Raw genomic sequence first — 56,548 nt, 5'->3', positions numbered from 1 at the left:
GCGCCAGGTGCTGTGGACCGTGCTGCTGATCCCGCTGCTCACCGCGATCGTCATCTCCCACCAGCTGACCCCGGTGATGCTGGCCGCGAGCCTGGCCGTGCTCTGCGTGACCCGGCGCTACCGCGACTGGACCCTGCTGCTCACGCTGCTGCTGGTGTTCGCGGCCTGGAACCTCACCGCCTCGCTGCCGTTCCTGCGGGAGGCGGTGCCGGAGATGATCAGCTCCTTCGGCGACGTCGGCGGCAACCTGGAGGCGGGGTACGGCGCGACGCCGACCGGGACCGGGCCGGTGATCGTCTCCTGGGTGTCGCGGCTGCTGTCCGCCTCCGTGCTGCTGCTGGCCGGCCTCGGCGTGCTGCGCCGGCGGGTGCTGCGGCACCGGGCCAGACCGCTGCTGCTGCTCGCCGCCGTGCCGCTGCTGATGCTGGTCGCCAACGACTACGGCAGCGAGATGATCTTCAGGGTGCTGCTGTTCATGCTGCCCGGGGCGTGCTTCTTCGCTGCGGCCGCGCTGCTGCCCGACGTACGGCCGCTCGCCGCCGACCCGGTGGGCGCCAGCGCCCCGCGACCGGCGGCGGGCGTGCGGCACGCGGTGCTCCCGGGGGCGGTGCTGCTCGCGCTCACCGCGGCCTTCGTGCCCAGCTACTCGGGCAAGGACCGGCTCAGCTACTTCCCGCCGCAGGAGGTCGCGCTCGTACGGCAGGTCTTCGACCAGGCGCCTGAGGGCTCTCTCGTCGTTGCCGCACATCGCAACTACCCGCTCGCGTACGCTTCGTACTGGAATGTACGGCATTACTGGTTCCTCGACGACGCCACGTCCCATGTCGAGGAGATCCTGAAGGACCCGGCGGGAACGCTCGCCCGGGACATGGCGTCGGTGGAGCCGCCGGGGAAGGCGTACTTCCTGCTCACGCAGGGCCAGATCGCCAACTCGGAGATGAACGGCATGCTCACCGCCCGACAGCTGCGGAGCATCGAGAAGTCCGTCGCCGCGTCGCCGCTCTTCGAGGAGGCCGGCCGCAACAGCGCAGGCGTCGTCTTCACGCTCAAGCCCACGGACACGGCGGGCGCCGCAGACCCAGATTCAGCCGACACCGCCGAGAGCACGGCGGGGAGGACCCCATGAGACCCCAGTCGCTCGCCGTACGGCTGCTGCCGCCCTTCGCGGGCTGCGCGGCCGTCGCGGCCACCGCCCTGCCCGCGGGATCGCCGCTGCGGGCCGCGCCCGTCGCCGTCTTCCTGCTCGCCGGTCCCGGCGCCGCCGTCCTGCGTATCTGCGCTCCCGCCCTCCGGCGCCATCAGGCCGTCGGCCCGGCGGAGAGCTGGGACGCCGGCTTCGCACGGGACTCCGACCGCATCGAGCAGCTCGTCCTGACGGCCTTCCTCAGCGTGAGCGCGGCGCTCGTGTGCGCCACCGCGCTGATGGCCGCTCACGCCTTCAGCGGACAGCGGGTCCTGGTGCTGCTCACTCTCCTGACGATGCTCGCCGCCTGCGCTCCGCCGCTGGCCGGCCGGACGCGGACCGCGCGCGCCTCGTCACCGCCACAGAAAGGCTCACCCCTGTGACGTTACCCCGACGCCCCGACTCCCTCGGGGCGCCAGGCATCCATCGCAGGCCGCGCGACCGACGCCGGCTGTGGGCCATGTCCACAGCCCTCGTCGGCGTGCTGCTGGCCGGAGTCCTCGCGCTGCAGACGTCCTCGGGGTCCGACCCCTCGGCGCACAGCGAGGAGTGCCGGCCCTCCGAACTGCTCGTGCCCCGATGCGGCGCCTGGTTCGGCGCGTACGTACGGCACAGCAAACCCGACCTCGAGGAGAAGGTGCTCGCCTATGAGAAGCGCCTCGACCGCAAGCTGGACATCGTCTACGCCTACCACGACATGTCCGTCGACGACGGCCTGGAAGGGACCCTGCTGACCGAGCAGGAGCAGCGCGTCGGCAGGACCCGGATGCTGCTGCTGTCCTGGGAGAGCAAGTGGTGGAACGGCACCGCGGAGCAGCAGCCCAGCTGGAAGAAGATCGCCTCCGGAGCGCTCGACGAGAGCGTGATCGACGTACAGGCCGAGCGGATCAAGAAGTACGGGAAGAAGGTCTTCCTCTCCTTCGACCTGGAGATGGACACCCGTACCCCCGCCAACGGCACGCCCGCCGAGTACGTCGCCGCCTACCGCCACATCCACGACCGGTTCCGCGAGCTGGGCGTCGGCAATGTGGTGTGGACCTGGATCATCACCGGCTACACCGGGCACAGCGACCTGTTCCGCGACCTCTACCCGGGCGACCGGTACGTCGACTGGATCGGCTACAACCAGTACAACTACTACCGCTGCCACAAGACGCAGTGGCGCAGCTTCGCGCAGACGCAGCGGGCCCCGCACGAGTGGATCCGCGAGAACCTCTCCGACGACAAGCCGCTGATGCTCTCGGAGTTCGGCACGGCGGACGAGCCGTCCAGGCCCGAGGCGCAGGCCCAGTGGTACGCGCAGGTCCCGGCGGTGGTCAAGGACCTGGACGGCGTCCGGGCCGCGCTCCAGTGGAACTACCGCGACCCCGGGCCCGGCTGCGACCTCTCGCTCGCCCGGGACGCCTCCTGGAAGAGCCTGCGCAAGGTCGCGGCCGATCCGTACTTCAACCAGCCAAGACCCTGAGGTCCGTCCGGCGCCCGCGGGCGCGCCCGTGCGCTAGCCCGCGAACACCGGTCCCTTCACGGCGGCGCGGGCGCGCCGGTACATCCGCCAGCCGACCGTCGGCAGCGCGTCGCGGAACGGCGCGACCGGCGCGCCCCGCCCCTCCATCCACTCCTCGACGTCGGCGACCGTGTGGCCGCGGCGCAGGATGAGCCGGGCGATGCGGTACGCCTCGTCGTCGGGGGAGCTCAGCGCGTGCCGGACGGCGACCGCCGAGACGTAGCCCGCGCGGGCGGCCGCCCGGCGCACCGCCGGGCTGTTGTAGCCGTGCGGGTAGGCGAGATGGCGCACCTCGTGGCCGAGCACCTCCTCGAGGACGGCCTTGGGCTCGGCCAGCTCGCGGCGCAGGGCCGCCCTCGGGAGGGTGTCCAGCTGCGGGTGGGTGTCGGTGTGCGCGCCCACCTCCATGCCGTACTGCTCCAGCAGCGGCGTCTGGGACAGGGTCATCATCGGCGCGGGCGGCAGCAGGCTGCGGCGGCCCGGGGTGATGGCCCCGGTGGTGAGATACGCGGTGGCGGGCAGCGAACGCGAGGCGAGCGCCTCGGCGGTGGGGCCCGGCAGATCGGCGAACCCGTCGTCGAGAGTGAGGACGACGGGCCGGGGCGGCAGCGGGCCGCGGCCGGCGAGACCGTCCACGAGCGCGCCGACGGTCATCGGGGTCCTCCCGCTGGCGACGATCGCGTCCAGCTGCGCCCCGAACTCCTTGGGGGCGACGGTGAACTCGGCGATCCAGTCGGGCGGGTCGTCCATCACCGCGTGGTAGAGCAGCACGGGTATCCGGGGCATCAGCGCCTCACCGACTTCTCTCCTCGGCCGACTCTCGCCGTCGGCTCTCCTCGGCCGGCTCTCGCCGTCGGTCCGCCTTCGGGTCCCAGGGCAGCGGCACGCCGCGTACCCGCAGGCGCGCCCTCGCGTACCCGAGCGGCCCGGCCAGCATCCCGCGGCGCTCCAGGCGGGAGAGCACGCGCGGCCAGGGGTGGCTCTGCGCGCCGTGCTCGCCGGGCGAACGGGACGCGGCGCCGGCCGGGTCGTCGCGGTGGGCGGTGATGGCGCGGGCGTGGGCCAGTCCGCGCGGCAGGGCGCGCAGCAGGGCCGGCAGCAGGGCGGGGCGGCGCGCCAGGGTCGCGGTGAGGTAGGCGGTCAGTCCTGCGCCGTAGCCGTACGCCTGGTTCCGCAGGTCCTGCCAGGTCTCGCGGTGGTGGTGCCAGACCAGGGCGTCGGGGGTGTAGCGCAGCCGCCGTCCCGCGGCCAGCACGCTGACGAAGGCGTACAGGTCGTCGCCGCCCTTCGCGGGCGTGCCGGTGCCGGTGGCGGGGTCGAAGCCGCCGACGGAGCGCAGCACGCTCGCCCGGAAGGCCATGTTGGCGCCGGAGCCGAAGCTGCCCGCGGTGAACGGGAAGAGCGGCTCGTCGGCGGGCGGACGGGCCGGGTCGTAGTCGCGGGGCGCGAAGCCCTTGGCGAAGCCGCCGTGGCTCTCCAGCAGGATCTGGGCGGGGGTGCGCAGCAGCGCGGGCAGGATCAGCCCGGTGGCGCAGCCCAGGCCCGGGTCGGCGGCGAACGGCGCGGTGAGCGCGCTCAGCCAGTGCGGGTCGGCGACCACGTCGTCGTCGGTGAAGGCGAGGACCGCGCCGTCGGCGACGGCGACGCCGCGGTTGTGCGCGACGGCCAGACCGGGCACGGGCTCGCGCACATAGCGCACCAGGTCGCCGTACTTGCTCTGGACGAGGTCCCGGGTGGCGTCGGTGCTCGGCGCGTTGTCGACGACGACGATCTCGAAGTCCGGGTGGTCCTGGGCGATCAGCGAGTCGAGCGCGCGGGCCAGCTGGCTCGCGCGCTCGCGGGTGGCGACGACGACGCTCGTACGGGGCAGATCGCCCGGCGGGCCCGGTTCCGGCGGGAGGTCCGCCAGCCTGTCCCGGGCGGCCGCGGCGACGGCCTGCGCGGGGTCGGCGCCGGGCGGGACGCGGCACACGACCGTGGCGACGGGCCGGCCCCGCAGCCGGACGAGGGCGTAGACGTCGCCGGAGCGGACGGCGGGGCCGTCGGGGTCGGGGGCGGGGCCGAAGGACAGGACCGGTCCTGCGGGTGCTGCCAGATCCAGCTCGGCGACCTGGATCTCGGTCAGTCTGGGTCTCGTGTGCGTGCTCTCCATGTGCCTCTCCCCCCGATCGCTGGGACGTCCGGCTGTCAGCGGCTTCTGAGCCTGCCCACCCGGTTGAGCGTCTGCTGCGCGTATCCGGCCAGGCGCGGCCGGGCGCGCACGAAGCTGTGGGCGCGGCGCGAGGGCTCGCGGCTGAGCCACCACAGGGCCGCCAGCGGACCCGGCCGCACCGAGGAGCCCTCGCTCACCCGCAGCCGGCCGGTCTGGAGCGCGCCCTTGTACTCCGCGTCGCCGCGCCCGAGGTCGAGCATCCCGACGCCCTCGGCGGCGGCCGCCTCGGCCATCCTCAGATGCAGTACGAGCCCCGGCGAGTACTTGGCGAACTCGGGGTCGTACGCCGGGAACCAGCAGGACAGCACGGTGCGCGAGCGGAGCCCGAAGTGGGCGGCGACCGGCTTGTCCGCGACGTACAGCACCGAGAGCACTCCGGAGCAGCCCGGGGCGCGGGTCTGGTGCAGCCTGCGCACCAGGGCGTTGATCCACTCCTTGGCGAAGCGGTCGCGCCGCCCGGTTCTGCGGTACTGGGCGGACTTCCACTCCATGAGCGTGCGCAGGGCCGCCGGATCCCGCTCGTCGAAGACGAACCGCACCTCGCCGACCTGCCGCCCCAGCCTGCGCTCCTTGGCCAGGGTGGTCTTGAGGAACTTGGGCGACTGGGCGCGCAGCACCTGCTCGTACGCCGGGTAGCCGTCGCCGACGTCGATGACGGGCGAGTCGAACTCCTCGGCCGCGTCGACGCGGAACACCTGCCCGGCCTCGAGGTTGTCGAACTCCCAGGACGACAGCGAGCAGGCCCGCAGCAGAGCCCCGGGCGCGACGCTCAGCCCCGCCCGCAGGATCGCGCCCTGGCAGTCGGAGACGCCCAGGCCGATCGCCCGTCCCTGGCCCAGCGGGCCCTTCTCGTACGGGAAGAAGCCGGCCGGCACGTCGCCCTCGTACAGCACCGCGACCCTCGCGGCGGGCCGCACGCTGCCGACGGCGACGGCGAACTCGGGCTCCATGAAGGGATTGGCAGGCGCTCCGGTCTTGGCGCGCAGCTCCCGCCAGGCTTCGATCTCCCCTTCGCTCAGCTCTCCCGGTGTGACCACGCGTATGCGAACACCGCTCAACTCGACCCCCCGGTCTCTCCCCCTTGAGCCCTTCCCTGCGGAACGCGTTCCCCGGGGCAGGACGCTACCGGTGGATATGGCCACAGGGTAGGGAGGATCGGCGTTCTTGTGACCGATCCGTGAAGGAGCTGGCGATCTATGAGAAAGGGGATGACAGCGTGACGGGAGGTGCGGGGCTGCGGGTGCGGCTCGGGCGGCGCCGGGGACGCCCGGCCGCGTTCCGCTTAGCCCGGCGCGGGGCGGGGCGGGGCGGCTTGGGGTGGGGCGGCTCGGCTCCGGGCGGGGGCGGCTCAGCTCAGCGCCGCGGCCACCGCCGCCTCGACGTGCAGCCTGGTCGTCGGGAACACCGGGACCGGGCTGTCCTTCTCGCCGATGAGCAGCTCGATCTCGGTGCACCCGAGCACCACGCCCTGCGCGCCCGCCTCGACGAGCTCGCCGATCACCTGCTGGTAGGCGGCCCTGGACTCGTCCCGTACGACGCCGAGGCAGAGCTCGTCGTAGATCACCCGGTGCACCAGGGCCCGCCCCTCGGCGTCGGGGGCGACGACCTCGAGCCCGTGCCGGGCGAGCCGGTCCCGGTAGAAGGTCTGCTCCATGGTGAAGGCCGTGCCCAGCAGACCGACCCGGGTCAGTCCGGCGGCCCGTACGGCGTCGGCGGTCGCGTCCGCGAGGTGCAGCAACGGCACGGAGACGGCGGCCTCGACCTGCCCGGCGACCTTGTGCATGGTGTTGGAGCAGATCAGCACGATCTCGGCGCCCGCGCCCTGGAGCCCCCTGGCCGCCCGGGCGAGCACCTCCCCGGCCCGCTCCCACTCGCCCGTGGCCTGAAGCTCCTCGATCTCGGCGAAGTCGACGGAGTGCAGCACGCAGGGCGCGGAGTGCAGCCCGCCGAGGCGTTCGCGTACGAGCTCGTTGAGCAGCCGGTAGTACTCCGCGCTGGATTCCCAGCTCATCCCGCCGATCAGCCCGATGGTCCTCATCGGCCCACTCTCGCACGCGGGAGCAGCGTGGCAGGGCGTCACCCCCGGGGGTTTCGCCGACACTTGGCCGGGCAGACAGCGCCGGCGGGCACCGTCGGCAGGCATCGAGCGAAGGAGGCGCCACCGTGGCCCCAGTCATCGCGGTCACCGGAGCGAGCGGACGCATCGGCAGGCGGGTCGCGCGGCGGCTCGTCGACGCGGGCGCCGCGCCCCGGCTGCTCGGGCGGCGCCCGGACCGGCTGCCCGAGCTGCCCGGCGCCGTCGTCGGACCGGCCGCCGCGTACGGCGACGGCGAGGCGATGCGGCGCGCCCTGGACGGAGTGGACGCCCTGTTCCTGGTCTCCGCGCACGAGGCGCCCGACCGGGTGCCCCAGCACCGCACGGCGGTGGACGCGGCGCTCGACGCGGGCGTGGGGCGGATCGTGTACACGTCCTTCCTGGGGGCCGCGCCCGACGCCGTGTTCACCTTCGCCCGCGACCACTTCCACACCGAGGAGCACATCCGCGCCTCGGGCGTGCGCTTCACCTTCCTGCGGGACGACCTGTATCTGGGCGTCGTCCCCGCGCTGTGCGGGGCCGACGGGGTGATCCGGGGTCCGGCCGGGGACGGTCGGCTCGCCGCCGTCGCCCACGACGACGTGGCGGACGCAGCCGCGGCGGTGCTGCTGGGCGAGGGCCACGACGGGCGGACGTACGACCTCACCGGGCCGCAGGCGTTCACCCTGGAGGAGGCGGCCGCCGAGCTGGGCCGGGCCGCCGGTCGGCCGGTGCGCTACGTCCCCGAGACCCGCGAGGAGGCGTACGCCTCGCGGGCCGGGCACGGCGCCGAGGAGTGGGAGGTCGCCGGGTGGGTGTCGTCGTACGAGGCGATCGCCGCCGGCGACCTGGCCGAAGTCTCCGACGCCGTGCCGCGCCTGACGGGCCGGCCCGCCAGGACGCTCCGTCAGTTCCTCCAGGAGTACCCCGCGAGCTGGCGGCACCTGAGCGGCGCGTAGGAGTCGGACCCGGCGCCTGGCCTCACACCTGGCGTTCGCCCTTCCGCCAGACCTGGGAGATCAGCGGGACCCCGGGCCGGTAGGCGAGGTGGACGTGGCTCGGCGCTTCGAGGACCGCGAGGTCGGCGCGGGCGCCGACCGTGATGCGGCCGACGTCCTCGCGGCGCAGCGCCCGCGCGCCGCCCGCCGTGGCCGACCAGATCGCCTCGTCCGGGGTCATCTTCATGTCCCGTACGGCGAGGGCGATGCAGAAGGACATCGACGAGGTGAAGGACGAGCCCGGGTTGCAGTCGGTGGACAGCGCGACGGTCGCCCCCGCGTCGAGGAGCCTGCGGGCGTCGGGCCACTCGGCGCGGGTGGAGAACTCCGCGCCGGGCAGCAGGGTGGCCACCGTCTCGCTGTTGGCGAGCGCGTCGACGTCCGCGTCCGTCAGGTGCGTGCAGTGGTCCGCGGACGCGGCGTCCAGCTCGACGGCGAGCTGGACGCCGGGGCCGTACGACAGCTGGTTGGCGTGCACCCGCGGGTGCAGGCCCTTGGCCTTGCCCGCGGTGAGGATCGCGCGCGCCTGGTCGCCGTCGAACGCGCCCTTCTCGCAGAAGACGTCGACCCAGCGGGCGTGCGGGGCGCAGGCGTCGAGCATCTCGCCGGTGACCAGGGCGACGTAGCCGGCCGGGTCGTCGGCGTAGTCGGGGGAGACGATGTGCGCGCCGAGGTAGGTGACCTCGTCGGTGTGCTGCGCGGCGATGCGCAGCGCGCGGGCCTCGTCGTGGGTCGTCAGCCCGTATCCGGACTTCGTCTCGAAGGTGGTCGTGCCCTGGCGCATGGCCTCGGCGATGTACTTCGCGACGTTGGCGCCCAGCTCCTCGTCGCTGGCGGCGCGGGTCGCGGCGACGGTGGTACGGATGCCGCCGGCGGAGTAGGCCCGCCCGGACATCCGGGCGTTGAACTCCGCGGTGCGGTCGCCGGCGAAGACCAGATGGGAGTGGGAGTCGACGAACCCGGGGACGACGGCCCGCCCGTCGACGTCGACGACCCGGTCGGCGCCGGGGGCGCGGTCGGCGGCGCCCACCCACGCGACGCGCTCGCCCTCCAGGAGGACGGCGGCGTCGTGGACGAGGCCGAGGGGCGTGGCGTCGCCGAGGGAGGGGTCGTTGGTGACGAGGGACGCGATGTTGGTGATGAGGGTGGTGCTCATGGGTTCCTCTCGGTGAGGGTGGCTCCGGGGAATCGGCCCCGCCGCTCCGGTTCTGCGGAGGGGTGCGCGGCGGCCGGCTCGATCATCGGTCGGGTGGGCGCGGGGACGCGCCGGAGCGGGCTTGCGCAGTCGCTCGGCGATGCGCCGCACGAGGGCGACCTCTCCGGGCGCGGCTCCTGGCCCACGTCGTCGCGCCCGAGACCAGGTCGCGGTCGTACGCGGAGACGGGGGCCGGAGCCCCGGGGCGTCAGCGGAAGCCCCGGAGCGTCGGCACGGGCAGAGCAAGCGTCACGAGCGCAGCGCGACGATCGCTCGGCACGGGCGGAGCAAGCGTCACGAGCGCAGCACGACGATCGCTCGGCACGAACGGACCGGCCGTCACGAGCGCAGCGCGGCGATCGCCTCGGTCAGCGCGGACGGCACGTCCGGGACCAGAGCGTGCGCACCGTCGCGCACCACCCGCCGGCCGCCGACCACCGTGTCGCGCACGTCCGACGCCGTCGCCGCGAAGACGGCCGTCTCCGCGCCCAGCCGCGGCAGCGCGCCCGCCGTGCGGACCGAGTCGAGGGCGATGGTCGTGAAGTCCGCCAGCGCGCCCGCCTCCAGGCGGCCCGCGTCGTCCCAGCCGAGCGCCGCGTGCCCGTCCGCCGTCGCCGCCCGCAGCAGCGCCGCGGCCGTCCAGTGGCCCCGGGTGCGGGTGCGCAGGCGCTCGTTCAGCTCCATGGCGCGCGCCTCTTCGAGGAGGTCGATCACCGCGTGGCTGTCGGAGCCGAGCGACAGGGGCGAGCCGGCGCGCTGGAGAGCGGCCGCCGGGCCGATGCCGTCCGCCAGGTCGCGCTCCGTCGTCGGGCACATGCAGGTGCCGGTGACGGTGGACCCGAGCAGCGCGACATCGTCGTCCGTCAGATGCGTGTTGTGCACGCCGGTCGTCCGCGGGCCCAGCACGCCGTGGTCGGCGAGCAGCCGCGTCGGGGTGCGGCCGTGGGCCTCCTGGCACGCCGTGTTCTCCGCCGTCTGCTCGGAGAGGTGGACGTGCAGGGGCGCGCGGCGCTCCTCGGCCCAGGCGGCGACCGTCGACAGCTGCGCCGCCGGGACGGCCCGCACGGAGTGGATCGCCGCGCCGATCCGCACCTGCTCGCCGTCCTTGAGCAGGGCCGCGCGCGTCGCCCACGCCTCGGCCGTGCCGTCGGAGAACCGGAGCTGGTGCCGGTCCGGCGGCGCGCCGAAGCCTGACGACAGATACGCGGTGTCGAGCAGCGTGATCCGGATCCCGGCGTCGCCGGCGGCCGCGATCAGCGCCTCGCCCATCGCGTTGGGGTCGGCGTAGGGCGTGCCGCCGGGCGCGTGGTGGAGGTAGTGGAACTCGCCGACCGCGGTGATCCCGGCGAGCGCCATCTCGGCGTACACGGCCCGCGCGAGCGCAAAGTAACTCTCCGGGGTGAGTTTCTGGGCAACCTCGTACATGATCTCGCGCCACGTCCAGAATGAATCGGGCGCCCGCTCGCCGCGTGGTCCCCGCACCAGCGGGGATGATCCGGTTCCCGAGCCCACCTGCACCGTCGACCGCAGTGCACGGTGGAAGGCGTGCGAGTGGGCGTTCGCCAGGCCCGGGACGGTCAGTCCGCGCAGGACCTCGGCGCCGGGCGGCGGGGCCTGGACCCCCGTGCGCACGGCGGCGATCCGGCCGTCGGCCACCTCCAGGGCGACGCCCGGCTCGACGTTCGCGCCGAGCCAGGCGTGCTCCGCCCAGTACGTCATCCGCACGCCAGGCCCTCCAGTACGTCGGCGAGTGCGAGCACCCCGGCCACGCAGTCGTCCTCCGGCGCGTACTCGGCCGGGGAGTGCGAGACGCCCGTGGGGTTGCGTACGAACAGCATGGCGGTCGGGATCGATCCGGACAGGATGCCCGCGTCGTGTCCCGCGCCGGTGCCCAGGACCGGGATCCGGCCGCCGAGGATCTTGTCGAGCTGGTCGCGCAGGGCGTGCTCGAACTCGATCACCGGGGTGAACGACTCGCGTACGACGCTCAGGTCGACGCCGTCCCGCTCGGCCCGCTCCTTCGCGGCCTGCTCGATCGCGGCGACGACCGTGTCGAGGGCGGCCTGGTCGGGGGCGCGGGAGTCGAGCCAGCCCCGTACGAGGGAGGGGATGGCGTTGACGCCGTTGGGCTCGACGGAGATCTTGCCGAAGGTGGCGAGAGCGCCCGCCAGCTCGGCCTCCCGGCGGGCCGCGAGGACGGTCTCGGCGTACGTCAGCATCGGGTCGCGGCGGTCCACGAGCCGGGTGGTGCCGGCGTGGTTGGCCTCGCCCCGGAAGTCGAACCGCCAGCGGCCGTGCGGCCAGATCGCGGAGGCGATGCCGACCGCGTCCCCGGACAGGTCCAGGGCGCGGCCCTGCTCGACGTGGAGCTCGACGAACGCGCCGACGCGGGCGAGCCGCTCGGGGTCGGCGCCGATGGCCGACGGGTCGTACCCGGCGGCCTCCATGGCCTGCGGGAGGGAGATCCCGTCGCCGTCCCGCAGGTCGTACGCCTGCTCCTTGGTCAGCTGCCCGGAGGCGAGGCGGGAGCCGACGCAGGCCAGGCCGAACCGGGCGCCCTCCTCGTCGCCGAAGTTGACGACGGCGAGGGGGCGCGTGAACTCGGCGCCCCTCCCCCGCAGCTCGTCGAGCGCGGCGAAGGAGGAGACGACGCCGAGGGGGCCGTCGAACGCGCCTCCGTCGGGGACGGAGTCGAGGTGCGATCCGGTGACGACGGCGTCCCCGGCGAGGGGGTCGCCGAGCCAGGCCCACTGGTTGCCGTTGCGGTCGGTCTCATAGGCGAGACCGCGCGCCTCGGCCTGCTCCTGGAACCAGGTGCGGCAGTCGGCGTCGGTGCCCGTCCAGGCGTACCTGCGGTAGCCGCCGGAGTCGGCGTGCCGGCCGATGGGCCTGAGGTCGGCCCACATCTGGTGGAAGCCGGAGGCGCCGCCCCCGGCCGGCGCCTCGTACGCCTGCGGGGCCCCGCCCTCGGCGGGACTGCCGGACGGGATCACGCCTGGTCCTCTCGCATCGGGACGCGCACGCCGCGCTCGTCGGCGACCGACTCGGCGATGTCGTAGCCCGCGTCGACGTGGCGGATCACGCCCATGCCCGGGTCGTTCGTCAGGACGCGGCGGATCTTCTCGCCGGCCAGCTTGGTGCCGTCGGCGACCGAGACCTGGCCCGCGTGGATGGAGCGGCCCATGCCGACGCCGCCGCCGTGGTGGAGGGAGACCCAGGAGGCGCCGGATGCGACGTTGACCATGGCGTTCAGCAGCGGCCAGTCGGCGATCGCGTCGGAGCCGTCGAGCATGGCCTCGGTCTCGCGGTACGGGGAGGCCACCGAGCCGCAGTCCAGGTGGTCGCGGCCGATCGCCAGCGGGGCCGCCAGCTCTCCGCTCGCCACCATGTCGTTGAAGCGCTCGCCGGCCTTGTCCCGCTCGCCGTAGCCCAGCCAGCAGATGCGCGCCGGCAGGCCCTGGAAGTGGACGCGCTCGCCGGCCATCTTGATCCAGCGGTGCAGGGACTCGTTCTCGGGGAAGAGCTCGAGCATCGCCTTGTCGGTCTTGGCGATGTCGGACGCCTCGCCCGACAGGGCAGCCCAGCGGAAGGGGCCCTTGCCCTCGCAGAACAGCGGCCGGATGTAGGCGGGGACGAAGCCGGGGAAGGCGAAGGCGCGGTCGTATCCGGCCAGCTGGGCCTCGCCGCGGATGGAGTTGCCGTAGTCGAAGACCTCCGCGCCGGCGTCCATGAAGCCGACCATGGCCTCGACGTGACGGGCCATCGACTCGCGGGCGCGGGTGGTGAAGCCCGCCGGGTCCTTCGCGGCGTACGCGGCCATGTCGTCGAAGTCGACGCCGGTCGGCAGGTAGGCCAGCGGGTCGTGGGCGGAGGTCTGGTCCGTCACGATGTCGATCGGGGCGCCCTCGGCGAGCATCTGCGGCAGCAGGTCGGCGGCGTTGCCGAGCAGGCCGATGGAGAGCGGCCGGCGGGCGTCGCGGGCCTCGACGGCCAGCTGGAGCGCGTGCTGGAGGCTGTCGGCCTTGACGTCCAGATAGCGGTGCTCGATACGGCGCTCGATGGCGCGCGGGTCGACGTCGATGCAGATGGCCACGCCGTCGTTCATGGTGACGGCGAGCGGCTGGGCGCCGCCCATGCCGCCGAGGCCGGCGGTGAGGGTGATGGTGCCCGCGAGGGTGCCGCCGAACTTCTTCGCGGCGACGGCGGCGAAGGTCTCGTAGGTGCCCTGGAGGATGCCCTGGGTGCCGATGTAGATCCACGAGCCGGCCGTCATCTGGCCGTACATGGTCAGGCCGAGCTGCTCCAGGCGCCGGAACTCCTCCCAGTTCGCCCAGTCGCCCACCAGGTTGGAGTTGGCGATCAGGACGCGCGGGGCCCACTCGTGGGTCTGCATCACGCCGACCGGGCGGCCGGACTGGACGAGCATCGTCTCGTCCTGCTTGAGCGTCCGCAGGGTGCGCACCATGGCGTCGAAGGAGCGCCAGTCGCGGGCCGCCTTGCCGGTGCCGCCGTAGACGACGAGCTTGTCGGGGTGCTCGGCGACCTCGGGGTCCAGGTTGTTCTGGAGCATCCGGAGGGCGGCCTCCTGCTGCCATCCCAGGGCGCTCAGTTCCGTGCCGCGCGGCGCCCGTACGGGGCGGGGTCCTGACATGGCGGTGCCTCCTCGTGACTCACGACCGGGTGACCCATGACCATGACGCGTCACCGCTGAGTGTTGATTGTTCTATTCACATCCTGGCGGGCTGAATAGTTTCAGTCAACAGCTGCGACGCCGTCCACCGGGTGATTGGCTGAAGGACATGGGTGTCGACCGTCGGGATCAGGCCGTGCGCGCGGCGGTGGAGCAGGGCCTCCTCAGCGAGGAGCAGCCCGTCGCCGCCCTCCTTGACGTGGCCGGCGTCCGCGCCGGCGCCGCGGCGCTGCGGGCCGCCTTCGCCGAGGTCGCCGAAGGGCCCGTGCTGCACACCTTCGCCGTGAAGGCCGCGCCGCTGGTGCCCGTGCTCGCCCTGCTGGACGCCGAGGGAATCGGCGCGGAGGTCGCGAGCCCCGGCGAGCTGGCCCTGGCGCGCGCCGCCGGGACGCCGCCCGCCAGGACCGTCCTCGACTCCCCCGCCAAGACCCGCGCCGAGCTGCGCGAGGCCCTCGCCCTCGGCATCGCCGTCAACGCCGACAACCTCCAGGAGCTCGACCGCCTCGACGAGCTGCTCGCCGACGGGCCCGCCGCCGCGCCGCTCGGGCTGCGGGTCAACGCCCAGGTCGGCGGCGGCGCCATCGGCGCGCTGTCCACCGCGACCTCGACCTCCAAGTTCGGCGTCGCCCTGCGCGACGAGGGCGCCCGCGAACGGGTCGTCCGCGCCTTCCTGGACCGCCCCTGGCTGACCCGGCTGCACACCCACTCCGGCTCCCAGGGCGTGCCGCTGGCCCTGATGGCGCAGGGTGTCGGGGCGGTGTACGAGCTGGCCGAGGAGATCAACGCCGCGGCCGGCCGGCAGCAGGTCGACACCGTCGACATCGGCGGCGGGCTCCCGGTGAACTTCGCCTCGGACGAGCAGACCCCCACGTTCGCCGAGTACGCCCGGCTGCTGAAGCAGGAGGCCCCCGGGCTCTTCGACGGCCGCTACGGCCTGGTCACCGAGTTCGGCCGGTCCCTGCTCGCCAAGCACGGCCTGATCCTGGCCCGTGTGGAGTACGCCAAGAGCGCCGGATCCCGCCCCATCGCGGTCTGCCACGCCGGCGTCCAGGTCGCCGTCCGCACGGTGTACGACCCGCTGTCGTGGCCGCTGCGGATCGCCGCGTACGACGCCGAGGGCCGCCCCAGGACCGGCCCGGACGTACGGCAGGACATCGCCGGGCCCGCCTGCTTCGCCGGCGACCTGCTCGCCGAGGACCGCCCGCTGCCGCTGCTGGCGCCGGGCGACGTCGTCGCCGCGCTGGACACCGGCGCGTACTACTACTCCAGCCACTACGGCTACAACAGCCTGCCCCGCCCCGGCGTCCACGGATACGCCGCCGAGGGCGGCCGGGTGCGCTTCACGACCGTGCGGACGGCGCAGAGCGCCGAGGAGATCGTCGCCGAGTCGGGCGGCGCGCACGCGCGAGCACTGCTTCCATGAGTGCATGACCTACAGCGTCGCGGTGGAGCGCCGCGTGGAAGCGCCCCAGGAGCAGGTCTGGCGCGCCCTGACCGATCTGGAGAGCATGCCGCGGGTGCTGAGCGGCGTGGAGGCGGTGGAGATCCTCGCGCACGCGCCGCAGGGCGGCTTCGGCGTCGGCACGCGCTGGCGCGAGACCCGCAAGATGATGGGCAAGCAGGCCACGGAGGAGATGACCGTGACCGCGAGCGCCCCGCCGACGCGCTATGTGGTGGAGGCCCGGTCGCACGGCTCGCACTACGTCTCGGAGTTCGCGCTCCGGCCCGAGGGCCCGGACGCGACGACGGTCCGTATGACCTTCTCGGCCGTCCCGACCGGCGGAGCGGCCAAGCTGATGGCGAAGCTCCTCGGGAGGCTGGGCGCGCGTGCCGTGAGCAAGGCGATCGCAGGGGACCTGGCGGACGTGGCGGCGGCTGTGGAGGGCCGTCAGCGGGGCGCGTGATCCACAAGGGCGCGCGATCCAAAGGGGCGCGTGATCCACAAGGGCGCGCGCGAGCCGTCCCGTACGCCCCTTCCGTACGCGCGGGCGCACCCGTACTGCTGCGCATCAGCCGTGCCGCACCGGGCAGGAGTTCCTCCACCCAGAACCTCGCGGAGGTCCCCATGGCCACCACTTCCCCAGCACCGACGCCCGAGGCGCCCGACGACACTCCGCTCAAACGGGCCATCGGGCCCAAGCTGCTGATCCTGTTCGTCATCGGCGACATCCTGGGCACCGGCATCTACGCCACGACCGGCAAGGTGGCGGGGAAGGTCGGCGGCGCGCTCTGGCTGCCCTTCGTGATCGGGTTCGTCGTCGCGGTCCTCACGGCCGCGTCGTACGTCGAGCTGGTCGGGAAGTACCCCAAGGCCGCTGGCGCCGCGCTCTACACCCAGAAGGCCTTCAAGGTCCCCTTTCTGACCTTCATCGTGGCGTTCATGGTGATGTGCTCGGGGCTGTCGTCGGCGAGCGCGGCGGCGCGGGCGTTCAGCGGCGACTATCTGGCCGAGTTCACCGACGCCGTGCCGCCGACGCTGGTCGCGATCCTGTTCATCCTCGCCCTCGCCGCGCTCAATCTGCGCGGCGTCTCGGAGTCGGTGAAGACGAACGTCGTGCTGACCCTGGTCGAGCTGACGGGCCTGGCGATCATCCTGGGGATCGGCGCGTGGGCGGTGCTCTCCGGGGACGGGCAGGCGTCCCGGCTGGGCGAGTTCGAGTCGAGCGGCACCGGCTTCGCGCTGATGACGAGCATCCTGGGCGCGACGGCGCTGGGCTTCTTCGCCTTCGTCGGGTTCGAGGACTCGGTCAACATGGCAGAGGAGACCAAGGATCCCGTCCGCTCGTTCCCGAAGGCGATCTTCCTCGGGGTCGGGGTCACCGGGACGATCTACGTCCTGGTGGCGCTGGTCTCCTCGCTGCTGGTCGACTACCGCACGCTGGAGAAGTCCAGCGGCCCGCTGCTGGAGGTCGTCAAGGCGGGCGGCGGCGACTTCCCGCCCAAGCTCTTCGCGCTGATCGCCCTGTTCGCGGTGACCAACTCCGCGCTGATCAACATCATGATGGCCTCGCGGCTCTGCTACGGCATGGCCAACGAGCGCATTCTGCCGCGCGCGATGGGCCGCGTGCTGCCCAGCCGGCGCACCCCGGTCGTCGGCATCCTCTTCGTCTCGGCGCTGGCGATCGGGCTGGTGTCGACGGGCGAGATCGAGGGGCTCGGGGACACGACGGCGTTCCTGCTGCTGTGCGTGTTCGCGGTGGTCAACGTGGCGGTGCTGGTCCTGCGCAAGGACCCGGTCGCGCACGCCCACTTCCGTACGCCGACGATCCTGCCGGTACTGGGAGCGACGGCCTCCCTGATCCTGGCGAGCCCCCTTGCCGACCGCGCGGCGGAGGTCTACATCCGGGCGGGGATCCTGGTGGCGATCGGGATCGGACTGTGGGCGGTCAACAAGGCGGTGATGAGGGTGCGGCATGAGGAGGGGGCGGGCAGCTGAGCGGGCGGGGGGCGGGGTGAGGTGGGCGGGTCGGGCGACTGGGTGACGGGTGCCGACCGGCAGAGGCAGGCGACTGGCTGAGGCTGCCCACTGGCTGTGGCGGGCGGTCCGGCTGAGGCGGGCAACCGGCAGGGGCCGCCGACCGGCCGAGCGGGTGCCCGGCTGACGGCGGGCGACTGGCAGAGGCGGCCCGGTCCAGCAGAGGCTGCCGACCGGCAGAGGCGACCGGCTGGCGGAGGCGGACGGTCCGACAGACGCTGCCGATCAGCTGAGGCCGCCGGTCCGGCTGAGGCGGCCGACCAGTTGGTGCCGCCGATCGGCTGGCGGCAGCCCGGCGCCGGGTTGCCCGTCGGCGGCTGTCGGCCCGTCGCGCCGCCCGATGCCCGCCGCCTGCCGCAATCCGCCTGCCGCCCGCCGGGAACTCCAGGGTTGCGCGCGCAGAGCCCGCGCGAAACCGCCGTCCGCCCTGTGCGCGGGCATGCCGAAGAGCCAGACGTCGAAACGCCCGGCGCGACCATGGTGGGCCGGACCTTATCCGGTACGAGGCATGTTCCGATGGAAAATGCCACAACTCCCCCTGACCTTCACCACGTTACGTAACTTCTCCGTCACTGCCGCACATCCGTGCGCCGCACGCCGAGGCGGAGAGGGGAATCCGCGTGCCCGGAATCGACGAGTGTCTGCTGGAAGCCATGCTGGTGCCGGGGGCGCGCGGAGCGTCCATCGTGGACTGGATCAGCGGGCTCGCGCTCGGCGCCGTCGGCGAGTCGCCGGGCAGCGACCACGAGGCCACCGCCGCCGAGACCGCGGAACTGGCCAGGCTCGCCAACGAGTACACCGCGTTCGCCCCCTCAGGGAACGCACCGCACGGCCTCGACGGCCTCGGGAACGCCGACGGACGCGCCGGCGAGGGCGAGGAGGCCGCCGAGGGCAAGGACGAGGGACCGCCCGTCGAGGACCTCATCGTCACCACGCGGAACGGGTACCACGTGGTGCGGTTCGTGGAGACGACCTTCGACAGCAGCGTGTTCCTCCACCTCTGGCTCGACCGGGACCTGGGCAATCTCGCGATGGCCCGGCTGCGGCTGCGGAGCCTCGCCGAACGGCTGGTGCTCGGATGAGAGCCGCCGTCTCCCCCATGCTCGTCCGGCTCGCGAGGGAGCGGGCCACCGGCGTGCTGGTGCGCGACCACGGGGCGCTGTACCTCGCCGACGGCGAGGTCGTGCACGCCGAGAGCCCGGAGGCGCCCGGACTCGACGTGCTGCTGACGGTGAACGGCCGGCTGCGGCCGGACAGCTGGGCCGACGCCGTCGCCCAGGCGGGGTCGCGCCGCGAGGTCGCCCGCTTCCTGGTGGACAGCGGGCAGATGGCGGGCGGCGAGCTGGAGATCTGCCATCTGGGCGCGCTGTTCGACGCCGCGTACTTCGCGCTCTCGCCCGGCAGCGGCCCCACCCGCTTCCGCTACGGGGTCGTCCACTGGATCGGCCGGATACGCCCCGTGCCGACCGGCGTCGTCGAGCGCGAGGCGCAGCGGCGCAGCCGGCTGCTGGACGCCGTATGGCCCTACCCGATGGTCGACACGGCGCCCGTCGAACGCCGCGCGCACCCGGCGGGGCGGTCGGTCAGCCCCCGTCGGCGGTCCCTGCTGGACCTCGCCGACGGTGTGCGCACCCCGGCCGCCATCGCCCGCGCGCTCGGCCGGCCCGCCTTCAACACCCTGCTCGAGATACGGAGGCTGGCCGCCGAGGGGCTCGTCGAGACGCCCGCCGAGCCCACGGTCCCGGCCGTGACCGACGCCCCTGCCGAGACCGACGTCGCCGAGCCCCCGTCCGTCCTGGACTCCGCCCTGCTCCGCCGGCTCCGCGACGCCTTGGAGGAAACCCTGTGACGCCCTGCCCGACACCCCCGTCCACCCCGCCGGCCGTACCGCCGCCCGCACGCCAGGTCCGTTGCGCAACGTCATGAGGCGCGCGATGAGGCTGCGCGCCGAGAGGAGACAGCTCATGACGGCCGAGGCCGATGTGCTCGCCGAACTCAAACGGCTGCGCACGCGCGTGCCGCAGCTCACCGGCGCGCTCGCCGCCAGCACGGACGGACTGGTGCTGGCGGCGGACACGGCGGAGGCGGAGGGCGTCGCCGCGCTGACCGCCGCCGCCCTCGGCGTCGCCCTGCGGCTGACCGAGGCGACCGGGCAGGGCGGCTTCCGCGAGCTTCTGGTCCGAGGCGACCAGGGATACGTCGCGAGCTACGCGGCGGGGTCCTCGGCCGTCCTCACCCTTCTGGCCGAGCCACGCATCAACGTGGGGCGGCTCCATCTCGAGGCTCGCCGCTCGGGCGCCCGCATCGGCGAACTGGTCGACGACGCCCTCGAACGACCGGAGAACACCTGACCCATGACCACCACACCCGCACGAACACCCAACAGACGGAAAGGAAGTGCGCATCTCATGGCCAACACGGAGTCAACTCTCAAGGAAGCGCTCACCATCATCGACGGCGCGGTCGGCGCCGCGCTCGTCGACTACACCAGCGGGATGGCCCTCGGCACCGTCGGCGGCGGCAAGGAGCTGGATCTGACGGTGGCGGCGGCGGGCAACACCGACGTGGTGCGCGCCAAGGTCCGCACCATGGAGCAGCTGGGGCTGAAGGACGGCATCGAGGACATCCTGATCACCCTCAGCACGCAGTACCACTTGATCCGCCTGCTCAAGGGCCGGGGTACGAGCGGGCTCTTCCTCTACCTCGCACTGGACAAGGGCCGGGCGAACCTCGCCATGGCCCGGCACCAGCTGCGGCAGATCGAGGCCGAGCTGGAGCTCTGACCGGCAGTTAGCTCCAGCAGGACGGCCGACGGCGCCGCGCTCCCGAGAGGGTGCGCGGCGCCGTCGGCCGTCCGGATGCGGGCGGTAGTCCGGCTGAAGTCGGCCGTCCTGCTGCCGTCGGCTGTCCGGCTACGGGCGGCTTTGGTCGGCCGCGTCGGCTGCGGGTCGGCCGCGTCAGTTGCGGTCAGCTTGGCCCCAGACCCGGGCTCGCGGCCCGGCGTCGGCCCCGGGCTCGGGCCCGCGTTCGGCGCCGGACGGGCTGAGCGCGCGGGCCGCCCCGGCCGAAGGCAGAAGGCTCTGTCCTCAAGCGCCGGACGACCTCCGGGCCCGCAGCCGTCACGCCCGTCGTCCCGCCCGCCGTCCCGCCCGCCGTCGCCGAGCTCAGGCGCCGCCACGGGCAGGCACCTGTCCCCTCCTCGCGCAGCGGGAGCCCGGGCGCAGCCCAGAGCCCCACCGCCCAGCCCACGCCGGCAACGGTGCCAAGCACCACCACCTGCCGGCCGCGCCCAGTACCGCCAACAGCCCGCCCACGGCCAGACGCGCCCCGCCCCTCCCGTTCGCCGTGCTAGTCCGCGAACAGGCCGCGCGACGCCGCTCGTGCGTCGAATTCCTCTAGGCGCGCCTGCGCCTCCGGAAGCGCGTCGCACATCGCCTCCAGCAGGACCCGTCCCAGCAGCATCGGCGCGCAGGCCGTGTCGAAGGCCAGTCCCGTGCCGACCGCCGCCGGGAGCAGCAGGTCGCTGTGGCCGGCGACCGGGGCGAACGCGGAGTCCGCGACGGTGACGACCGTCAGGCCGGACGAGCGCGCGTACTCCAGCGCCTCCACGACCTCCTTCGGATGGCGCGGCAGCGCGAAGCAGAGCAGCGCGCTCGCGCCCGCGCGCCGGGCCGCGTCGACGCGGTCGGCGAGCATCGTGCCGCCCTCGTCGAGCAGGCGTACGTCCGGGTGGACCTTGGCCGCGAAGTACGCGAACCCCCGCGCCTGCGAGGACGCGGCCCGCAGGCCCAGCACCGGCAGCGGGCGCGAGGCCGCGAGGAGGCGGCCCGCGCGCTCGACCGGGGCGGGGTCCTCGAGGAGCTCCGCGAGATGGCGCAGGTTCTCGATCTCGGCCTGGACCGCCTGCTGGTACTCGTTCAGCCCGCCCTTGTCCGCCGCCCCGCTCTCCGCGGGCGCGACCTCCCGCAGATGCTTGCGCAGCGCGGGGTAGCCGTCGAAGCCGAGGGCGACGGCGAAGCGGGTGACGGACGGCTGGCTGACCCCGGCGAGCTCCGCGAGCTCCACGCTGGACAGGAACGGGACGTCGCCCGCCCGGCGGACCATGCTGTGCGCGATGCGCCGCTGGGTGGGGGTGAGCCGATGGCCCTCGAAGAGCTGCTGCAGCCGTGCGGCAGGGCTGTCGCTCATGCCATCCCCCTCGTCAGGTCCGTCATCAGTGCGCGGCCCGCCGCGTGCTCCGGGCCAGACCGACGCCCGTACCGCTGCAACGCCCTTGCCGCGGCGACGAGTTCGCCGCCGCCGGCCCGCTCCTCGATGCCCCGGGACAGTACCGTGCGGCCGGGCGGGACGAGCGCGCGGTACGCCCCCAGCCCGCCGAGGAGCACGGCGCCGGCGGGCGGGTCCACGCCGGGAGACGACGGCGTCACACGCACGCACCTCCCTCCCCGCCCACTCCGACCAGGTCACCGACCAGGTCACCGACCAAACTATTCAGTCACCAAGAACTCTGCATGACCATATACAGCCGAGCAAGGAGCCGCTGCCGGCCGGCGTCCGCGAGCTGGCGGAGCCCCGAGGGCGGACTGGGGGGCTACCCCCACTGACGCGGCCGACCCGCGCCCGTACGGTTGCCGATATGGATGCCCGCGACCCTGAGCTCAAGAAAGAGCTCGACGCCACCCTTCACGCCCGCCGCGAGCTGGGCGAGGAGTACGATTCCGCGCTCGTCGAATCGTTCCTGGAGAAGGTCGAGCAGCGCCTCGACTCCACTGTCGACCGCCGGGTCCGCCGCCAGGTCGCCGAGCAGCAGATGGTCGTCGCGCGCGGTGCCCGCTCGGCGCCGTCCGCCGAGAGCAACTTCGGCGAGCGCTTCGGGTTCGCGATCATCACGCTGATCCTCGCCATCCCGCTGTCGGCGGTCGCCGTGGCCAACGCCGAGCTGCCGGGCCTGATCGTCGCGTGGGCCGGCATCCTCGGCGTGAACACGGTCCACGCGGCGCACGGCTGGCCCTTCGTGCGCGCCCGGCGCGAGCAGAAGTCCGACTGGGAGGACTGAGGACTAGCGACCAGCCAGGGCCAGCGGGGGCCGACAAGAGCCTGCGCGGCCCAGCCGCACCGCAGCCTGGGCCGCGTCCGCGCTAGGACTGGCGGGTCGGCAGCACGATCGCCTGGCGCAGGTTCACATGCCGGGCGCGGCTGACCGCGTACCCGATCACGTCGGCGACGTCCTCCGACGCCAGCGAGCCGATCGCGCCGAACCAGCCCTCCAGCTCCTCGCTGAGCTCCGTGTTGTCGATGTGACCGCGCAGCTCGGTGTCGGTGAAGCCCGGCTCGACGTTGACGACGCGTACGTCGTGCGGGCCCAGCTCGCCGCGCAGGGACTGCGAGAGATAGGTCAGGGCCGCCTTGGTCGCTCCGTACACGGCGTAGTTCGGGAAGGTCTGGTGCGCGCCGATCGAGGAGACGTTGACCAGGTCGGCCGTGCGGCCCTGCCCGGCCGCGGCCAGCAGATCGGGCACGAACGCGCGGACGATCCGCATCGCGCCCGTCACATTCGTGTCGATCATGCGCTGCCACTCGTCGAGGCGGCCGTCGGAGACGGCGTTCGCGAGCATCACTCCGGCGTTGTTGACGACCAGGTCGACGGGTCCGTACGCCTCGTGCACCCGCGCCGCGGCCGCGGCGACGGACTCCTCGTCCGTCACGTCGGCGACGACGGCGAGCGCCTGGCCGCCGTCCGCGGCGATCTTCCCGGCCAGTTCCTGAAGCCGCTCGGCCCGCCGGGCCAGCAGCGCGACCCGGGCGCCGCTCGCGGCGAGCAGGAGGGCGGTGGCCTCGCCGATGCCGCTGGCGGCGCCGGTGACGACGGCGGTACGGCCTGCGAGGGCGTTGTACGTCATGGCTGACTCCCCATCTCGTGGTCCGGGCCTCGTGCGGGGCCCGGCCTGGCGGCCCGGGCCCGGGGCCTGGGCTCGTGGTCCGACGGGGACAACCCTGCGCGTGCTCGCCTCCCCCACCCAGGGCTGCGGTTTTCCTGGGTCTGCCAGTACCAGGCTCAAGCGCGCGCACTGTCCTAGGCTCGAACCCATGGACGGCGATCTCGGAGACTTCCTGCGCTCGCGGCGGGCCCGCATTCAGCCCGACGACGTGGGCCTGCCCTCGCACGGCCGGCGCCGGGTGCCCGGTCTGCGCCGCGAGGAGGTCGCGCAGCTCGCCGGGGTGAGCGTCGACTACTACATCCGGCTGGAGCAGGGGCGCGGGACGAGCGTGTCGGACTCGGTGCTGGACGCGGTCGCGCGGGTGCTGCGGCTGGACGAGACCGAGCGCGAGCATCTGCACGACGTGGCCCGCCCGAAGCGGCGCACGCCCGCGCCGGAGCGCCAACAGGTGCGCCCCGGGCTCCAGTTGCTGCTCGACACCGTCGAGAACGCCCCGGCCTACATCTTCGGCCGCCGCCTGGACGTGCTGGCCTGGAACGCCCTGGGCGACGCGCTCGTCGGCTACACGCAAATGGCGCCGAAGGAGCGCAACGTCCTGCGCCAGGTCTTCCTGGACCCGGCGGCCGCGGACCTCTACCCCGAGTGGTCGGCGGTGGCCGCGGAGACGGTCGCCTTCCTCCGCCTGGACGCGGGCCGCCACCCGGACGACGGCCGGCTCGCCTCGCTGGTGGGCGAGTTGTCGATGAAGAGCGAGCACTTCCGCCGGCTGTGGGCGGACCACCAGGTCAGGGACAAGACGTACGGGGTCAAACGCGTCGCCCACCCGCTCGTCGGCGAGCTGACGCTGCCTTACGAGACGCTGAGCCCGCCGGGCGACCCGGACCAGCTGCTGGTGGTCTACACGCCCCAGCCGGGCTCGGAGACGGCGGAGCGCCTGTCTCTGCTGGCCAGTTGGTCGGCCGCGAGAGCCTGAGAGACTCGGACGGAAGTGTTGAGGCGGGGACCGCCGCACCCCCGTTGCCGGGGGGCGGGACGACGGCGGTCCCCGCGAGGGACACGGTCCCGGGTCAGGGCCGGTCTCCGCGTCCAGGGCGTCTTGAGAGGTCCGGGAGCCGCTCCGGAGGTCCTAGACGCCGCACTGGGCGCCGGGGGCTCGTTCTCCCCCCGACGACTCCACTGTGCCGGACGCGTGTTAAGCGGGTGCTGCGCTGACATGACGCGCTCGTACCTATTTCGCGAAACGTCCGCGCAGCAGGGCTACTTGCCGCCGTTGGCGAGGAACGACAGCAGGTCCTGACGGCTGACCACGCCCGTCGGCTTGCCCTCGACCAGCACGATCGCCGCGTCCGCGTCGCCGAGCACCTTCATCAGGTCGGCGACCGGCTCGCCGGAGCCGACCTGCGGCAGCGGCGCGGACATGTGCTTCTCCAGCGGGTCGTGCAGCGAGGCGCGCTGCGCGTACAGCGCGTCCAGCAGCTCCCGCTCGACGACCGAGCCGATGACCTCGGCGGCCATCACGTCCGGGTGGCCGGCGCCCGGCTTGACGATCGGCATCTGCGAGACGCCGTACTCCCGCAGCACCTCGATGGCCTCGCCGACGGTCTCCTCCGGGTGCATGTGCACCAGGCTGGGGATGCCGCCGCCCTCCTTGTGGCGCAGCACGTCGCCGACGTTCGCGGACGGGCCCTCGCCCTCCAGGAAGCCGTAGTCCGCCATCCACTCGTCGTTGAAGATCTTCGAGAGGTAGCCGCGGCCGCTGTCCGGGAGCAGCACGACGACGACGTCGTCCGGGCCCAGGCCCTCGGCCACGCGCAGCGCCGCCACGACCGCCATGCCGCAGGAGCCGCCGACGAGCAGGCCCTCCTCCTTGGCGAGGCGGCGGGTCATCTGGAAGGAGTCCTTGTCGGACACGGCGACGATCTCGTCGGTGACGGTCGCGTCGTAGGCCGTCGGCCAGAAGTCCTCGCCGACGCCCTCGACCAGGTACGGCCGCCCGGAGCCGCCCGAGTAGACGGAGCCCTCGGGGTCCGCGCCGACGATCTTGACCCGGCCCTCGCTGACCTCCTTGAGGTAGCGGCCGGTGCCGGAGATGGTGCCGCCGGTGCCGACGCCGGCGACGAAGTGGGTGATGCGCCCGTCGGTCTGGTCCCACAGCTCGGGACCGGTGGTCTCGTAGTGCGACCGGGGGTTGTTCGCGTTGGAGTACTGGTCGGGCTTCCAGGCACCCGGCGTCTCGCGCACCAGGCGGTCCGAGACGTTGTAGTACGAGTCGGGGTGCTCGGGGTCGACCGCCGTGGGGCAGACGACGACCTCGGCGCCGTACGCGCGCAGCACGTTGATCTTGTCCGTGGACACCTTGTCAGGGCAGACGAAGATGCACTTGTAGCCCTTCTGCTGGGCCACGATGGCGAGCCCGACGCCGGTGTTGCCGCTGGTCGGCTCGACGATCGTGCCGCCGGGCTGGAGCGCGCCGCTCTGCTCGGCCGCCTCGATCATGCGCAGGGCGATGCGGTCCTTGACGGACCCGCCGGGGTTGAAGTACTCGACCTTGGCCAGGACGGTCGCCTGAATGCCAGCGGTCACGCTGTTCAGCTTCACCAGCGGGGTATTGCCGACGAGACTGATCATCGAGTCGTGGATGCGCACAATGTTCTCCGGGGTCTCCGTAATGGTGCTGCCAGCGTATGCGGAGGAACGCGGGATTGGGTGACGGTCGCTACGGGGCAGTTAGCTGATGACCGAAGGAGGTGGCCCGGACTGTGTTGTCGAGGGCGAGGGTGGCACGGCGCATCGCGGCGGGCGCCGCGTACGGCGGCGGAGGCATCGGCCTGCTCGGAGCGGCGGCCGTAGGGGTCGTGCTGGCGGAGGTCCAGCTGGCCAAGCGCACGGTGGGCGGCGGCACGGCCCCGGTCCCGCCGCGCGGCGACGGGCTGTACGGGCTGGCCTTCGGACGCACGGATCCGCTCTATCTGGCCGTGCTCGGGGACTCGACGGCCGCGGGCCAGGGGGTGCGCAGGGCCGGGCAGACGCCGGGGGCGCTGCTCGCGTCCGGGCTGGCGGCGGTGGCGGAGCGGCCGGTGGAGGTGCGCAACATCGCCCTTCCGGGTGCGATGTCGGACGACCTGGAACGCCAGGTCACGCTGCTGCTGGCGGACCGGACCCGGACTCCGGACGTCTGCGTGATCATGATCGGCGCGAACGACGTCACGCATCGGATGCCGCCCACGCAGTCCGTCCGGTATCTCTCCTCCGCGGTGCGCAGGCTCCGTACGGCGGGAGCGGAGGTGGTCGTCGGCACCTGCCCGGATCTGGGCACGATCGAGCCGGTGTACCAGCCGCTGCGCTGGCTGGCGCGGCGGGTGTCGCGGCAGCTGGCGGCGGCGCAGACGATCGTGGTGGTGGAGCAGGGGGGCCGCACGGTCTCGCTGGGCGACATGCTGGGCCCGGAGTTCGCGGCGAACCCGCGGGAGATGTTCGGCGCGGACAACTACCACCCGTCGGCGGAGGGCTACGCGACGGCGGCGATGGCGGTGCTCCCGACGCTCTGCGCGGTGCTGGGCCTCTGGCCTGAATCGGACCGCCTGGACGCGGACCGCCACGAGGACATGCTCCCGGTGGCCCGCGCGGCGGCGACGGCGGCCTCGGAGGCGGGCACGGAGGTCACGGGCGCCCGCGCCCCCTGGGCCCTCCTGAAGCACCGCCGCCGCCGTCGCCTCCCACCCCCACCCCACCCGGAGCCCACCTCTCCGGAGACGCCGACGCGCGAGGCGCGGCGGACGTAGGACGGGGCGGGAGTCTGCGGCTCTGCGGCTCTGCGGCCGCGAGGGTCCGCGGACGGCGCCGACTGGCCAAGGAGCCGTCTACCGCCTCAGCGGCCGGCGGCGGCGCTGCGGGTGCGCCGCTCGGAGCTCCCAGGGCAGCCACCGTCCGGTGGTGGAGCGCTGCGAGAACGCCCGCATCGCGGATGCGTCCCGGCCGCGGGGGCCGCCGGCGCAGCCCACGACGCTTCTGCGGAAGCAGCGTGGCGGCGGCGGCCGTCCGCCGCAGGCACCACGCGCGCCTGCGGTACGCCGAGCCGCAGGCTCGTCACGCGCCGCGCCGGGGCGACACTGGGATCGGCGGGGCGAAGCCCCACGCCACAGACCGTCGAGCCGCAGGCTCAGCCGCCCCGTCCCGTCAGGGTTTCGGGAAGGGGCGGGGTGGGGGAGATCGAACCCGCGCCCCCTGAGCGAGCGCTTAGAAAAGAGTCCCGCATCACACAGCCCGCCCGGTGACCAAAGCGATACGGCCGGGTAACTTCCCAGACAGTCCTGACCATCTCCCCTTCATGGAGCTGTGATGCCCGAAGCCGTGATCGTCTCTGCCGCCCGCTCCCCCATCGGCCGGGCCTTCAAGGGCTCCCTGAAGGAGCTGCGCCCCGACGACCTGACCGCGACGATCATTCAGGCCGCGCTCGCCAAGGTCCCCGAGCTGGACCCGAGGGACATCGACGACCTGATGCTCGGCTGCGGTCTGCCCGGCGGCGAGCAGGGCCACAACCTCGGCCGCATCGTCGCCGTGCAGATGGGGATGGACCACCTCCCCGGCTGCACGATCACCCGTTACTGCTCCTCCTCGCTGCAGACCTCCCGCATGGCGCTCCACGCCATCAAGGCCGGCGAGGGCGACGTCTTCATCTCCGCCGGCGTCGAGACGGTCTCCCGCTCCGTCAAGGGATCGAGCGACGGCCTCCCCGACACCCACAACCCCCTCTTCGCCGACGCCGAGGCCCGTACCGCCGCCGTCGCGCAGTCCGAGGGCGCGTCCTGGCACGACCCGCGCGAGGACGGCCTCATCCCCGACGCGTACATCTCGATGGGCCAGACCGCCGAGAACCTGGCCCGCCTCAAGGGCGTCACCCGCGCGGACATGGACGAGTTCGGCGTCCGGTCCCAGAACCTCGCCGAGGAAGCCATCAAGAACGGCTTCTGGGAGCGCGAGATCACCCCTGTGACGCTCCCCGACGGCACCGTGGTCTCCAAGGACGACGGCCCCCGCGCCGGCGTCACCCTGGAGGGCGTGCAGGGCCTCAAGCCCGTCTTCCGCCCCGACGGCCTGGTCACCGCCGGCAACTGCTGCCCGCTCAACGACGGCGCCGCGGCCCTCGTGATCATGTCCGACACCAAGGCCCGCCAGCTCGGTCTGACGCCGCTCGCCCGGATCGTCTCCACCGGCGTCTCCGGCCTCTCCCCGGAGATCATGGGCTACGGCCCCGTCGAGGCGTCCAAGCAGGCTCTGTCCCGCGCCGGGCTGGGCATCGGCGACATCGACCTGGTCGAGATCAACGAAGCCTTCGCCGCGCAGGTCATCCCGTCGTACCGCGACCTGGGCGTCGACCTCGACAAGCTGAACGTCAACGGCGGCGCCATCGCCGTCGGCCACCCCTTCGGCATGACCGGCGCCCGCATCACCGGCACGCTGATCAACGGCCTCCAGTTCCACGACAAGCAGTTCGGCCTGGAGACGATGTGCGTGGGCGGCGGCCAGGGCATGGCCATGGTCATCGAGCGGCTGAGCTAAGCCGTAGCGGACGGTAGGGGCCGCCCGAGGCACGAGGGCGGGACCTGCCGGAAGCGGTGGCGCAGCTCAGCGCGACCAGACAGACCGAGCGGCTGAGCTAAGCCGTGGCGCAGCTCAGCCTCAGCGGCTGAGCCGGCGCTCCGCCGGCCCTTCCGCGGACGTCCCCAGGGGCCTCTCGCGTCCCGGCCGTGACCGAATCTCCCCCAGGATGTGACCTATCTCCTGGGGGAGAGCCATTTCCCCAGGTCAGAGCCGAACCTACGCTAAACCCCAAGCCCAAAGACCTGTCCAATTCGTGACGTAATGCACTGACAGGAGGAGCGGGCTCACGCCAAGCTGATGTAGGAAGTCGGGGGATCGATGAAACCGGGAGTACGTCAGTGAGCGCCATGTCTCTTGCCCTGCTGCTCACCACGGCCGCCGCGACGGCCGTGGGTGCTGCCGCCCTGCATGCCGTACACGGACTGCGCAAGCAGGTCGGCGCCCTGCGCGCCGAGCTCGCCGTCGCCCACAGCACCGGCCGCACCCCCACCGTTCCGGCCCAGAGCCGCACCAGCCCCGCCGCCGAGATACGCGCCGCGGTCGCCGAGGCGCTCGCCGAGGAGCGGGAGCGGGAGCTGGCCGAGGCGCGCGCCTTCTGGGCCGCCCAGGAGAGCCGTGACGCGGCGGACGCCCCCTCCCTGCTCGGCGGTCTCGCCGCTCCGGGCGAGGAGCTCCCGTTCTACGTTCCGCGCCAGGCCGATCTCGTCGGTCTGGAGGCCATGGACCTGGAGGCCGCCGAGGCCCTGGACGACCTGGCCGACCTTCCCGAGGTGACCGAGTTCGCCGAGGACTCCCCCGAGCTGGCCGCCGCCCGCCGCCGGCACCCCTCGCACCCGGACTTCGTCCCCGTCCAGACCCCCGTGGTCACCGACCACGAGCGCACCGTGGCCCGTCTCGAGGAGCTCGCCGAGACGCGTACCGAGCTCGCCGACGTACGCCCCGGCCCCCTCGGCACGCTCGACGTGTACGTCTTCGCCGACGGCACGACGCTCTGTATGACCCCGGGCCACCGGGAGACCGCCGAGCGGCTCGCCGAGGCCCTTCGGGTCGGCGACACTCCGGTCCTGCTGGGCGGCTCCGGCGTCTCGGGGGCGTACGCCCTGACCTTCGCGTGCGGCGAGGAGAGCGTCTACATCCTCGCGGACCGCGTGATCGCGTCCCACTAGCGCTTCCAACGCTCCCCAGGCCGCCGGTACGCCCGCAAAAGCCCGGAGCCGCAAGCCCAGCGCCGATACCTGGAGCCCGAGCCCGGAGCGCCCCGCCCCACAGAACCCGGCCCGCGGGCCCGCCCTACACCCCGGCCCGCCCCGCCGCATCCCGTACCAGGATCACGGCCTCCGCCACTTCCGTCCCGGAAGCGGTCGGGGCCGTTCGCAGTGCCTCGGCCAAATCATGGCCGGCGACCGCCAGCTGGTCCGCGACTGCGAACACCCCCGCGTCCGGCATGATCCGCGGCTCGCTCCCGGGGCTCTCGACCCGCTGCGCCCGCACCGCCAACTCCCTGGCCAGAGCAAGGCCCGCGGCGGCCGCTCCACGCTGCAGACGGCTCTGCGGGGCGGACCGCAGACGGTCGGCGAGTCGGTCCACTTCGGCGGTCAGATCAGTCGTATCCAGCACGCCGCGACCCTACGCGCCGCCACCTGACTGTTGCCAATACGCGAACGCTCAGGCACGGTGGCGGGTAGGAGCACACGCGCAACGCGTCCGGAGGCGCCGATGTCCCAAGTCTTCTCCGAAGAGACCCATCGAAATCTGCTCTCCCGAATCCCCCATTGCACCGGTCGTGAAATCTCCGACTGGCTTCGCACGGTCGATGACGGCCCATCCCTTTTCCGCTTCGAGGAAAAGGTCAGCTGGCTCCGGAGCGAACACAATCTCGCATACGGACACGCCAAAGCGATCATTCACGAGTACGACCTGAGGCGCGCAGCTCGCAAACTGCTTTAGGACGTGCACCACCATGCCGAAGGGCCCGCAGACAGCGCCTGCGGGCCCTTCGCATGACCTGGTGACTCATAGAGAGCGGCTGGCGGCCGACTTGCAGCCGGCCGTCAGCCGAGACGCCAGAGTCGTCAGTCGTTCCCCTGCAAGATCGAGATCAGGCGCAGGAACTCCATGTAGATCCACACCAGCGTCATGGTGAGGCCGAAGGCCGCCAGCCACGACTCCTCGCGCGGAGCGCCGTACGCGATGCCGTCCTCGACCTGCTTGAAGTCCAGGGCCAGGAAGCACGCGCCGAGGATGATGCCGATGACGCCGAACAGAATGCCCAGACCGCCGCTGCGGAAGCCGAGGCCGTCGCCGCCGCCGAAGACGGAGAACAGCAGGTTCACCATCATCAGCAGGACGAAGCCCATGGCCGCGGCCATCACGAAGCCGTAGAAGCGGCGGGTGACGCGGATCCAGCGCATCTTGTACGCGATCAGCACGCCGGCGAAGACCGACATGGTGCCGAGCACGGCCTGCGGGACGGCGCCGGCCGAGACGTACGTGGAGACCGCGCTGGAGATGACGCCGAGGAAGACGCCCTCGAACGCGGCGTACGCCAGGATCAGCGCGGGCGACGCCTTGCGCTTGAAGGACTGGATGATCGCGAAGACGAAGGCCACCAGGCCGGCGCCGATCGCGATGCCGTACGACTTGCCGAGGTTCGCCTCGTCGACGGGCAGCAGGAACCACGCGAGCGCGGCGGTGACGAAGACCGTGCCGAGCGTCATGGCGGTGCGCGCCACGACGTCGTCGATCGTCATCACATTGCCGCGGGCCGGCGCCTGCGGACCGCCCAGCTGGGTGTCGGCCGGGGCGTAGGGGTTGGTGGCGTACGGGTTGCCCGCGCCCTGTGCGTAGGGGTTGGTTCCTACGGCGGGGCCCCCGGCCTGCGGCTGCTGCGCGTTGAATCCCGCGTAGCCGTTGTCGCGGCTGAACCCCCGTCGCGAGAAGACCGGGTTGCTGCTCCTCATCTCACTCCTCCATGGCCACCCTGCGCGGCCTTGCGTCAAGAGTAATGCGGGAGCAAAGAGAACACCCTAGTGCTCGGGGAGGATCTTTCCAGGATCGTGACCCGACCGCGGGCGGCGGAACCGTCGGTTCCGCGGGACCATTCCCGTGGACGGGGGGACCGTCTCCCCCCGGATCCGGGCGGGGCCTCGTGGGCCTCTCGCCCGTCGGTCTCGGGCGGACACCGGCCTGGCGCCGGTTTCGAGCTCGGCCTGCCGGAGCCCGGGTGCCGGCTCCAGCAGGGCGCACAGTGTGCCCGGAGCCGGACTTGAACCGGCACGGCCCGAAGGCCAGCGAGGTTTAAGCTCGCCGTGTCTGCATTCCACCATCCGGGCGTGGCGCGCGGCCCTGCGTCGGCACCTGAGCCTATCCGGGTAGATCCCCCGTACAGCGGCGCCTTGGCCCGATGTTGTCTTATTTTATTGACGTCTGAGGGTGCGTCAGTGCAGGTAAGAGCGGTTTCGTACCGCCCGCGCACGCCCCCTGACCATCACCCTGCGCCCATGGGATTGACGGAAAGTCGACGCCCTCGCGCCGCTCCCTCCGCGCCGCCCGTCCGCGTTCCGCGGCGGGGCCGGTCTCAGGGGCGCCGTCATACCAAAGGAGGAGGAACGTGCCTTCTGGTCCGACCCAAGAGGGCGCCGACAACGGGCACCGGGACTGACGATCTGCGGCCGTCCGGCGGACACGATGGAGTGGTCCCCGCAGATACCGCGACAGGAGTACCCCCCGTGACCACCACGCCCCTCGCTCACCGCGCCACCGCCGTGGCAGCCCGCGCAACGGAACTGTCCAAGGTGTACGGCCAGGGCGAGACCCAGGTGGTCGCGCTGGACCGGGTCACCGTCGACTTCCGGCAGGCGGAGTTCACCGCGATCATGGGCCCCTCGGGCTCCGGCAAGTCCACGCTGATGCACTGTGTGGCCGGCCTCGACACCTTCAGCTCCGGCTCCGTGCGCATCGGCGAGACCGAGCTCGGCTCGCTCAAGGACAAGCAGCTGACGCAGCTGCGCCGCGACAAGATCGGCTTCATCTTCCAGGCGTTCAACCTCCTTCCGACGCTGAGCGCGAAGGAGAACATCACGCTGCCGATGGACATCGCGGGCCGTAAGCCGGACCAGCAGTGGATGCAGAAGGTCATCGACATGGTGGGCCTCAAGGACCGGCTCAGCCACCGCCCCACCGAGCTCTCCGGCGGCCAGCAGCAGCGCGTCGCCGTCGCCCGTGCCCTCGCCTCCCAGCCGGACATCATCTTCGGCGACGAGCCGACCGGAAACCTGGACTCGCGCTCGGGCGCCGAGGTGCTGGGCTTCCTGCGCAACTCCGTGCGCGAGCTGGGGCAGACCGTGGTGATGGTCACACACGACCCGGTGGCCGCCTCCTACGCGGACCGGGTGATCTTCCTGGCGGACGGCCGGATCGTCGACGAGATGCTCAGCCCCACCGCCGACGGCGTCCTCGACCGCATGAAGGAGTTCGACGCCAAGGGCCGGACCAGCTGACCGACCGCAGCCCTCTTCCTCCGGCTCTCACACAGGACTGACACAGACATGTTCCGTACCGCCCTGCGCAATGTGCTCGCGCACAAAGCCAGGCTGCTGATGACCGTGCTCGCCGTGATGCTCGGCGTGGCCTTCGTCTCCGGCACCCTGGTCTTCACCGACACCCTCGGCAACGCCTACCGCAAGCAGTCGGCCAAGAGCTACGACGACGTCGCGGTCGCCGTCACCACCTACGCCGACCAGCGAGACGGCAAGGACGCCGGCGTCGACGCCAAGACCCTGGACAAGATCCGGGGCCTGGACGGCGTCGCCTCCGCCACCGGGCGGGTCTCCGGCTTCGCCGGCGTCGCCGACAAGGACGGCAAGCTGATCGGCAACGGCTGGACCAACACCGGCGCGAACTTCTCCCCCGGCAAGGACGGCAAGGACCCCGCGTACACCTTCACCGACGGCTCGGGCCCGGTGCAGGACTCCCAGATCGCTCTGGACAAGGACTCCGCGGACAAGGGCGGGTACGAGGTCGGCGACACCGTGCGCGTCGCGACCAACGGGCCGGTGAAGGAGTTCGCCCTCTCCGGCGTCTTCACCACCGAGGACGGCGCGGTCAACGCGGGCGGCAGCCTGGTGCTGTTCGACACCGCCGTGGCGCAGAAGCAGTACCTGCAGCCCGGCTACTTCAAGGACGTCACGATCGCCGCGGCGCCCGGCGCCTCCGAGCAGAAGATCCTGGACGCGGTCGAGCCGCTGCTGCCCAAGGACGCCACCGCGCAGACCGGCAAGCAGCTCGCCGACGACCAGGCCAGGGAAATCGAGGAGGGCCTGACCAGCCTCAACACGGTTCTGCTGGTCTTCGCGGCCATCGCCCTGTTCGTCGGCGTCTTCCTGATCGCCAACACCTTCACCATGCTGGTCGCCCAGCGCACCAGGGAGCTGGCGCTGATGCGCGCCGTCGGCGCCTCGCGCCGGCAGGTCAAGCGCTCGGTGATCCTCGAGGCGGCGGTCGTCGGCGCGGTCGCGTCCGTGGTCGGCTTCGCGCTGGGCCTGGGGCTGGCGACGGGCCTGCGGGCCGCGATGACCTCGTTCGGCGCGAAGGTCCCGGCCGGAGAGCTGATCATCTCGCCCACCGCCGTCATCCTCGCCTTCGTCGTCGGCGTGCTGATCACCGTGTTCGCCGCGTGGCTGCCGGCCCGCCGGGCCGCGAAGATCCCGCCGGTGGCGGCGATGAGCAGCGTGCACGCGGTGGCGACCACCAAGTCGCTGATCGTCCGCAACACCATCGGCGGCGTGATCACGCTGGCCGGCGCGGTCGCGATCGTCGCCGGCGCGTCGATGGGCGAGAAGACGGGCCGGACCATCATCGGGATCGGCGCCTTCTTCGCGCTGATCGGCATCATCGTCCTGATCCCGCTGCTGTCCCGCCCGGTCATCGCGCTGGCCCGTCCGCTGCTGCACCGCGTCTTCGGCGTCGCCGGCAAGCTGGCCGGCCAGAACGCGGTCCGCAACCCGCGCCGCACCGGCGCGACCGCCTCCGCGCTGGCGATCGGCCTCACCCTGGTCACCGGGCTCACCATGCTCGGCGTCACGCTGGGCGCGGCCGTGGACAAGATGACGACGGACAACGTCAAGGCCGACTACATGGTCACGATGGCCAGCGGCGGCGGGCTCGACGCCTCGGCGCTGACCGCGCTCCAGAAGGCGAAGGGCGTCGACGCGGTCTCCCCGCAGCAGAGGTCCTGGCTGGAGGTCGGGGACGTGGGGCTGCCGGTCTCGGCCGTGACCCCCGGCGACGCGGAGCGGGTCTTCACCCTCAAGGCGGTCTCCGGCTCGATGGCGACGCTCGGCAAGGGCCAGATCGCGGTCGAGGAGAAGCTGGCGAAGAAGAAGGGCTGGAAGGCCGGGGACTCGGTGCCGGTCAAGCTCGGCGACTTCGCCGAGAAGGGCGGCAAGTCCGAGACCAAGAAGCTGACGGTCGGCGCGGTCTACGAGACGAACGAGTTCCTCGAGCAGGTGCTGGTCTCGACCGACCTCGTCGCCCCCTTCGAGCCCAAGCCGTACATCGCCGAGGTCTGGGTCACGATGGACGGCGGCGCGAGCTCGGCGAGCGAGCAGGCGCTGGTGGACGCGCTGGGCGACAACCCGGCGATCAGCGTCATGGACCAGCAGGACATCCGCAACATATTCGGCGGCATGATCAACACACTGCTGAACATCATGTACGGCCTCCTGGCGATGGCCCTGATCATCGCGGTCCTCGGCGTCGTCAACACGCTGGCGATGTCGGTCTTCGAGCGCCAGCAGGAGATCGGCATGCTGCGGGCGATCGGCCTCGACCGCCGCAAGGTCAAGCGCATGATCCGCCTGGAGGCGGTGGTGATCTCGCTCTTCGGCGCGGTGATCGGCGTGCTCCTCGGCTCGTTCCTGGCCTGGGCCGTGGGCGAGACGATCAAGACGGACATCCCCGGCTACGCCCTGGTGGTGCCGTGGGAGCGGATCGGCCTCTTCCTGCTGCTGGCCGGAGTGGTCGGCGTGCTGGCCGCCATGTGGCCGGCGCGGAGCGCCGCGCGGCTGAACATGCTGACGGCGATCAAGACGGAGTAGCGAGAGGCTGCGAGAGCGGCGCGACGACGACGAAGGGCCCCGCGAGAGCGGGGCCCTTCGTGCGTACGGATCGGCTGCGGCGGGCGGATCTGTTTCGATTCCGGCGTCTGTCCGGGCCGGCTCCGGCTGTGCGTCCGGGCTGGCATCGGCGTCCGTCCGGGCCGGCTCCGGCGTGCATCCCGCCCGGCCTCGGCAAGCATCCGGGCCCGCTCCGGCGTCCGTCCCGACCGGCCCCTGCCCCTGCGGATCAGTTCCAGGTGCGCGCCCGCAGAGGCATCCCGGAGCGACCGCTGTGCGGAGTCCTGACCGCGAGGACCTGGTTGACGCCGATGCGGTTGCGCTCGAAGGAGACCGCCGAGGCGGCCATGTAGAGCCGCCAGACGCGGGCCCGGCCGGGCGTGGTCAGCCGGATGGCCTGCGGCCAGTGCCTCTCCAGGCTGGCGACCCAGCGGCGCAGGGTGAGGGCGTAGTGCTCGCGAATCGCCTCGACGTCGCGGACCTCGAACCCGGCGTCCTCGAGCGTCGCGACGGTCGGGCCGAGCGGGGAGAGCTCGCCGTCGGGGAAGACGTACCGGTCGATGAACTCGTCGACGCGGTACGACGACTCGTCCTGCTCGGGACGGCGGGCGATCTGGTGGTTGAGCAGCCGGCCGCCGGGTCTCAGCAGGGCGAAGAGCTGGTCGGCGTACTCGCGGTAGCGGACCGCGCCGACGTGTTCGGCCATGCCGATGGAGGAGATCGCGTCGTACGGGCCGTCCCTGACATCGCGGTAGTCCTGAACGCGGATCTCGATCCGGTCGGTGAGGCCCTCCTCCGCGATGCGCTTGCGGGCGTAGGCGGCCTGCTCCCGCGAGAGGGTCACTCCGGTGACCTGCGCGCCGTACTCGCGGGCGGCGTGGATGGCCATCGAGCCCCAGCCGCAGCCGACGTCCAGGAGCCGGACGCCCTCCGTGAGCCCGAGCTTGCGGCAGACGAGGTCGAGCTTGTCGCGCTGGGCGTCCTCGAGGGTTCCGGCGTCCTCCCAGTAGGCGCAGGAGTAGACCATGGACGGGCCGAGGACGAGCTCGTAGAAGTCGTTGCCGACGTCGTAGTGGTGGCTGATCGCCTGTCTGTCGCGGTTCTTGCTGTGCAACGAGCCGCGGCGGCGGCGCGCCTCCTCGGCGGGCGGCGGGGGCGGCGGCAGCGCGCCTCCGATCTTGATCAGCGCGCGGGCGGCGGCGCGCAGCCGCGGGTCGCGGACGGCGTGGACGGGCGCCGCGTCGGGGCGCTCCCAGACGACGCCGGCGAGCAGATCGAGGGCGTGGTACAGATCCCCCTCGACGTCGATCTCCCCGGCCACCCAGCCCCGGACGAGCCCGAGCTCGCCGGGCTTCCACAGCAGCCGCCGCACAGCGCGCCGGTTCCTGACGACGAGAGTGGGAGCGTCCGGGGGTCCGTGCTCGCTGCCGTCCCAGGCCCGGATCCGGACCGGGAGCGGACCCCCCAGCAGCTCCTCGGCGAGAGAGGACAGCCGCAACGCGGCATCGGCCATGGCGCACACCTCCGTGACGGTGTTTCCCAGTTCGTCTCCCCGCCACGCGCCGCACGGGCGTGGGGGATGCCTCTCAGTGAACATTCCGACCACTGTGCGTGCTTCCCGGCATCGCGCATTCGGGGCACGGCGCCCTGGAAAGACAGGGGAAAGACAGCCGAAGGCCCACGGAAGGAACCCGGGAGGCGCCTGAACACGCCGAAGGGCCCCTGAGCAGCTCTCAGGGGCCCCGAGTACGCCGAAGGGGCCGCCCGCACCACGGATGGCGGGCGGCCCCTTCGGGGTAGAGCCGGGCTAGGAAGCCTTCGCCTTCTCGGCCTCGGGCTTGGCGGAAGCCGCCGCCGGGGCCGGCGCGGGGGTGGGCTTGGCAGCCTCGTAGAACTCCTCGCGCGGCGTCTCCATGGCGCCGAGCGAGACCACCTCGCGCTTGAGGAAGACCGCCAGCGTCCAGTCCGCGAAGACGCGGATCTTGCGGTTCCAGGTCGGCATCGCCATGCCGTGGTAGCCACGGTGCATGTACCACGCCAGGCGGCCGCGCAGCTTGATCTTCATCTTGCCCATGACGATCATCGCGACGCCCTTGTGCAGGCCGAGACCGGCCACCGCACCCTTGTTGGCGTGGCTGTAGTCCTTCTGCGGGAAGCCCCGCATACCGGAGATCACGTTGTCTCCGAGGACCTTCGCCTGGCGCAGCGCGTGCTGGGCGTTCGGCGGGCACCAGGCGTTCTCGACGCCGGCCTTGCGGGCCGCGAGGTCCGGAACCTGGGCGTTGTCGCCCGCGGCCCAGATGCAGTCGGTGCCCTGCACCTGCAGCGTGGTCGCGCAGTCCACGTGGCCGCGCGGGCCGAGCGGCAGGCCGTAGCGGGCCAGCGCCGGGTTCGGCTTGACGCCCGCGGTCCACACGATGGTGTTGGAGTCGACCTCGAGGCCGTTCTTCAGCACGACATGGCCGTCCACGCAGGAGTCCATCGACGTCGAGAGGTAGACCTCGACCCCGCGGCCCTCCAGGTGCTCCTTGCCGTACTGGCCGAGCTTCGGGCCGACCTCGGGGAGGATCTTGTCCGCGGCGTCGACCAGGATGAAGCGCATGTCCTCGCGCTTCACGCTGGAGTAGTACTTCGCGGCGTCCCGCGCCAGGTCCTCGACCTCGCCTATGGTCTCCGCGCCGGCGAAGCCGCCGCCCACGAAGACGAAGGTCAGCGCCTTGCGGCGGACGTCCTCGTCGGTCGTCGAGTCAGCCTTGTCCAGCTGCTCCAGGACGTGGTTGCGCAGGCCGATGGCCTCCTCGATGCCCTTCATGCCGATGCCCTGCTCGGCGAGGCCGGGGATCGGGAAGGTACGGGAGATCGCGCCGAGCGCGACGACCAGGTAGTCGAAGGGCAGCTCGTACGCCTCGCCGACCAGCGGCGAGATCGTGGCGACCTTGCGGTCCTGGTCGATGGTCGTGACGCGGCCGGTGAGGACCTCGGCCTTGGGCAGCACGCGTCGCAGCGGGACGACGACATGCCGAGGCGAGATGCTGCCGGCAGCAGCTTCGGGGAGGAAGGGCTGGTACGTCATGTACGAGCGCGGGTCGACGACCGTGACGGTCGCCTCGCCGTAGCGCATCTTCTTCTGGATGCGTCGAGCTGCGTACAGGCCTACGTACCCACCGCCTACTACGAGGATCCTGGGACGCTCCGTGGTGCTCATGCCATCGAGTATCCACCCCCCTCAGAGGGGGCGCTCGTGAGCCCCTTCACAAGGTCTGGACCCTCCTCTGCTACACTGCGCGGCCCACGTGACCGAGGTCATGGCGGCGAAGGGGAACCACGGTGTAACGGCAAACGTTGTTCGCCCCTCGTGAGCTGGCCCCTAAGGGGCCGCCCCGGCCCGAACCGGCCTCCCGCGCCACACCCCCGTAACGCACCCCGAACCAACCGGAATGCGCCTCCCCGCCCCTAACGGGCCCCCTGCGGGGCGCTTTCGGCCCTCCACGGCCCTCATCAGGGGGCTTTTCCTTGTGAAGAACTTCACGAACTTCTTTCAGGGAGGGTCGGAGAACGGCCGCGTAAGGGCCCCGTAAGGGCCCGGGAACGGCTCTACGCCACCGACCAGGCGATCCCGTCGAGGATGTCGTGCTCGCTCACGACGACCTCCGGGACCCCGATCCGCTCCATGATCGAGAGCAGTACCAGAGCGCCCGCGGCGATCACGTCCACCCGCCCCGGATGCATCGCGCCGTGCTTCGCCCGCTGCTCGTGGTCCTCGCGCAGCAGCGCGTCGCTGACCTCCCTGACCGTGTCGTGGGAGATCCGCGCGTGGTGGATGCGCGTCGAGTCGTACGCGTCGAGGCCCAGCGCGATGGCCGCCACCGTCGTCACCGAGCCGGCCAGGCCGACCAGCGTCCGCGCCTCCCGGATCGGCACGGTCTGCTCCGCCAGGTCGAGGGCCGCCTCGATGTCCGCGCGGACCGCGGCGACCTCTGCGGGCGTCGGCGGATCGTGCCGGATGTGGCGCTCGGTCAGCCGTACGCAGCCGATGTCCACGGACCGCGCCGCCTCGACGTGCTCGTGCCCGACGACGAACTCCGTCGAGCCGCCGCCGATGTCCACGACCAGCCGCTCCTCATGGCCCGGCAGCTCCTTGGTGGCCCCCATGAAGGAGAACTCCGCCTCCTGGTCCCCGCTGATCACCTCGGGCTCCACGCCCAGGATGTCGACCACTCCGCGGACGAAGTCGTCCCGGTTGGAGGCGTCGCGCGAGGCGGAGGTCGCCACGAAGCGGATCTTCTGCGCGCCGTGCTCCGCGATGACGGCGGCGTACTCGCGGCAGGCCGCGAAGGTCCGCTCCAGCGCCTCGGGCGCCAGCCGGCCCGTGCGGTCGACGCCCTGGCCCAGGCGGACGATGGTCATACGGCGGTCGAGATCGACGAGCTCGCCGGTGGCGGGGTCGGCGTCGGCGACCAGCAGACGGATGGAGTTGGTACCGCAGTCGATGGCGGCGACCCGGGTCATGGGGTTCTCCTGAGAGTCGTGGAACCGGCGGCGGGGGCGCGTCGCGCGGAGTAGGGGAGAGAGGGGATCAGCCCTCGTCCGTGCACGGGGACACGCACGGCCCCTTCGCCCACCACTGCGGCAGCATCTCGATCGCCTCGTCGCCCAGCGGATTGACCCCGGGGCCGGCGGCCAGCGAGTGGGCGACCAGCACGTGCAGGCACTTCACCCGGTCCGGCATGCCGCCCGCGCTCGGGAAGCCCGCGAGCACCTCGACCGCGTCGCGGCGGGCGATGTAGTCCTCGTGCGCGGCGCGGTAGGCGGAGGCCAGCTCGGGGTCCTCGGCCAGCCGGGCCTGCATCTCCTTCATCACGCCGTTGGCCTCCAGCGTGCCGATCGCGGAGGCGGCGCGCGGGCAGGTCAGGTAGTAGAGCGTCGGGAACGGCGTGCCGTCGGGCAGCCTCGGCGCGGTCTCGACGACGCTCGGCTGGCCGCAGGGGCAGCGGTGCGCGATGGCCCGCAGACCGCGCGGCGGGCGGCCGAGCTGGTCCTTGAACGCGGCGATGTCCGCGTCGGTCGGCTCGGTGTGTTCGGTGGTGGGAGGAGGGGTTTCCATGCCTGCCTGTTCGCTTCTGCGGTTCTGCGGTTCTGCGGTGCGGTTCTGCGGTGGTGGTCTTGCGGTACTGGGGGTGGTGGTCGTCTCGGTGCGGCTACCGCTGCTGGGCCTGGCCGCGGTCGGCGCGGTCCACGCCGTCCCAGACGTTGGAGTACCAGGGGCGGTCCGCCGCCCCTTCGTCGGTACGGCGCTGCTCGGCGGCCTCGGGGTCGATCACCGTGTAGCCGGTCTCCCCCGGGAGCACGTAGTGCAGGTGCTCACGGGCCAGCCGCTGGATGTACCGGTCGTCCTGGAGCCGCGCCTTCTCGTCGCGCAGCTCCTCGACCCGCTCCCGCGCCTCGGCCATCCTGCGCTCCTGGTCGGCCATGTCGGCGCGCTGGGAGACGTACTGGCGCATCGGATACGCGAGCGCGACGACCATCGAGCAGACGATGAGCGCGAGGAAGGCCGCGCGGCCGGTCAGCCGGGACCGGCGGGCCTGCCTGCGGCTCTGGGACCGGTAGACGCGGGCCGCGGTCTGCTCTCCGAGCAGCCGCAGCCTGGTCGCCGTGGAGAACCGGTCCTGGTCCCCGCTGCGTGCCATCGTCTCGCCTCCCCTATTACGCGCGTACGTCCCCGGACACGGTACGGGACCGCGACCGGGGACGTACGGAGGCTTGGGGCAGTGAGCCCGATCAGCCCTTGAAGCGGGGGAACGCCGAGCGGCCCGCGTACACCGCGGCGTCGTCGAGGATCTCCTCGATGCGCAGCAGCTGGTTGTACTTGGCGACGCGGTCCGAGCGGGCCGGGGCGCCGGTCTTGATCTGACCGCAGTTCACGGCGACGGCGAGGTCGGCGATGGTGACGTCCTCGGTCTCGCCCGAGCGGTGGGACATCATGCACTTGAAGCCGTTGCGCTGGGCGAGCTCGACGGCGTCCAGCGTCTCGGTCAGCGAGCCGATCTGGTTGACCTTGACCAGCAGGGCGTTGGCGGAGCCCTCCTCGATGCCGCGGGCCAGACGCTCCGGGTTGGTGACGAACAGGTCGTCGCCGACGATCTGGACCTTCGCGCCGAGCTTGTCGGTGATGGTCTTCCAGCCGTCCCAGTCGTCCTCGAACAGCGGGTCCTCGATGGAGACGAGCGGGTACGCGGCGACGAGCTCCGCGTAGTACTCGGTCATCTCGGCGGCCGAGCGGGACTTGCCCTCGAACTCGTACTTGCCGTCCTTGTAGAACTCGGACGCGGCGACGTCGAGCGCGAGCGCGATGTCCTTGCCCGGGGCGTAGCCGGCCTGCTTGATCGCCTCGAGGATGAGGTCGAGCGCCTCGCGGTTGGAGCCGAGGTTCGGGGCGAAGCCGCCCTCGTCGCCGAGACCGGTGGACAGGCCCTTGGTCTTCAGGACGGACTTGAGGGTGTGGTAGACCTCCGCGCCCCAGCGCAGGGCCTCGGAGAAGGACTCCGCGCCGATCGGCGCGATCATGAACTCCTGGATGTCCACATTGGAGTCGGCGTGCGAGCCGCCGTTCAGGATGTTCATCATCGGAACGGGCAGCAGGTGCGCGTTCGGGCCGCCGAGGTAGCGGAAAAGCGGCAGGTCGGACGCCTCGGAGGCGGCGTGCGCGACGGCGAGGGAGACGCCGAGGATGGCGTTGGCGCCGAGGGAGGACTTGTCCGGGGTGGCGTCCAGGTCGAACATCGCCTGGTCGATCAGGCGCTGCTCGGTGGCGTCGTAGCCGACGAGCTCCGGGCCGATCTGCTCGATGACGGCGAGGACGGCCTTCTCGACGCCCTTGCCGAGGTAGCGGTTCTGGTCACCGTCGCGGAGCTCAAGAGCCTCGAACGCACCGGTGGAGGCGCCGGACGGGACAGCAGCACGGCCGGTGCTGCCGTCGTCGAGGCCAACCTCGACCTCGACCGTGGGGTTGCCTCGGGAGTCCAGGATTTCCCGGGCTACGACGACGTCGATGGACGGCACGAGCATCTCCTTCTGGGATGTGACGCTATACGCAAGGTCTCTTTGGCCTTGCGACAAGAGCCTAACCGGCTGCGGACCCTCGGCCAGCCGATGCCCGCCCGCTGGGACGAAAAACGGCGTGAAGGGCGGGGATATGGGACAAAGCAGCCGACATCTACTTATGAGTAACGCGAATCGCTCCGCGTATACCGGCCCTACCTCAGCCCGGCCGCGCACACTCAGCCTCGCCGGGTACATCCAGCCCCGTGGGCGCTTGAGCCGCAAACCAAGCCCCGTGGGGGTCCCCCCGGACGAAGTCTGGGGGAGTTTGAGGCGCGGGGTCCGGGGCAGCGCCCCGCGGGCAGCCCGCACAGGGCATGTCACCGTTGCCTCGGGGGGCTGCGCCCCCGTACGGCCTTCGGCCGTGTCCTCAATCGCCGGACGGGCTGGGTTTCCCGGGCACATCCAGCCCCGCCGGCGTTTGAGGCGACCGACATTCAGCCCCGCCGGCGATTGAGGCGCGGGGTCCGGGGCAGCGCCCCAAATCAGCCTCGCCGGCGATTGAGGCGCGGGGGTCCGGGGGCGGAGCCCCCGGGGACGGGGGGCGCGTCCGCGCAGAGCAGTGCCCCGCGAGCACCGGTGGGCCGCCGGGTCCACCGGGTCTCGCGGGGCACGCCCCACACCAGATCAGCTCAGGTGAAGCAGCTGACCCGGGTAGATCACATTCGCGTCGTCCACGACGTCCTTGTTCAGGTCGAACAGCTTCTTCCAGCCGCCCTCGACCTTCTTCTCCTCGGCGATCGAGCCCAGCGTGTCACCGGCCTTGACCTTGTACTCGCCGTCGCCCTTCTTCACGGCCTTCGCCTTCGCCGGCGCCGCGGGGCGCTCGGAGCGGGTCGTGGGCGCCTCGGCGCGCTTCGGAGCGGCGGGCTTGGCCGGAGCCGGGGCGGCCTTCTCCGCGGCGCCGGTGTACGCGGCGTCGGACAGGCCCACGCCGCAGTGCGGCCACGCGCCCTTGCCCTGGCCCGCGAGGACCTTCTCGGCGACCTGGATCTGCTGCGACTTCGACGCCTGGTCGGCGGTCGCGGCGTACGCGGTGCCGCCGTACGCGGCCCAGGTGGAGGCGGAGAACTGCAGGCCGCCGTAGAAGCCGTTGCCGGTGTTGATGGACCAGTCGCCGCCGGACTCGCACTGGGCGACGGTGTCCCACTCGGAGGCGGTCGCGGCGGAGGCGGAGGTGGCGCCGAGCAGCGGGGCGGCGACGGCCGCACCCGTGATGCCGGCGAGCGTGGCGATGCGGGTGGCCTTCGAGGGACGACGGTGCTTGGACTTGCTGGAGAACAGCATGGGACATCTCCTCACCGACGCCTACGAGGTGAGCTGTCGGGTTCGGGCCAGATGAGTTGCCCGGCCGCGCGACCTAGCGCGCGGCTTCACCCCAAGCCGTTCCACGGCCGTTCGTCAGCAACGGCCGGGGGGCGGCGCTTACCTGGGTCCCCCGCTCCTGCCTTCGGCGCATGACGCGACGACTGGTCCCCCCGACCGACGGCAGGATTCGGCGTGACGGTCAGCGGTGCCCGCGATGGCGAGCGGTCAGACCGTAGACACACCGCTCCCCGATGTTCAAAGACGAACATCGGGGAGAAATCGCCCTTTCCGCCCTTTGGGGCGATTACATTTCCGCAGGTCGGGGGCGAAGTGTGCACATTCGGTAGGCGAGCCACGCCAGTTAGGACAAAGAGACCCTTGTCTCACTTACACAGAACGGACATAAGCCCGCGAACTGCCGCTACTTCGGGTCGGAGGAGTGGTCCAGATCGAGGCTCTGGCCAGGAAGGATCAGGTCCGGGTCCTCGCCGACGGCCTTCCGGTTCGCCTCGTAGAGCGCGGTCCAGCCGCCGGGCACCTCCTGCTCGTCGGCGATGGTCCACAGGCTGTCGCCGGTGCGGACCGTGTACTCGCCGGGCGAAGTGTCCGCATTCGCAGGCTCACGTGTTGAACCGTCACCCCGTGAGGCATGTCGGCCGCTTTCACGCTCATTGTCCGTATTGCCCGACTCGGTCCCCTCGGGCGCCGGCTCGCCGCGGTGCTTCCCGGCGCCGGAGCCCGACTCGGGGGTCGCGCCCTTGGAGGGCTCGGCGCTCTCCTCGCTGCGGGCGGGCGCGCTCGGCTGGGCGGACTGCTCCGGCTTCGAGGGGGCCGCCGGCTCGTCGGAGGACGACTCCTTCTCCGGCTTGTCGGAGGTGGTCTCGGCCGCCTCGCCGGTCGGCTCGCCGGAGGGCTGGTCGATCGGGGCGCTCGGCCGCGGCGTCGGCTGGGCGGTGACGCCGTCGGCCGATCCCGCGATCTTCAGTCCGGCGATGGACGAGCAGCCGGGCCAGGCGTCCGGCCCCTGCGCGGCCAGGACCATCTCGGCCACGGCTATCTGCTCGGTGCGGCTCGCGAGGTCGGCGCGCGGCGCGTACGCCGTGCCGCCGTAGGTCTCCCACGTCTCCTGGGAGAGCTGGAGCCCGCCGTAGTACCCGTTGCCGAGGTCGGCGCTCCACATGCCGCTGCTCTCGCACTCGGCGACGCGGTCCCATGTGGTGCCGTCGGCGGCCGAGGCCGAGGTCGCGCCGAGCAGCGGGATCGCGATGGCCGATCCCGTCACCCCTGCCGCGACGACGAGGGCCGGAGCCTGACGGGGTCGGCGGTGCCGTCCGTTCCCGGAGCGCATGCGGTTGCCTTTCGCGTGACAGCTTGGATCGACGGTGAACGTAGCGGCATTCGAACGCGAGTCACAAGTCGATGCAGCGGAGATCACGTGAAAGTCACGAACATGATGGACCGTCAGTTCTGCTGGGGTGTGAACTCAACCGGCAGAGTGCGCAATCCACGCATAATGAGACCCCCACGCCACCGCAAATCGTCCGGATCGCCCGCAAGCCGCAAGTCCGGCGCCCTCCTGAGCAGCGTCGCGATGGCGGTCTGCCCTTCCAGCCGGGCGAGCGGGGCGCCGAGGCAGTAGTGGATGCCGTGGCCGTATCCGAGGTGCTTGTTGTCGCTTCTCGACAGATCGAGGGCGTCGGGCTCGGCGAACCGCTCGGGGTCCCGGTCGGCGGCGGCGAGCACCACCAGGACGGGGTCTCCGGCCTCGATCCGCTGCCCGCCGAGGCTCAGCTTCTCGGTGGCGAACCGCCAGGTGGCGATCTCCACCGGCCCGTCGTAGCGCAGGAGTTCCTCCACGCCGGAGGCGAGCAGACCCGTCTCCCCCGCCGCGAGGGACGCCTGGAGCCGGTCCCGCTCCCCGGGGTTGCGCAGCAGCGCGTACACCCCGTTCCCGATCAGGTTCACGGTCGTCTCGAAGCCGGCGAACAACAGGATGAAGGCCATAGCCGCGGCCTCGTTCTCCGTCAGATGCTCGCCGTGGTCCGAGGCGCGGATCAGGCCCGAGATCAGGTCGTCCGAGCCCTCTTGTCCCAGGGTCTCCCGTTTGCGGTGGATCAGCTCGGCGAGGTAGCCGCGCATCATCTTCACCGAGCGGGCGACCCCGCCGCGGGGGCCGCCCTGGCTCGCCTTGGTGTGGCGCAGCATCATGCCCGCCCAGTCGCGGAAGTCGTCCTGGTCCTCCGCCGGGACGCCGAGCAGGTCGCAGATCGCGTAGATAGGGAGAGGGAAGGCGAACTCGTGGATCAGGTCCGCCTCTCCCCTCGCGGCGAAGCCGTCGATGAGACGGTCCGTCAGCTCTTGGACGCGCGGGGCGAATTCGGCGACGCGGCTGGGGGTGAACGCCTTGGACACCAGCCGCCGCAGCCGGGTGTGGTCCGGCGGGTCGATGTTCAGCAGATGCGTCATCAGCTCTGCCTTGCGCTCGCCCGGAATACCCGTCTTCCCCTTGGCGTGCGCGGGCTCCGCGTGGTGCACCGGGTTCTTGGAGAGCCGCTGGTCCGCCAGCGCCTGCCGGGCGTCGGCGTACCGCGTCACCAGCCACGCCTCGACGCCGCTGGGCAGCCGCGTCTTGCGCACCGGCTCGTGCTCGCGCAGCCAGGCGTAGGCGGGGTACGGATCGGTGGCGAACTCCCAGCTGAAGAGCTCGGGGGTCACTGTTCCACGGTCCTGATCGCGTCCCGGTACGCGCGCGCCGCCGCGCGCAGGGCCGCCTCCGGGTCCACGCCCGCCGCCTCCGCCCGCACGGCGAGCGCCAGCAGCTCGTACCCGACGCCCGCGCCCGTCGGCAGCGGCACGTCGAGCCCGGCGGTGCGCACCCGCGAGGCGAGCTTCGCCGTCAGCGCGAGGCCGGGCTGCCCCAGCGGCACGCCGTCCGTCACGGAGTCGCGCTGCTTCTCGATCGCCTTGGTCCGCAGCCAGTGCTCCTTGACCTCCTCCGGCGTCTCGGCGCGCTCGTCGCCGAAGACGTGCGGATGGCGGTGGATCAGCTTCTCGACGATCGTCCCGGCGACGTCGTCGATCGAGAACGGCTCGGCGTCCTCGGCATCCTCGTCCTCGTCGTCAGAGCCCTCGGCGCCCTCCTCCGCGATGCGCGCGTGGAAGACGACCTGGAGCAGCACGTCCCCGAGCTCCTCCCGCAGCTCGTCGCGGTCGCCGTCCTCGATCGCCTCGACGAGCTCGTACGCCTCCTCGATGCCGTACTTGGCGAGACCCTTGTGCGTCTGCCGCGAGGACCACGGGCACTCGCGCCTGATCCGGTCCATGACCTGGACGAGGTCGAGCAGCCGCGCGCCGGGCAGGTCGTACGAGCCGGGCAGCAGCTCCAGGTCGGGCATCGCGACCCGGCCGGACCCGGCCAGCCGGGCCAGCCCGTCGGTCAGCGCCGGCTCGCCCTCGCCGGAGGGGATGACGACGATCGTGCGGCCGCCGGCGCAGTCCTCGACGAGCTCCTGCGCGCCGGGGGCCGTGTGCTCCACGGCGACGCCCGCCTCGGCGAGGTAGGGCAGCTGCGGGTGCCCGGCGTCCGCGCACAGCACCCGGTCCGCCGTGCGCAGCGTCTGCCACGCGGGCCAGGACAGCAGCCCGGGGGCGACCCGGTGGCTGGCGGTGAGCACGACGATGCGGCCCAGCGCGCCGGACGGCTCCAGGGCCTCGGACGCATCGGACGGCTCTATGGCCTCGGACGCGCCGGAGGCGCCGGGTACGGGTGATTCATTCGTCACCCATCGAACCTACCCCGCGCTACGCGCCCGCCTCGACGGGCTCCTGCTCCTTGCTCACCTGCGTGATCCACGGAGCTTTATAGCTGCCGAGCTCCAGCTTCTTGTCGTCCCAGGCGCCGAAGCGCGGGTTCACGTCGATGTCGAGCGACTCGGCGGCGGCGGTGAAGGCGCGGTTCAGCTTCTCCTGGCCTTCGGGGGTGTTCGTCGCGCCGAGGTCGGCGGCCAGCTTGCTGACCAGGATGTCGCGGCGGACCACGTCGTTCAGCTGGTCCGGGGCGACCCCGCGCTGCTGGAGATACATGCCGGCGAGCTGCTCCTCTCCGCCGGACTGCTGGGCCAGGGCGGCCCGCCCCTCCTGGATCTCCTTGCGGGAGACCGTGATCCCGGCGTCGTCGGCGGCGCGCTGGACGACCTCGTCGACGATGAGGTCGTACAGCTTGGCGCGGCTGAGCTGGCCGCTGTCCTTGATCAGCTGGTCGGCCTGCGGGGAGCGCGCCTGCGCGGTGCGCACGTCCTTCACCTTCGCCTGGACGGTGGACACCTCGATCCGCTCGCCGCCGACCACGGCGGCGGCCCCTGGGTGTGCTTCGTTGCCGCAGGCGGCGAGGAGGGGCGCGGCGACGAGCAGCGCGGCGGAGACGGTGAGCGCGGTGCGACGACGGCGGTGCAAAGGAGCCTCCCGGCGTGAAGTGACCCTGCGGTGATCGATGCTAGAGAGTCGACGTGGCGTGGGCCACTGATTCGACCAACGATTCCCCGGCAGTCCGGGATGCGTCGCCTTCTGCGCCGCCGCGCGTCAGCGCTGAGGGACCCGCTCCGCCTCGACCGGGGCCGGCGCCCGCTCGGGCCGCAGCATGATCGTCCGCGAGACGACGAAGGTGATCGGGATCGCCGCCGCCGCCGCGATCAGCGGAGCGTAGCGGCTGCCGAAGTGGAGAACGTCCACCAGCAGATAGACGCCGCAGGTGGTCACCGTGAAGTTCGCCGCGTTGGTGAGCGGGAAGAGCAGGAATTTACGCCAGGTCGGGCGGGTCTTATAGGTGAAGTACGAGGTGAGGAAGAACGACCCGACCATGCTCAGCGCAAAGGCGACGACATGCGCCGCCACATAGGGGAGCCAGTTCAGCAGGGCCAGATACAGGCCGTAGTACGTCCCGGTGTTCACCACCCCGACCAGGGCGAATCTGACCATCTGGACCCGGACCGTCATCGTCTTACGAGCTCCCCCGTGCGTGTGTGCGGCTCTCCTTCCTGCGGACGCAGGCCGGTGTTGGTCGCCTTCACCAGAAAGTGCGGCCGCCGCTTCACCTCGTAGTAGATACGGCCGACGTACTCGCCGACCACTCCCAGCATCACCATCTGGACGCCTGCGAGCGCGATGACCGTCACCAGCAGTGTCACATAGCCGGGCGTGTCGACGCCGTCGACCAGGGCGACGCCCACGATCCAGGCGGCGTAGGCCATGGCGACGGCGAGCAGCAGCATGCCCAGATAGAGGGCGGCCCGCAGCGGCTTGTTGTTGAAGGAGAGCAGACCGTCGAGCCCGTAGTTGAGCAGCTTGCCGAAGCTCCACTTGGAGCGGCCCTGCTCGCGCACCGCGTTCTCGTACTCGAACGTCGTGGTGCGGAAGCCGACCCAGGCGAAGAGGCCCTTGGAGAAGCGGTTGTACTCGGTGAGCTCCAGGACCGCGTCCACGGTCCGGCGCGAGAGCAGCCGGAAGTCGCCCACGCCGTCCACCAGCTCGACGTCGACGAAGCGGTTGATCATCCAGTAGTAGGCGCGGGCCGTGACCGTGCGGGTGACCCGGTCGCCCTTGCGGGTGCGTCGGGCGATCACCTGGTCGAAGCCCTCCTCGTGGAGGGCCAGCATGCGCCGGACCAGCTCCGGCGGGTGCTGGAGGTCCGCGTCCATGATCACGACCGCGTCGCCCTCGGCGTGCTGGAGGCCGGCGAGCATCGCCGCCTCCTTGCCGAAATTGCGACTGAAGGAGACATAGCGGGTTCGGGAGTCGGCCTCGGCGATCTCCTGAAGAAGGGGGAGCGTCCGGTCCTGGCTTCCGTCGTCCACATAGACCAGCTCGAATTCCTGCCCCAGCAGGTCGAGCTCATCGGTCACATGCTCATGGAAGCGGCCGATGATCTCCTCTTCATTGAAGCAGGGAACCACTATCGAGATCAGCACGCCTGAACAACAACCCATGGGAATGTCCCTCATGGATGGGGCGCATGACGCGTAGGCGACTATCAAGTGAACTGGGCTTCCAGTGGCACGTTTTCGCGATCTGCGCTGGCATATTCGAGTCATCATGTCGATTCTGGAATCCGCGCGCGGCCGTGCCGCCGCCCTCGCCGCGCTGATCACCGTGACGGCCGTGTGCGCCGGAGACGCCGTCGCGCGCAGCTTCCCCTTCGGCCCGCACACCCGCAGCGTCAACGACCTCGGCAATCAGTTCGTGCCGTTCCACGCGCATCTGTGGGACCTGCTGCACGGGCGCGCGGACGGCGGCGTGCTGCTCAACTGGCAGTCCGGGTACGGCACGAGCTTCCTGCCCGACCTCGGGACATATCTGACCAGCCCGTTCTCCCTGCTGGTCGGGCTCTTCCCACGGGACGACATCGATCTCGCCGTGTACGTGATCACGGTGCTGAAGACGGCGACCGCCGCGGCCGCCATGACCTGGCTGCTGCTGACGCTGCGCGCCGGGGGCGGCGAGGGGGCCGAGGACGGCGAGCCGGGCGGGCGCCGGTGGATGGCCGGGGTGCTCGGCGCCTCCTACGCGCTGTGCGGCTGGTCGGTCGTCGAGGGCTCGTACAACCCCATGTGGCTGGACGGGCTGATCGCCTTCCCGCTGCTGTGCCTGGTCGGCGAGTGGGCGCGCGAGGCGCGGCGGCCCGTCCTCGGTCCGGTGCTCGTCGCGCTCGCCTGGATCGCCAACTTCTACACCGCCTATATGGCCGTGATCGGCGCGGCGCTGGTGCTCGTCGTGCGGCTGCTGCTGGAGGAGCGACAGCCGCGCGAGCGGATACGGGCGCTGCTGCGGGCCGCCTGGCGGGTGCTCCTCGGCGTCGCGCTGGCCGCGCCCGTCCTGGTCCCCGTCTTCCTCGGCTCGCAGCACGCCTACCCGGGCTGGAAGAAGGAGTTCGCCCCGGCGGGCTGGTCCGACGTGTTCGCCCGCACGCTCCCGGCGACGTACAGCTTCTTCACGCCGGCGGTCTTCATCGGCGGCGGAACGGTCCTGCTGGCCTGCGCGCTGGCCTTCCACCGGGCCGTGCCCCGGCGCGAGCGGATCCTGTGGACCTCACTGGCGGCGGCGACCCTGCTCTCCCTTCAATGGGGGCCGACGCATCTGGTGTGGCATGTCTTCGCGACGCCCAACGGCAGCCCGTACCGGCAGACGTTCGTCTTCGCCGGGATCGTGGTGATCGCCGCCTGGACCTGCCTCGCGCACGCGTGGCCGGGGCGGCGCGCCCTGCTCGGCGGCGGCGCGGTCGTGGCGGTCACGGCGCTCGCGGCGGCCGGCAGCGATCTGGTGACCGGCTGGACGTTCCCGCTGGCCGGGGCGGGGCTCGCGGCGGCCGTGGCCGGGCTGGCGCTGGCCCGGCGCGGCAGGCATATCGCGCTGGCGGCGGTGCTGCTCAGCGGGGCGCTGGTCGGGCAGGCCGCGGCGACGACCGCGTACGCGGACCGGATGAAGCTCGGCAGGCTCGACGACTACCCGGCCTGGGGCGAGCAGCACAGCCGGCGGGCGGCGGCCGTCGCGTCGGCCGACGGCTGGCCCGCCTACCGCACCGACCCCGGCCGGGACCAGATCAGCGGGAACGACCCGATGCTGCTGGGCGGCCAGGGCGCCTCGTACTACAGCAGCCACACCCCCGACGTGCTCACCCGCACCTGGGCCGCCCTCGGCGCGGGCTGGACGTCCAACGGGCGCAGCCTGCAGTCCCTGGACAACCCCGTCACCGACGCGCTCTTCTCAGTCGGGGCGCGCGTGCGCGGCGCGCGGGGCCAGCAGCCGCAGCTGAGCGAGGCGGCCATGGTGCTGCCGCTGGTGACCGTGCGGCCGGCGGGCGGCGAAAACCGCTACGACGCGGACCCGTTCCGCAACCAGGAGCGGCTGCTCGGCGCGGACGTCTACGCCGAGGCGGCGGACGGCGTCTGCCCGGTCGGCAGCGAGGCGTTCCTGTGGGCCCCCGACTTCACCGGCCAGGCCCGGCTCGGCGACGCGCCATGGGTGACGCTGCGCGGCGGCCAGCCCAAGCGGCGCGCCGCGCTCACCTCGCTCGGGACGGTGGAGTCCCCCGGCGCGACGGTCGCCTACCGCGCGAAGTCCGGCGGCCAGGGCAGGCCCCGGGCGACGCTCGGCTGCCTGGACCCGGCGAAGCTCGCCGCCGCCGTGGACCGGCTGAAGCAGACGGGCGCGGTCTCGGTGGAGGTCGGCGAGGCGGGCGTACGGGCCGAACTGCCGCCCGGCGCCACGGGGACGGCCGTCCTCGCCGCGCCCCGCATCGCGGGCTGGAGCTGTGACGGCGAGCCCGCCGGCTCCTATCTCGGCCTGGTGGCCGTGGAGCTGGACGGGACGCGGACGACCGTGGACTGCTCGTTCCGGCCGCCGGGGCTGAAGGCCGGCGCGGCGGTGGGGACGGCGGGCCTGCTGGCGCTCGCGGGCGTCGGCCTGCTGCCGCTGGTGCGCCGACGGCGCTCGGGCGGCTCGGCCCAGGCGCCCGCGCCCGAAGCGGAGAAGGCGACTGCGGCGGTCTGAGCCTGCGCCCGCTCAACGCAGGGTCCCTGGCACACCTGGCACGCGTGCTCAACGGCCCCCGCCACGCCCAGCCCGCCTGCTCAGCGGCCCCGGCGCACCTGGCACGCGCACTCAATGGCCACCGCCACGCCCCGCACGCCCGCCTGCGCTCACCCCAGGCTGTGGCCGCCGAGGCTGTGACCGCCGAGGCTGTGACCGCCGCCCAACTGCTGCTGCCGCTCCAGCCCGCGCCGCAGTTCGAGGGCCAGCTGGTGGTAGGGCCCGTACGCGCGCTCGACGTCGTACAGCAGCGTCTGCAGCTGCTGCCGCGCCGCCGTGTGGTCGCCGACCGCGAGCAGCAGATGCCCGACGCGGTGGCGGACGTCGAAGGCGCGGGCGACGTCCGCGCCGCCCGACTGCTGGTTCTCGTAGTACGGCAGGACCGCGCGGTACTCCGCGAGCGCGGCGGCCGGCTCGCCCAGCTGTTCCAGGCACAGCGCCGCGTCATAGCGGAACTGCAGGGTCTGCGGGTCGGCCAGGCCCGCCTCCGCCGCCCGGTCGTCGGCGAGCCGGCGCAGCTCGGGCAGCGCGCGGCGGTACTGGCCGTCGTCCATCAGCGTCGTGGCGTACTGCTTGCGCAGGATCCGTACGACCGGCGAGTGCTCGCCGTGCTCGGCCGCGGCGGCCGGGAGGATCCCGCCGAGGATGTCGACGGCCTGGGTGATGCTGCCCTCGCCGAGGAGCCGCTTGACCTCGTCGACGGCTGCGGCGACGTCCGGGCGGGGAGCGGCGGGCCGGGGCGGCGCCACGGGCGGCGGCGGCACGGCGGCCCGGTCCGGCCAGGGAGCGTGCGGGCGCAGGAACGGGCGGGTCGGGTCGAGCGGTCCTGCGGGCGTGCCGCGGCTGGGCAGCAGCGGCGCGAGCGCCTCGTACACCTCCTGCGCCCCGGACGGGCGGTGCTGCGGGTCCTTGGCGAGCAGCCGCAGCACCAGCGCCTCCAGCGGCTCGGGTATCTCGGGGCGCAGCTGGCGGACGGGGAGCGGCGGCTCGTAGAGATGGCGGTGCAGCACGCCCAGCGCGGTGGAGCCGGCGAACGGGACGTTGCCGCTGAGCAGTTCGTGCAGCAGCACGCCGAGCGCGTACAGATCGGTGTACGGGCCGACCGCGCCGCCCATCGCCTGCTCGGGCGCCATGTAGGCGGGAGAGCCGATGGGCGAGCCGGTGTGCGTCAGGCGCGTGGTGTCCGTGTCGATGACGGACGCGACGCCGAGGTCGAGGACGGTGACCGTGCCGTCGGGCTTGACCATCACGTTCCGCGGCTTGAGGTCGCGGTGGACGATCGGGACCGCGTGCACGGCGGCGAGCACCGCGCACAGCTGGGCGGCGACGGAGACGGCCCACGGCCAGGGGTAGGGCTCGTGCTCGGCGAGATGGTCGGCGAGGTCGGCGCCCTCGACGTACTGCATGACGAGGTAGAGGTCGTCGCCGTCGCTGCCCGCGTCGTGGACGGTGACCAGGCCCGGGTGGGAGACCTGGGCGGTGACCCGGCACTCGCGGACGAAGCGGCGGCGCATCTCGTCGGCGGCGGTGGCGGCGGCCATGTGGTCGGGGCGGAGCAGCTTCACGGCGACACGGCGGTCGAGGCGCCCGTCGTACGCCGTCCAGACCTGGCCCATGCCGCCTTGGCCGATGACGGCCGAGAGCTCGTAACGGCTCGCGATGACCCGTCCGTTCACCGTCCCTGCTCCTTCCGGAGGTAGTCGCTCAGCTCGTCGAGCTCGGCGCGGACCTGGTCGATGCGGGGCTTGTCGGGGGCGACGGGCTGGGCGGGCGGCTGGGGCTGGACCGGCGGATGGGTCTGGGGCTGATGCGCCGGGGGCCGGACCGGCGGATGGGTTTGGGGTTGGGGCTGCTGGACCGGGGGATGGGGCTGGGCGGGCGGGTAGCCGTAGCCCTGGGACGGGAGGTGCTGGGGCGGCAGACCGTACGGCACGGTCGGCGCGTTGTACGGCGAGCCGGCCTGCGGCGGCGTCCAGGCGGCGGGTCCCGGCGCCTGGTGGTGCCGGATGTCGACCACCAGATAGTGCGTGGGCACCCCGATGGCCAGCCCGAGCAGCACCGCGAGGGACACATAGTCGATCGGACGCGGATCCTCCGCCTTCGACGCCTCCACCTCGCTGTCCGTACCGAACGTGCCGATCACGACCGTCGCGGCGACCACCAGCGCGAGGCAGAGCCAGAACAGCAGCCAGTCCAGCCGCCGGCGGCGCATGATCGCGATCCGCAGCATGGTGGCCCAGGACAGGAACCCGAAGCTGAGCAGCGCGACGGCCGTGAACACCGTGCGCAGGACGACGAGCACCGCGGTCGACGGTCGCTTGGGCTGCGGCGGCGCATAGCCGTGGCCGTGCATTGCTGCTCCTGAAGGCCTGGGGACGAGGCGGAATGGGGTACTGCGGTCCGAAGCGTATACATCGACGAAGACAACGGGTCAGGGGTTGTGCAGACCCGTTGTCCGATGTGTCACTCCACGGTCGTTCCAGCTGGACCGGGGGTCACTCCGGCAGGACCGTGCCGTCGGTCAGGCCGTCGTACAGCCCCTGCACCAACTGCTCGCCGAGCCGCCCCGCGAGCCGCAGCGCGTCCTCGAAGGCGGCGAGCATACGGAAGCGTTCGCCGTAGCGCCGCTGGTCCGCGAGCGGCAGCCGGGGCAGTTGGAGGCGGCGCACGTCGAGCCGGGTCGCGGTGGAGGCGTAGCTGCTGGCCTGCCGGGTGTTGGCGGTGCCGCGCAGGAAGCCGGCGAGGAACCAGGGGTCGAGGGCGGCGGGATCGGGGCGCAGCAGCTGGAGGTTGCGGCCGAGCGCGGCGCCGGCGGTGGCGTCGTCGACGACGCGTACGACGGAGCCGCCGCCGAGCACGGGCACCACGACGTCGCCGGTCTCGACGCGCACGGGCTCCTCGTCGGGGCCCTCGGGGAGCGTGCCGGAGGGGGCGGCGCCGGCGATGACGTCCTGTTCGGTGAGCACGGGGACGAGGGCCGAGGAGGCGTCGGCGGCCGTGGCCGCGCTCGCGCTGCCCGCGCCGCCGGCGCGCAGCACCAGCGCGCCCGCGCGGGCCAGTTCGCCGACGGTCGTGGCGGGCCAGGGGGCGGGCTCGGCGTGCGCGGCGGGCGCGGGGGTGAGCTCGCCGGTCAGCCGCAGGGTGTCGGTCAGCCGGTCCCGTACGCGCAGCAGCTCGTCCGCGCCGGCGCCGGCCGCCAGGGGCGGGACATGGCGGGCCGGGGCCAGGTCCACGTCGTCGTCGAGGAGTTCGATGACGGGGACGGAACGGCTGGCGCCGGGCTGCTCGTCGACCGTGCCGTGCCGGTCGAAGGGCTGCCAGGCGTCGAGCACGGCGCTCTGCACGGCCTGCCAGTCGAGCTTGTCCCGGCCGCCGGCGGCCCCCGCGAGCTCGGCGGTGTCGACGAACAGCAGCTCGGGCGGGGCGGGCTGGGCCGGGTCGGGCTTGCGCAGCACCCACAGATGGAGGGGGATGCCGTAGGGGGGCGCGGCGCCGGCGGGCAGCGCGACGACGGCCCGCAGCGCCCCGCGGCGCAGCAGCCCGGCGCGGATCCGGCGGCCGGAGCGGCGGGAGGCG

Annotated in this window: 50 protein-coding genes, 1 tRNA gene and 1 riboswitch (1 of these 52 cut by a window edge); of the genes, 20 read left to right on the top strand and 31 right to left on the bottom strand. The window is 72.5% G+C overall.

The window, feature by feature from the left end:
* From AB0M39_RS22990 to AB0M39_RS22980, 3 genes are all read left to right on the top strand, one after another.
* A protein-coding gene (locus tag AB0M39_RS22990) for a glycosyltransferase (protein ID WP_365367216.1) crosses the window boundary here: on the top strand, positions 1 to 1,126 show its 3' portion. 764 nt of this gene lie to the left of the window's left edge; only the last 1,126 of its 1,890 coding nucleotides appear in the window; its start codon lies off the left edge, out of view; its stop codon occupies positions 1,124 to 1,126.
* Positions 1,123 to 1,566 carry a hypothetical protein gene (locus AB0M39_RS22985; RefSeq protein WP_365367214.1) on the top strand — a complete coding sequence of 148 codons (444 nt, stop codon included), beginning with the start codon at positions 1,123 to 1,125 and terminating at the stop codon, positions 1,564 to 1,566. Before AB0M39_RS22990 ends, AB0M39_RS22985 begins: the two co-directional genes overlap by 4 nt.
* 77 nt (positions 1,567 to 1,643) lie before the next feature.
* Positions 1,644 to 2,648, top strand: coding sequence for a glycosyl hydrolase (locus tag AB0M39_RS22980; RefSeq protein ID WP_365367212.1), 1,005 nt, complete (start codon positions 1,644 to 1,646; stop codon positions 2,646 to 2,648).
* 33 nt (positions 2,649 to 2,681) lie between these two features.
* Here the strand turns inward: AB0M39_RS22980 and AB0M39_RS22975 are convergent, their stop codons facing one another.
* The 4 genes from AB0M39_RS22975 to AB0M39_RS22960 form a co-directional block, all read right to left on the bottom strand.
* Entirely contained in the window at positions 2,682 to 3,473 is a 792-nt protein-coding gene (locus tag AB0M39_RS22975) for a polysaccharide deacetylase family protein (RefSeq protein WP_365367210.1), read from the bottom strand.
* Between the two features lie 7 nt (positions 3,474 to 3,480).
* Positions 3,481 to 4,839, bottom strand: a complete 1,359-nt coding sequence (locus tag AB0M39_RS22970; protein ID WP_365367208.1) for a glycosyltransferase — start codon at positions 4,837 to 4,839, stop codon at positions 3,481 to 3,483.
* Positions 4,840 to 4,874: 35 nt separating this feature from the next.
* A complete protein-coding gene (locus tag AB0M39_RS22965; RefSeq protein WP_365367236.1) occupies positions 4,875 to 5,942 on the bottom strand; it encodes a GNAT family N-acetyltransferase in 1,068 nt (355 codons plus the stop codon).
* Between the two features lie 305 nt (positions 5,943 to 6,247).
* Positions 6,248 to 6,937, bottom strand: a complete 690-nt coding sequence (locus AB0M39_RS22960; protein WP_365367206.1) for an aspartate/glutamate racemase family protein — start codon at positions 6,935 to 6,937, stop codon at positions 6,248 to 6,250.
* A 125-nt stretch (positions 6,938 to 7,062) separates the two neighbouring features.
* Between AB0M39_RS22960 and AB0M39_RS22955 the strand changes: the two genes are divergently transcribed.
* Positions 7,063 to 7,932, top strand: coding sequence for an SDR family oxidoreductase (locus AB0M39_RS22955; protein ID WP_365367204.1), 870 nt, complete (start codon positions 7,063 to 7,065; stop codon positions 7,930 to 7,932).
* Between the two features lie 22 nt (positions 7,933 to 7,954).
* Here the strand turns inward: AB0M39_RS22955 and hutI are convergent, their stop codons facing one another.
* The 4 genes from hutI to hutU form a co-directional block, all read right to left on the bottom strand.
* A complete protein-coding gene (hutI, locus tag AB0M39_RS22950; RefSeq protein ID WP_365367202.1) occupies positions 7,955 to 9,127 on the bottom strand; it encodes an imidazolonepropionase in 1,173 nt (390 codons plus the stop codon).
* Positions 9,128 to 9,505: 378 nt separating this feature from the next.
* A complete protein-coding gene (locus AB0M39_RS22945) occupies positions 9,506 to 10,885 on the bottom strand; it encodes a formimidoylglutamate deiminase (RefSeq protein ID WP_365367234.1) in 1,380 nt (459 codons plus the stop codon).
* Complete coding sequence (locus AB0M39_RS22940; protein ID WP_365367232.1) at positions 10,882 to 12,072, bottom strand: allantoate amidohydrolase; 1,191 nt, start codon at positions 12,070 to 12,072, stop codon at positions 10,882 to 10,884. Before AB0M39_RS22940 ends, AB0M39_RS22945 begins: the two co-directional genes overlap by 4 nt.
* Before the next feature lie 83 nt (positions 12,073 to 12,155).
* Entirely contained in the window at positions 12,156 to 13,817 is a 1,662-nt protein-coding gene (gene hutU / locus AB0M39_RS22935) for a urocanate hydratase (RefSeq protein ID WP_365367200.1), read from the bottom strand.
* Positions 13,818 to 13,965: 148 nt separating this feature from the next.
* Between hutU and AB0M39_RS22930 the strand changes: the two genes are divergently transcribed.
* The 7 genes from AB0M39_RS22930 (at position 13,966) to AB0M39_RS22900 (ending at position 20,114) form a co-directional block, all read left to right on the top strand.
* On the top strand, positions 13,966 to 15,279 hold the full coding sequence (locus tag AB0M39_RS22930) for a diaminopimelate decarboxylase (RefSeq protein WP_365367198.1): 1,314 nt from the start codon (positions 13,966 to 13,968) through the stop codon (positions 15,277 to 15,279).
* 4 nt (positions 15,280 to 15,283) lie between these two features.
* On the top strand, positions 15,284 to 15,760 hold the full coding sequence (locus tag AB0M39_RS22925) for an SRPBCC family protein (protein WP_365367196.1): 477 nt from the start codon (positions 15,284 to 15,286) through the stop codon (positions 15,758 to 15,760).
* Positions 15,761 to 15,921: 161 nt separating this feature from the next.
* The gene (locus tag AB0M39_RS22920; protein ID WP_365367194.1) at positions 15,922 to 17,292 is read left to right on the top strand and encodes an APC family permease; all 1,371 of its coding nucleotides are present in this window, start codon (positions 15,922 to 15,924) and stop codon (positions 17,290 to 17,292) included.
* 659 nt (positions 17,293 to 17,951) lie between these two features.
* Entirely contained in the window at positions 17,952 to 18,413 is a 462-nt protein-coding gene (locus tag AB0M39_RS22915) for a hypothetical protein (protein WP_365367192.1), read from the top strand.
* Positions 18,410 to 19,180, top strand: coding sequence for a transcriptional regulator (locus tag AB0M39_RS22910; protein ID WP_365367190.1), 771 nt, complete (start codon positions 18,410 to 18,412; stop codon positions 19,178 to 19,180). Before AB0M39_RS22915 ends, AB0M39_RS22910 begins: the two co-directional genes overlap by 4 nt.
* A gap of 73 nt (positions 19,181 to 19,253) precedes the next feature.
* Complete coding sequence (locus AB0M39_RS22905; protein ID WP_365367188.1) at positions 19,254 to 19,682, top strand: roadblock/LC7 domain-containing protein; 429 nt, start codon at positions 19,254 to 19,256, stop codon at positions 19,680 to 19,682.
* 57 nt (positions 19,683 to 19,739) lie between these two features.
* Complete coding sequence (locus tag AB0M39_RS22900) at positions 19,740 to 20,114, top strand: hypothetical protein (protein WP_365367186.1); 375 nt, start codon at positions 19,740 to 19,742, stop codon at positions 20,112 to 20,114.
* Between the two features lie 565 nt (positions 20,115 to 20,679).
* Here AB0M39_RS22900 and AB0M39_RS22895 read toward each other — a convergent pair.
* Both AB0M39_RS22895 and AB0M39_RS22890 read right to left on the bottom strand, forming a co-directional pair.
* Entirely contained in the window at positions 20,680 to 21,519 is an 840-nt protein-coding gene (locus AB0M39_RS22895) for a MurR/RpiR family transcriptional regulator (RefSeq protein ID WP_365367184.1), read from the bottom strand.
* Positions 21,516 to 21,758, bottom strand: coding sequence for a hypothetical protein (locus tag AB0M39_RS22890; protein ID WP_365367182.1), 243 nt, complete (start codon positions 21,756 to 21,758; stop codon positions 21,516 to 21,518). The genes AB0M39_RS22895 and AB0M39_RS22890 overlap by 4 nt, the downstream gene beginning before the upstream one ends.
* Before the next feature lie 209 nt (positions 21,759 to 21,967).
* Between AB0M39_RS22890 and AB0M39_RS22885 the strand changes: the two genes are divergently transcribed.
* Positions 21,968 to 22,387, top strand: coding sequence for a hypothetical protein (locus AB0M39_RS22885; protein ID WP_365367180.1), 420 nt, complete (start codon positions 21,968 to 21,970; stop codon positions 22,385 to 22,387).
* An 82-nt stretch (positions 22,388 to 22,469) separates the two neighbouring features.
* On the opposite strand, the gene AB0M39_RS22880 is transcribed toward AB0M39_RS22885, so the two are convergent.
* Positions 22,470 to 23,231, bottom strand: coding sequence for an SDR family oxidoreductase (locus tag AB0M39_RS22880; protein ID WP_365367178.1), 762 nt, complete (start codon positions 23,229 to 23,231; stop codon positions 22,470 to 22,472).
* 187 nt (positions 23,232 to 23,418) lie between these two features.
* Between AB0M39_RS22880 and AB0M39_RS22875 the strand changes: the two genes are divergently transcribed.
* Positions 23,419 to 24,243: a helix-turn-helix transcriptional regulator gene (locus AB0M39_RS22875; protein WP_365367176.1), complete on the top strand. Its 825-nt coding sequence runs from the start codon at positions 23,419 to 23,421 to the stop codon at positions 24,241 to 24,243.
* A 284-nt stretch (positions 24,244 to 24,527) separates the two neighbouring features.
* Here AB0M39_RS22875 and AB0M39_RS22870 read toward each other — a convergent pair whose 3' ends face one another.
* Positions 24,528 to 25,916, bottom strand: coding sequence for a cystathionine beta-synthase (locus AB0M39_RS22870; protein ID WP_365367174.1), 1,389 nt, complete (start codon positions 25,914 to 25,916; stop codon positions 24,528 to 24,530).
* 131 nt (positions 25,917 to 26,047) lie between these two features.
* Here AB0M39_RS22870 and AB0M39_RS22865 point away from each other — a divergent pair, with 131 nt between their 5' ends.
* The 3 genes from AB0M39_RS22865 (at position 26,048) to AB0M39_RS22855 (ending at position 30,037) form a co-directional block, all read left to right on the top strand.
* Positions 26,048 to 27,052 carry an SGNH/GDSL hydrolase family protein gene (locus AB0M39_RS22865; protein WP_365367172.1) on the top strand — a complete coding sequence of 335 codons (1,005 nt, stop codon included), beginning with the start codon at positions 26,048 to 26,050 and terminating at the stop codon, positions 27,050 to 27,052.
* A 556-nt stretch (positions 27,053 to 27,608) separates the two neighbouring features.
* Positions 27,609 to 28,829 carry an acetyl-CoA C-acetyltransferase gene (locus AB0M39_RS22860; RefSeq protein WP_365367170.1) on the top strand — a complete coding sequence of 407 codons (1,221 nt, stop codon included), beginning with the start codon at positions 27,609 to 27,611 and terminating at the stop codon, positions 28,827 to 28,829.
* 389 nt (positions 28,830 to 29,218) lie between these two features.
* Complete coding sequence (locus AB0M39_RS22855) at positions 29,219 to 30,037, top strand: hypothetical protein (RefSeq protein ID WP_365367230.1); 819 nt, start codon at positions 29,219 to 29,221, stop codon at positions 30,035 to 30,037.
* Between the two features lie 124 nt (positions 30,038 to 30,161).
* On the opposite strand, the gene AB0M39_RS22850 is transcribed toward AB0M39_RS22855, so the two are convergent.
* The gene (locus AB0M39_RS22850; protein ID WP_365367168.1) at positions 30,162 to 30,488 is read right to left on the bottom strand and encodes a hypothetical protein; all 327 of its coding nucleotides are present in this window, start codon (positions 30,486 to 30,488) and stop codon (positions 30,162 to 30,164) included.
* Positions 30,489 to 30,587: 99 nt separating this feature from the next.
* On the opposite strand from AB0M39_RS22850, the gene AB0M39_RS22845 reads away from it, so the two are divergent.
* Positions 30,588 to 30,818, top strand: a complete 231-nt coding sequence (locus AB0M39_RS22845; RefSeq protein WP_365367166.1) for a DUF4287 domain-containing protein — start codon at positions 30,588 to 30,590, stop codon at positions 30,816 to 30,818.
* Between the two features lie 125 nt (positions 30,819 to 30,943).
* Here the strand turns inward: AB0M39_RS22845 and AB0M39_RS22840 are convergent, their stop codons facing one another.
* Positions 30,944 to 31,831: a Bax inhibitor-1/YccA family protein gene (locus tag AB0M39_RS22840; RefSeq protein ID WP_365367164.1), complete on the bottom strand. Its 888-nt coding sequence runs from the start codon at positions 31,829 to 31,831 to the stop codon at positions 30,944 to 30,946.
* A 290-nt stretch (positions 31,832 to 32,121) separates the two neighbouring features.
* A tRNA-Leu gene (locus AB0M39_RS22835) sits at positions 32,122 to 32,203 on the bottom strand.
* A 396-nt stretch (positions 32,204 to 32,599) separates the two neighbouring features.
* Between AB0M39_RS22835 and AB0M39_RS22830 the strand changes: the two genes are divergently transcribed.
* Together AB0M39_RS22830 and AB0M39_RS22825 are read left to right on the top strand one after the other, a co-directional pair.
* Positions 32,600 to 33,370 carry an ABC transporter ATP-binding protein gene (locus AB0M39_RS22830; RefSeq protein ID WP_365367162.1) on the top strand — a complete coding sequence of 257 codons (771 nt, stop codon included), beginning with the start codon at positions 32,600 to 32,602 and terminating at the stop codon, positions 33,368 to 33,370.
* Between the two features lie 48 nt (positions 33,371 to 33,418).
* On the top strand, positions 33,419 to 35,968 hold the full coding sequence (locus AB0M39_RS22825) for an ABC transporter permease (RefSeq protein WP_365367160.1): 2,550 nt from the start codon (positions 33,419 to 33,421) through the stop codon (positions 35,966 to 35,968).
* A gap of 247 nt (positions 35,969 to 36,215) precedes the next feature.
* Here the strand turns inward: AB0M39_RS22825 and AB0M39_RS22820 are convergent, their stop codons facing one another.
* The 13 genes from AB0M39_RS22820 to AB0M39_RS22760 all read right to left on the bottom strand — a co-directional run bounded on the left by AB0M39_RS22820 (position 36,216) and on the right by AB0M39_RS22760 (position 50,355).
* Positions 36,216 to 37,499, bottom strand: a complete 1,284-nt coding sequence (locus tag AB0M39_RS22820) for a cyclopropane-fatty-acyl-phospholipid synthase family protein (protein ID WP_365367158.1) — start codon at positions 37,497 to 37,499, stop codon at positions 36,216 to 36,218.
* Positions 37,500 to 37,793: 294 nt separating this feature from the next.
* A complete protein-coding gene (locus AB0M39_RS22815) occupies positions 37,794 to 39,191 on the bottom strand; it encodes an NAD(P)/FAD-dependent oxidoreductase (RefSeq protein WP_365367156.1) in 1,398 nt (465 codons plus the stop codon).
* Positions 39,192 to 39,580: 389 nt separating this feature from the next.
* Entirely contained in the window at positions 39,581 to 40,495 is a 915-nt protein-coding gene (locus AB0M39_RS22810; RefSeq protein ID WP_365367154.1) for a Ppx/GppA phosphatase family protein, read from the bottom strand.
* Between the two features lie 67 nt (positions 40,496 to 40,562).
* Entirely contained in the window at positions 40,563 to 41,090 is a 528-nt protein-coding gene (locus AB0M39_RS22805; RefSeq protein ID WP_365367152.1) for a DUF501 domain-containing protein, read from the bottom strand.
* A gap of 94 nt (positions 41,091 to 41,184) precedes the next feature.
* Entirely contained in the window at positions 41,185 to 41,673 is a 489-nt protein-coding gene (locus AB0M39_RS22800) for a septum formation initiator family protein (protein ID WP_365367150.1), read from the bottom strand.
* 91 nt (positions 41,674 to 41,764) lie between these two features.
* Entirely contained in the window at positions 41,765 to 43,045 is a 1,281-nt protein-coding gene (eno, locus tag AB0M39_RS22795; protein ID WP_365367148.1) for a phosphopyruvate hydratase, read from the bottom strand.
* Between the two features lie 666 nt (positions 43,046 to 43,711).
* Positions 43,712 to 44,371, bottom strand: coding sequence for a transglycosylase family protein (locus AB0M39_RS22790; RefSeq protein WP_365367146.1), 660 nt, complete (start codon positions 44,369 to 44,371; stop codon positions 43,712 to 43,714).
* Positions 44,372 to 44,374: 3 nt separating this feature from the next.
* A riboswitch (cyclic di-AMP (ydaO/yuaA leader) is annotated at positions 44,375 to 44,550 on the bottom strand.
* Positions 44,551 to 44,813: 263 nt separating this feature from the next.
* Positions 44,814 to 45,740: a transglycosylase family protein gene (locus tag AB0M39_RS22785; RefSeq protein WP_365367144.1), complete on the bottom strand. Its 927-nt coding sequence runs from the start codon at positions 45,738 to 45,740 to the stop codon at positions 44,814 to 44,816.
* A gap of 113 nt (positions 45,741 to 45,853) precedes the next feature.
* Positions 45,854 to 47,107: a cytochrome P450 gene (locus AB0M39_RS22780; protein WP_365367142.1), complete on the bottom strand. Its 1,254-nt coding sequence runs from the start codon at positions 47,105 to 47,107 to the stop codon at positions 45,854 to 45,856.
* Positions 47,104 to 48,099, bottom strand: coding sequence for a nucleoside triphosphate pyrophosphohydrolase (locus AB0M39_RS22775; protein ID WP_365367228.1), 996 nt, complete (start codon positions 48,097 to 48,099; stop codon positions 47,104 to 47,106). The genes AB0M39_RS22780 and AB0M39_RS22775 overlap by 4 nt, the downstream gene beginning before the upstream one ends.
* Before the next feature lie 94 nt (positions 48,100 to 48,193).
* The gene (locus AB0M39_RS22770) at positions 48,194 to 48,844 is read right to left on the bottom strand and encodes a SurA N-terminal domain-containing protein (RefSeq protein WP_365367140.1); all 651 of its coding nucleotides are present in this window, start codon (positions 48,842 to 48,844) and stop codon (positions 48,194 to 48,196) included.
* 126 nt (positions 48,845 to 48,970) lie between these two features.
* On the bottom strand, positions 48,971 to 49,384 hold the full coding sequence (locus tag AB0M39_RS22765; protein WP_365367138.1) for a GtrA family protein: 414 nt from the start codon (positions 49,382 to 49,384) through the stop codon (positions 48,971 to 48,973).
* The gene (locus AB0M39_RS22760) at positions 49,381 to 50,355 is read right to left on the bottom strand and encodes a glycosyltransferase family 2 protein (protein WP_365367136.1); all 975 of its coding nucleotides are present in this window, start codon (positions 50,353 to 50,355) and stop codon (positions 49,381 to 49,383) included. The genes AB0M39_RS22765 and AB0M39_RS22760 overlap by 4 nt, the downstream gene beginning before the upstream one ends.
* 124 nt (positions 50,356 to 50,479) lie before the next feature.
* On the opposite strand from AB0M39_RS22760, the gene AB0M39_RS22755 reads away from it, so the two are divergent.
* Entirely contained in the window at positions 50,480 to 52,933 is a 2,454-nt protein-coding gene (locus AB0M39_RS22755) for a YfhO family protein (protein ID WP_365367134.1), read from the top strand.
* A gap of 149 nt (positions 52,934 to 53,082) precedes the next feature.
* Here the strand turns inward: AB0M39_RS22755 and AB0M39_RS22750 are convergent, their stop codons facing one another.
* From AB0M39_RS22750 to AB0M39_RS22740, 3 genes are all read right to left on the bottom strand, one after another.
* Positions 53,083 to 54,648 carry a protein kinase gene (locus AB0M39_RS22750; RefSeq protein ID WP_365367132.1) on the bottom strand — a complete coding sequence of 522 codons (1,566 nt, stop codon included), beginning with the start codon at positions 54,646 to 54,648 and terminating at the stop codon, positions 53,083 to 53,085.
* Entirely contained in the window at positions 54,645 to 55,325 is a 681-nt protein-coding gene (locus AB0M39_RS22745) for a hypothetical protein (RefSeq protein ID WP_365367130.1), read from the bottom strand. Before AB0M39_RS22745 ends, AB0M39_RS22750 begins: the two co-directional genes overlap by 4 nt.
* A gap of 142 nt (positions 55,326 to 55,467) precedes the next feature.
* Positions 55,468 to 56,548, bottom strand: a 1,081-nt coding sequence (locus AB0M39_RS22740) for an N-6 DNA methylase (RefSeq protein WP_365367128.1), incomplete at its 5' end; no start/stop codon positions are given.

Origin of the sequence: Streptomyces sp. NPDC051907 (genome assembly GCF_040681075.1) — a bacterium.
In the GTDB taxonomy this organism is placed as follows: Bacteria; Actinomycetota; Actinomycetes; order Streptomycetales; family Streptomycetaceae; genus Streptomyces.
This window is presented reverse-complemented; position numbering and strand designations above follow the sequence as displayed.

Coding starts and splice junctions, on each gene's coding strand:
- AB0M39_RS22985 (WP_365367214.1), top strand. CDS start 1,123: ATGAGACCCCAGTCGCTCGCCGTACGGCTGCTGCCGCCCTTCGCGGGC.
- AB0M39_RS22980 (WP_365367212.1), top strand. CDS start 1,644: ATGTCCACAGCCCTCGTCGGCGTGCTGCTGGCCGGAGTCCTCGCGCTG.
- AB0M39_RS22975 (WP_365367210.1), bottom strand. CDS start 3,473: ATGCCCCGGATACCCGTGCTGCTCTACCACGCGGTGATGGACGACCCG.
- AB0M39_RS22970 (WP_365367208.1), bottom strand. CDS start 4,839: ATGGAGAGCACGCACACGAGACCCAGACTGACCGAGATCCAGGTCGCC.
- AB0M39_RS22960 (WP_365367206.1), bottom strand. CDS start 6,937: ATGAGGACCATCGGGCTGATCGGCGGGATGAGCTGGGAATCCAGCGCG.
- hutI (WP_365367202.1), bottom strand. CDS start 9,127: ATGAGCACCACCCTCATCACCAACATCGCGTCCCTCGTCACCAACGAC.
- AB0M39_RS22945 (WP_365367234.1), bottom strand. CDS start 10,885: ATGACGTACTGGGCGGAGCACGCCTGGCTCGGCGCGAACGTCGAGCCG.
- AB0M39_RS22940 (WP_365367232.1), bottom strand. CDS start 12,072: ATGTGGGCCGACCTCAGGCCCATCGGCCGGCACGCCGACTCCGGCGGC.
- hutU (WP_365367200.1), bottom strand. CDS start 13,817: ATGTCAGGACCCCGCCCCGTACGGGCGCCGCGCGGCACGGAACTGAGC.
- AB0M39_RS22930 (WP_365367198.1), top strand. CDS start 13,966: ATGGGTGTCGACCGTCGGGATCAGGCCGTGCGCGCGGCGGTGGAGCAG.
- AB0M39_RS22925 (WP_365367196.1), top strand. CDS start 15,284: ATGACCTACAGCGTCGCGGTGGAGCGCCGCGTGGAAGCGCCCCAGGAG.
- AB0M39_RS22920 (WP_365367194.1), top strand. CDS start 15,922: ATGGCCACCACTTCCCCAGCACCGACGCCCGAGGCGCCCGACGACACT.
- AB0M39_RS22910 (WP_365367190.1), top strand. CDS start 18,410: ATGAGAGCCGCCGTCTCCCCCATGCTCGTCCGGCTCGCGAGGGAGCGG.
- AB0M39_RS22905 (WP_365367188.1), top strand. CDS start 19,254: ATGAGGCGCGCGATGAGGCTGCGCGCCGAGAGGAGACAGCTCATGACG.
- AB0M39_RS22900 (WP_365367186.1), top strand. CDS start 19,740: ATGGCCAACACGGAGTCAACTCTCAAGGAAGCGCTCACCATCATCGAC.
- AB0M39_RS22895 (WP_365367184.1), bottom strand. CDS start 21,519: ATGAGCGACAGCCCTGCCGCACGGCTGCAGCAGCTCTTCGAGGGCCAT.
- AB0M39_RS22885 (WP_365367180.1), top strand. CDS start 21,968: ATGGATGCCCGCGACCCTGAGCTCAAGAAAGAGCTCGACGCCACCCTT.
- AB0M39_RS22880 (WP_365367178.1), bottom strand. CDS start 23,231: ATGACGTACAACGCCCTCGCAGGCCGTACCGCCGTCGTCACCGGCGCC.
- AB0M39_RS22875 (WP_365367176.1), top strand. CDS start 23,419: ATGGACGGCGATCTCGGAGACTTCCTGCGCTCGCGGCGGGCCCGCATT.
- AB0M39_RS22860 (WP_365367170.1), top strand. CDS start 27,609: ATGCCCGAAGCCGTGATCGTCTCTGCCGCCCGCTCCCCCATCGGCCGG.
- AB0M39_RS22855 (WP_365367230.1), top strand. CDS start 29,219: ATGTCTCTTGCCCTGCTGCTCACCACGGCCGCCGCGACGGCCGTGGGT.
- AB0M39_RS22845 (WP_365367166.1), top strand. CDS start 30,588: ATGTCCCAAGTCTTCTCCGAAGAGACCCATCGAAATCTGCTCTCCCGA.
- AB0M39_RS22840 (WP_365367164.1), bottom strand. CDS start 31,831: ATGAGGAGCAGCAACCCGGTCTTCTCGCGACGGGGGTTCAGCCGCGAC.
- AB0M39_RS22825 (WP_365367160.1), top strand. CDS start 33,419: ATGTTCCGTACCGCCCTGCGCAATGTGCTCGCGCACAAAGCCAGGCTG.
- AB0M39_RS22820 (WP_365367158.1), bottom strand. CDS start 37,499: ATGGCCGATGCCGCGTTGCGGCTGTCCTCTCTCGCCGAGGAGCTGCTG.
- AB0M39_RS22815 (WP_365367156.1), bottom strand. CDS start 39,191: ATGAGCACCACGGAGCGTCCCAGGATCCTCGTAGTAGGCGGTGGGTAC.
- AB0M39_RS22810 (WP_365367154.1), bottom strand. CDS start 40,495: ATGACCCGGGTCGCCGCCATCGACTGCGGTACCAACTCCATCCGTCTG.
- AB0M39_RS22805 (WP_365367152.1), bottom strand. CDS start 41,090: ATGGAAACCCCTCCTCCCACCACCGAACACACCGAGCCGACCGACGCG.
- AB0M39_RS22800 (WP_365367150.1), bottom strand. CDS start 41,673: ATGGCACGCAGCGGGGACCAGGACCGGTTCTCCACGGCGACCAGGCTG.
- AB0M39_RS22790 (WP_365367146.1), bottom strand. CDS start 44,371: ATGCTGTTCTCCAGCAAGTCCAAGCACCGTCGTCCCTCGAAGGCCACC.
- AB0M39_RS22785 (WP_365367144.1), bottom strand. CDS start 45,740: ATGCGCTCCGGGAACGGACGGCACCGCCGACCCCGTCAGGCTCCGGCC.
- AB0M39_RS22765 (WP_365367138.1), bottom strand. CDS start 49,384: ATGACGGTCCGGGTCCAGATGGTCAGATTCGCCCTGGTCGGGGTGGTG.
- AB0M39_RS22755 (WP_365367134.1), top strand. CDS start 50,480: ATGTCGATTCTGGAATCCGCGCGCGGCCGTGCCGCCGCCCTCGCCGCG.
- AB0M39_RS22745 (WP_365367130.1), bottom strand. CDS start 55,325: ATGCACGGCCACGGCTATGCGCCGCCGCAGCCCAAGCGACCGTCGACC.